We start from the raw sequence: 57,671 nt of genomic DNA on the forward strand, positions 1-57,671 counted from the left end.
TTATGGAAGAGTACCCAAGTGGCTAAAGGGGGCGGACTGTAAATCCGTTAGCTAAGCTTTCAGTGGTTCAAATCCACTCTCTTCCACCATATGCGGAAATGGCTCAGTGGTAGAGCATCGCCTTGCCAAGGCGAGGGTCGCGAGTTCGAATCTCGTTTTCCGCTCCATATTTTTTTTAATACCGCAAAATTTGCGGGTGTAGCTCAGTGGTAGAGCCCCAGCCTTCCAAGCTGGTTGCGAGGGTCCGATTCCCTTCACCCGCTCCATACGTTACATGCGACTATAGCTCAGCTGGATAGAGCAACGGACTTCTAATCCGTGTGCCGGGGGGTTCGACTCCTCCTAGTCGCGCCATAGCAGCAAAACTTAATATTCTTTTGCTGCTTTTTTGCATAAATATTATAACTCTATAGACCATCTGGCTACGAAGCGGACATTCTAGTTATGATATTACGATTAAATACAATAATGTGCGACTATAGCTCAGCTGGATAGAGCAACGGACTTCTAATCCGTGTGCCGGGGGTTCGACTCCTCCTAGTCGCGCCATTGCAGTAAAATTTAAATAATTTTGCTTGCATGCATCATTAGCTCAGCTGGATAGAGTGTCTGGCTACGAACCAGAAGGTCGGGGGTTCGACTCCCTCATGATGCGCCACCTTAGGACTAAGTATTTTCAACTACTTGGTCCTTTTTCATATACAAATCATTATGATTATGGAGGTTGAATTATGTCAAAATTAAGATCAGCTATATATGGTTTTGCTATTGGCGATGCATTAGGCGTGCCATACGAGTTTAATGAAAGACACACATTTATTTGCACAGATATGATTGGTCACGGCACATGGAATCAAGAAGCAGGCACATGGTCCGATGATACATCGCTCACACTTGCTACTGCAAAATCAATTAAAGACAAAGGATGCATTGATTTAAAAGATATTAGAAAGAATTTTGAATCGTGGCTACATGATGATGAATTCACTGCAAACGGTACTGTATTTGATGTTGGCGGAACTACACGCAAAGCTATTGAAATTGGTCATGGCATGGACGGCTTTCATGACAATGGTAATGGCTCACTTATGAGAATACTCCCACTAGCGTTTATAGATTCATCAGATGATGATATTGCTAATGTTTCAGCCATCACACACGCTCATGAAATATCGAAAAATGCTTGTATAGAATATATTCATATAGCAAGAAAATTAATTAAGGGCGAAAAATATATTGATGAGGCAATAAAAAATATAGATGAAAGCGAAATTAAATCAGGCGGATTTGTTCTTGACACACTAAAAGCATCACTTTGGTGTATATTAAATACAGATAATTATAAGGATGCTGTATTAAAAGCAGTAAACTTTGGCAGTGATACAGATACAACAGCTGCAGTCACAGGTGGACTTGCTGGAATAATTTATGGATATGATACTATACCAAAAGAGTGGATAGATAAGTTAAAGAATAAAGAATTAATTGAAGAATGTTTATTTGAATAAATTAGATATGCTACTAAGTATTATAACTTAGTAGCTTTTTTTGTGTTTTTAATAAAATAAACATTATAAATAAAAGAATTTTAACAGAATATATTTAAACGTTAAAAAATACTTGACTGTTGAATTAATTTATGCTATTTTATATTCAAAGATGGTAAGTATGATGTGAAAATGAATGAGGTTCACATATTAAGCACACTAAAAGAGATTAATTTAGTAAGTAATTCTGCAAGATTGAAAATAATTACAACATTGGCACTACAGCAAAGACGGCACAAGACCTTTTAGATGCTTTATGAGTTAGCGGCTTAAAATACATTATCATTTAAGGCTTTTTGAAGAGAATGGAATTATTGAGTTTGTTTATACTGAGTTAATAAATGGAATAACGCAAAAATACTATAACTAACAGAAGAAATTAAAATTATGATAGGAGGCAATAAAATGGGATTGTTTAATTTATTTGGTGGCAAAAAAACAGTTGAGTTAGATAATGTAAAAAGCAATGAAAACAAAAATCGCATGAGAGAAATCTTTGATAAGCAAGTAGATAATGGTTCGGAATATAAAATAGTTTATGCTTATTCAGAAGATATTAGTGGTGCGAATTTCGTAGTGCTTCGTACCGTTTCCTATAAATACAGAAGTTTTATACTTGGCTATAAGGAAGATGATTTAAGTTTAGTTTTTCTTGAAGTAAGCCCTGATTTAAATCAGGTTGGAGAAGCACTTTTGTATAAACCACAAGATGTAAAGAAAACCAATTTTACAAAGATGGTAGGTGCATATTATTTACAGTATGGAAGTTCGTTCAAGAAAGAATTTTTCAACTTTTTTGTTCCTGAGACTATTGATGATATAGTTAACCATGATTGGTATGATGAAGATACTTTTACTTACATTGACCAAAGAGAAGTACATGGCAGCTGGGTGGATTTTTGGAATAAATTTTGCAAATAAAAGGTAATTTATTATGAAATTAAAACAAGCTTACACTGTTATATACATCAAGGACAAGACTACTAATAAATTTTTGTTCTTATACAGAAATAAAAAGAAAAATGATATTAATCATGGCAAATACATTGGCATTGGCGGTAAGATTGAGCCGGGCGAGTCGAAGGATGAGTGCATTTTGCGCGAGGTGTATGAAGAGACGAATCTTACACTTAAGACTTTTTATTACATGGGCGAGGTTCGCTACATCGACATAGGTTCTAGTACTTATGAAAAAATGTATGTATATTACAGCGATGATTATACAGGCGAGATAAAAGAATGTTCTGAGGGCACTCTTAAGTTTATGAGTGAGGAAGAATTTTATAACAGTCCTCATTGGGAAGGGGACAAGATATTTCTTGATTATGCTCTAAAAAATAAAGCATTCAAATCTGTTGATTATTATTATCAAAATGGTGTTAATTTTAAAACTATATTATTAAATAGAGAGGTTTAACAAAAAGAAGGGATAGGCTCCAGGCCTATCCCTTGATATTAGCAAAATCTCATTCTATTTGGATCATCTCTTACGATGTCTTCCCAAAATCTATCTATCTTGATGGAATTTTTTTCTGCAAGCATCGCTATCTTTTCTCTATCTTTAGCTTCATAAATAATGCACAAGCCGCAGCAATGGTCCGCATTTCTCGGCGTTGGTGCTATGGTAACATCAAAGCCATTATCTTTAAGTAGATAGTATAGTTTTGATGCAGTTTCTGAATCTCCCAAAAGAATGTAGTTTCTTAGCTCTTTCATTTTATTAGTCAAGCATTTCTATGAAGGCACCGATTCTTGTCTTTAATTGTTCTGCGTCTTCATCTGTGTAGTCTGTTTCTATGCCCATAACTGGTATACCTAGCTTGTTAAGTTCTTTTTCTACGAAGTAGCCTTCTGTATCATATAGGTTACAGAACTTAAGGTTAAGGTCGATAACGCCGTCTGCTTTGTACTCTTTAGCTAGTCTTACGATATCGTCGATTCTTGCATGGTTTGGTGTGAAGCAAGCGCAGTTAATGCTGCCAAGGTATCTTTGAGCAAGATTATGAACCATAGTATCCATATCAGCGCCATCATCTTCTTCAACAAGTTTGTAGCTGTAACGAATTCCTGTACACATTTCTTCACAAACAACAGCTGCTCCTAGTGATTCGATGATGTGGTGCATCTTCCAGTTAGGTATTGAAAGTGGTGTACCTGTTAGAAGTATTCTCTTTGCGCCTGGTTTATAAACTGAAACTTTATTTTTAACTCTTTCTTCAAGTTCGTCACAAAGCTTATTAATCATTTGTGTAGTTCTTTCTGGATCGTCATAGAAAGCAACTTGTGTGATAACTAAAACGTCTTTACCGCTTATTGGAACTAGATCGTTCTTTCTAAATTCATTAAGTCTCTTTAATGCTTTTCTCTTGTTGTTAACAATATGTATAGCCTTTCTTAGACCTTCTTCAGTAACTTTGTTACCAGTTAGTTCTTCGATTCTCTTGATGTAGCGTTTTATTTCTGCTTCCCATTTTTCGAAGTCTTCGTCTCTTTTCATTTGAGGTATGTCCATGATAAACATTGGTGCGTCTTCTGCAAGTATTTCCCAAGCTTTTTTCTTACCGTCACAAGTTGTTTCACCAACGAATAAGTCGGCTATTCTGAAGAATGGGCAAGTTCTGTCAAATCTTGCACCTAGTGATGCTTTGATTAGTGGGCAAGTTGCTGTAGGAAGTTTCTTTTCTCCTCCTGGTACCCAGAATTGTGATCCACTACAAAGTCCTGTAACTATTGCTCCAGCAGCTATAGGCACTTCATCTGGTACGTGTATACAGAATGTTCCAACTACTTTGCCACCGTTTTTTTGATGTTCGATTAATTCTGCTGGTCTAATACCGTGGATATCTCCAACTACCATGTTCCAGTAGTCCATACCCTTTGGTCTGTTTTCTTGGCTTAGGAATACGTCTCCAAAAGCTCCTGGTAAAACTTCACATAGCATATCATGTTTTTCAATGTCCATGCCTAGTTTGTTCCACATTTCATGATTCTTATCCATTTTGTCCTCCTTTTAATATACAGCCCTTGGGAGCTAGGTCGATTTTTTTGTAGCTCTCACAAATTGGGCTCTTTAGTGTATCCAGAATTATTTCTGGACAGGCTACATTAATACATTTATATTTAGTTTTATTAATGCCATTAATATTATCTTCTAAAACCTTTTCAAGAATTTTTACTCTTTTTTGAGGTTCAGCCACATATCTAATATAGTATTTAATAATGTTATACTCATACGGCTCAATCTTTTTTTCTATCGTCTCTAAAAGTTCATCGATTTTAGAAAATGTTTTTTTATATTCTTTATATTTTTTCTCGTCAAAATTAAAGCCGTAAACTGATTTTATTATGCCGTCAATATCTGTTCCTGCAATATCCCCACTATATTTATAAATATATCTATCGCAATTAGCGCTAAAGACTTCTGTAAATTTTTTACAAATATCTTCAATCAAAAATATTTTCGATGAATAGATGAGTGGACACTTTTTTGTAGTCATGTAAATGGTAGTCGCGCTTATCATATCGCAGGTGTTATACTCGCCATATTGTAAAATCTCAGTGTCAGTCGATTCGATTGGGTAGGGAACGAGGCCGTAGCTCATTAAGAATGCTTCGTCGATGTCTTTGGCAAAGTAGCCGATGACGTTATTCTCAGTCATTTTAAAAGTGACGGCTTCAACATAGGCATTGCGCCTTAAGTCTTTAAAAAATTCTAGGTCTATCATTATTTTGCGAGTAGTGCAGCGCCTATGGCTCCAGCAAATCTTGCGTCTTTATGAGTTTTTACTGGTCCACCAAGTTTTTTGCTCAATAGCTCAACAGTAAATTCTGAGTCACAGAAACCACCAGTTAAGAAATAATTGTTTGAAGCATTTTTTCTATTGGCAAGGGCAGATACTTTCTTAACTATCGAGTCAACAACGCCTCTTGCGATGTCTTCACGAGGAGTTCCTTTGCCCATAAGTGAAATTACTTCTGATTCGGCAAATACTGTACAAACAGATGATATGTTAACTGATTTACCTTTTTTAGCAAATTCAAACATCTCATTTAGTGAAAGTCCAAGCCTATTGGCCATAACTTCCAAAAACTTTCCAGTACCTGCTGAGCACTTGTCATTCATGATAAAATCCATAACGTTTGAGTTTTTCACAATAATTACCTTAGTATCTTGTCCACCGATATCGATAACTGTCATGTCCTCAGGATTTAAGAAGTGAGCTCCTTTTGCGTGGCACGTAATTTCAGTAACAGTTCTGTCAGCATAAGGCACACTGATTCTGCCGTAGCCAGTCGCAGTGATTTTAACATCATCTTCGCCGTATCCTAGTGATTTGATCCATCCTTTAATCTCTTCACCAGTTTCTTTACTATTCCAGCCGCTCGGCATAATTTTTTCGTGCAATATGTTCTTTTTTTCTTCGTCTAGGATAACAGCTTTAGAAGCAGTTGATCCTATGTCAATTCCTATGTAATGCATAATTCACCTCACTTAATACATACTTAATTTGATTATATCTCATTAGGAAGCCATATTCAATAAGTATAAAATAATTTAATACTTAGAGGCTTTATTATAAATATTTTTAATAATAATTTTTTATAATAAAGACTTAAACTATAAAATTTTCTTATAATAATGAAAAAGTCTTATAATTATGATATACTCGTATAAAGGAGGGATATTATGAAGAAAAAACAAAACTTAATGATCTTCATTGGAGGCGCCATTATCGGTATAATCGGAGCCTTATTAATGCACTTCGGTAACCCTGGCAACATGGGTATCTGCGTTGCATGTTTCTTTAGAGACATAGCTGGAGCTCTAGGCTTACACGGAGCAAAGGGAGTTCAATATATAAGACCAGAAATTATCGGTTTTATATTAGGAGCTTTTATCATTTCTATGGCTACAGGCGAATTTAGAGCAAAGGGTGGCTCAAACCCAGCACTTCGTTTCGTTTACGGTTTCTTAATGATGATAGGCGCTTTAGTATTTTTAGGCTGCCCACTTAGAATGCTTCTAAGAATTGGCGCTGGAGACCTAAACGCTGTAGTAGGTTTACTAGGCTTTATAGGCGGTATATTAGTAGGTATTGTATTTATTAAAAAAGGTTACTCACTTGGTAGAAACCATGATCAATCAAAATTATCAGGACTTATTATGCCAATATTTGCTGTAATACTTTTAGTTCTAGCACTAGCTAAACCTATGTTTATAAACTTCTCAGCAAAGGGACCTGGCTCAATGCACGCACCATTTGTAATGTCATTATGCGCAGGACTTATAGTTGGAGCTATCTTACAAAGAACAAGACTTTGTACAGCAGCTGGATTTAGAGATGCAGTTTTAATTAAAGACTACCATTTCTTATATGGCATCATTGGTATAGTTCTTGCAAACGCTGTATTAAACATGGCTCTAGGACAATTCAAACTAGGTTTTGCTGAACAACCAATTGCTCACTCAGAACACCTATGGAACTTCTTATCAATGAGTTTAGTTGGTTTAACAGCAGTTTTACTAGGCGGTTGCCCAATTAGACAAACAATACTTGCTTCACAAGGTGATACAGACGCATTTATGACAGTTATCGGTCTTATCTGCGGAGCTGCTGCATCACACAACTTTAACCTAGCTTCATCAGGTAAAGGCACTACACCATCAGGAAGAGTAGCTGTCATAGTTGGACTTGTACTAGTAGCTATAGCTGCTTGCTACATCATAGCTGAAAGAAAGAAAGGAGCTCACAATGGCAAATAACATTATAGATGCAAGAGGACTTTCTTGTCCAGAACCAGTTATATTAACAAAAAATGAAGCTGATAAAGGCACAAAGAGCATTACAGTTTTAGTTGACATAGAAGTTGCTAAAGAAAATGTATCAAGATTTCTTGAAAATGCTGGCTACAAAGTAGCAGTTAAGGAAAGTGGAGAAGATTTTGAAATCACAGCAACAAAATAATGTTGTCATAGTAACATTCTATTCAATATCATCGTGCCTTATGCTAAATAATAAACTCAAAGAGATTGGTATCCAATCACTCATCATACCGACACCGAGAGATCTTTCTTCATCCTGTGGCAATAGTTTAGCCACTTCGATTAAAAATAGAGAAGCTCTTGAAAAGGTCATAGATGAATTTGATTATGAAGTCGATAGAATTGAGGATTATTGTTTATACGAAAGCGAAAAATTAAAAGAGATATTATAATGGATTAACAGCTACATTATGTGGCTGTTTTTCTTTTGGAAATAAATATGGAGAATTTACAAAATGTATATATAAATATAATAAAACATTAAAAAGCACAAAAAACATAGACAAAGATGCAATTTAAAAAGAATTTAAAAAATTATACAAAAAACACTACTTTTTATTGCACTTGAAAAAAATCTTTCATTACACCCAAAATTCTAGCAATAATTGTTACATTTCATAAAACTATACACAAAAACAAAATAAACTATGTTCATATTTAAAAATATGAACATGTTTGAACTTATATCCACAAAGCCATTTTTTATTTTGGAGCACTAGCAATATTTACAAAATTATTGTATAATTAAGATAAAGTATAAATAAAAAAGGAGAGTTTACAATGAGAGCAAAAAAACTAATATTAACGTCAATCATAGCAGCCCAAGTATTAACAGCAACAGCCCTAGCAGCACCAGACGAAGCAATCAAAGAATTTAAGAAAGTTCCGGCAATTAAACAAGAGGTTAAACACTTCCAAGGCGAAGTAAAACTATTTATCATCAAAGACGGAGAAAAAGTCAGAGTCGATCAAAAGATGACAGATGGTTTAAGAGTAGTTAATGGAAGAACATGCGTAGGAGTAAGAGACCTTGTAAACGTAATCGAAGGAGCTAAAGTAGAGTGGGACGGCGCTAACCACATAGTCGACATCACATATGATGGCAAGACAATATCATACCCAGTAGGAAAACCACTTATGTGGGCAGATGGCAAAGCAGTAACAATTGATGTGCCAGCACAAATCGACCCAGCAATATCAAAAACATTCTTACCTATAAGAAACATAGCAGAGACATTAGGCTTCAAAGTTGATTGGGACAATAAAGCAAAGGAAGTAGTATTAACACCAGGCGCAGCACAAACAACAACAGCTACAGCATCCCAACAACCAAGACCAACAACACCACAAACACCTACACAAAATAGCAAGACAAAGATAACACTAGCTAGCGGTCAAACAGTAGATATAAATAAAAAACCTACAGCAAGACCTGAAGTTAAATTATCAGGAGGTTATACATTATATCAAGACAACTATACAGTAAGTGCATCTGATTTTATTGATAATGGAGATACTCTTATCTTTGGTAAAGGGACTGTATTTGAATCTGAAATTCCAAAAAGATTTAGAAGAGTAGAATCGTCTCCAGCAAATCCTGATTTTAAAATCATTGGAGAAAACAAAAATGACAGTAGAATAGGAACATATATTATAGGAGAGGGAGAAATAACTTGGGAAAAATGTCGTAAAGAAAGAATAAAAAAAAGTGGAGAAAGTTTTATTATTACTCAATCAGATACTTCTAATATAGAGATAGCCAAACAAAGTCCATACTTATTTCAATATATAGAAGAAGGTAATGAAGAAAAGTTTTGGAAATTATTAAAGGATAGAGAAATAAAAGAAAAGTATGTTAAAGAGTTTTATAAAAATAAAAAATTCTTAAAAAATAGTAATACTGCAACAGACCCTTTTGCTTCTCCATTTATAGATACTTTTTATGATGGAACTGGAATATTTGATACAAACTTCTACAATTCTACGGGAAGCGGCTCTAATATTGACTCAATACTAGAAACTGAACCAACATGTTATGTAACTACAGATGGATGGATATTTAGATTTGGAATAAACAAAGCTAAAGAAGTAAGTGAAGTTATTGTTGATAAGCTTATTTATTCTGTGCAAATTAATACTAGATGTATAAATATAGTAATAGATGTACCTAATTTTAAAATTAAACGCATAAATTCAAAAAATGGTTTTGACTTATCAAATAAAGCTTTAACTATTACAGAAAGAGTAGAATATAAGGAGTGATGGAATTGAATAGATATTTTAAAGTTATGCTTAGTATGATGTTTATCTTCATACTAGGCTTTTTTAATACAAATGCATTGGCTAAAAAGAATTGCGTGGAATTACCACCAGAAATGCAAGACCATGCATCTATGATTTCATTTGGGCGTAGAGACTTAGACCCCAAAGGAAAGCCAAGAACATGGAAGACTAGGGATGGAGTACTAACAGCATGGATAAACCAAGAGACTGGAAATGTTGATTATGAGTATAAATTGACAAACTTAGAAGCATCAAAAGATGCCGATGGAAACGTTCAACAATTTGATATGGATAGGTTTCAATTTGATGCTGATGCAAAAAACAATAAAAAAGGTTCTAAATTTTACCAAGAAGGAGGTATTGGCGATAAAAATTTACCACCAGAAATTTTAGGTACAACTACTGATGCACATTTAGAAACAGGAAAAGATGGAAAGCAATACCCCGTTATTAAGGGTACTAAAACACCAAGTCTTATAAGTGGAAACAGACAAGAACTTGCTTTCTATAATAAAGCATGTGAAATGTGGCAAAAATATAAGTCTGGAGAAAGAAAGAATCCTCCATCAGAAGCAGAATTACGAAAAGCATACAGAGGCTTAAATAATAATAACGAGTCAAAAGAAGCGAAAAAATGGGAAGACCATGCAGTAAAAACAGCATTAAAAGGTGAACAAGCTAACATAGAAGCTATTATGGAAAACATAAGAACTGATGACGTTGTAATAGCGTTTAGATATAACTATCCGCCACAAAAAATATGTGACGAAGATACACCAGAAGATGAAAGGGCTTGTGCTGAGTGGAATAAAGATTTAAAAATGTATCCAGTAACTTGTGATGACGGAACTGAAACAGGATATAAAGCACCTTGTATAATAGAAAAAACTGAGGATTTTAAGTCATCATATACTACAACAACTCCAAATAATAGTGATCCTTGGAAAATTAACGAAACTGGTTTATGTGATGATCAAATGCCAGGATATTTACAGTTTTCAGAGATAATGAATCCAATAGGTGATAGAAGCTTTTCAAATACTGATATATTAAACAATGGAATCAACAACTTTAATAAAAAGAAACCAATGGATAGATTTAATGATAACTACTGGAAAACATCTTATAGAGGAAATGGTAGTGAGGCTAGAAAGTGGAATCCATTTGTTGATGGAAATAAACTTTCAGGAATACCATATAAAGTTACTTGGACTGAGCATTTTAATGGATGGTATGATCAAGTATATAGTATAAATCCAATAATAACAGAATCTATAAACCATGTAAGGGAAATGGAGGCAAGAAACTCAAGAGTTGCTTCAAAATATAATCAAAATGGTAATAAATTTAAAGTATTTCTAAAAGCACCGAATAAAAGTATGGACGTAACTGCTCTTAATTTGAATACAAATACATGGGATAAAGCAAGAACAACAAATGGGTTCTGTACTAAACAATATTGGATTAAAGTAGAGCCGAGGTATGATATATATACTCATGAAATATACCAAAAGTATGATTGGCATCATAATATAGAACCATCCTACGACTATAGATGTAAGTGTGTTGAATGGGAGTCATATCAAGCATGTGCATTCAGAAATACTGATGGTACTTGTGATAGATATGAAACAAGGTACAGATGCGTAAGAGATGAACTAGAAAAGTTTACAATAGGTGTAAATGAAAAGTATCCTGAAGGGGAAACAACAAAAGGTCCATTTTTATCAGGATCTATTCCACCAGTATATAAACAAAGACGTGAATATAAGTATAGAGAAACAGCTTTAGTTGAGTATCACACAATAATGAGACCATTTGGCAATACAAAACTAACACCAATACCAAAATCAAATGACAATTCTAAGATGAAGTCAGGATATGGATTCAACTATACAAGTGGTGTACAAATGATAACTGACTACGATAGGGAACCATCAACATATAGATATAGACCAATTATGATTAGACCTAATAAAGCTACTAATTTAAATGTAAGAACTAACAACTACAGATCAAGTTATGGATTATTTGACTCAAATGTACAGTATGATTCAAGAGCAAATGCACCAGAGAGGTCATCATCTATTGACAAGACATTTATAGAAGAAACACTTAGAAGTCAATTAAGAAGAACTACATTCAGACCTAGGGTAATATCTAATGTAGAAATATATAATAAAAAATCAAAAGACTCTACTGAAATTGAGAGTGTGCCAGTAAAATCATCAATGGTAAGAAAGAGACCAATTAAATGGGGTGAAATGACAAGTACATTCAGAATAAGTTCAGACCCAACAAAATATTACCATGCATTCTGGAGAACTAAAGGTGAACCTAATCTAATACCAGCATATAGACCAGGACCACTTCATTATGTATACTTAGATTATCCATCAGGTAATGATTATACAGTGGCAAGCTTAGATACTGTAGACCTAAACGGTAGAGGTTTCTTTGCTACAGGTATGAATACAGGAACAATCAAGATAGTCGGCAACATGTGGGAGGACAGCTTCTCAAGACCAGACTTTAGAAAATCAGGAAACTAGATAAAATAATAAGATGAACGACAAGAGTTGTTCTTTTTTTATTGCGTAGTGATGAATTTTTGATTTTTTCTTATAAATATGGTATAATTTATTGTATATTATGGAAAATTTAGATTACGCTATTGATATCTTGAAAAGATTAGGAAGTTCCTCATACATTGTTGGAGGTGCTGTGAGGGACTATTTGCTGTGCAAGGATGTATACGACATAGACATTTGCACGGCAAAGAAGCCTGATGAGATAATAAATCTTTTAAGTGATTATGAGCTTGATACTAAATTTATGAAATATGGCTCTGTCAAGATTAAGGGCGAGAATGCGATTGAGATAACTACTTTTAGGCGTGAAGATGATTACGCTGATGGAAGGCACCCGAGCACTTTAAGTTTTACGAGTGATGTCAAAGAAGACCTTATTAGGCGTGACTTCACCATAAACACCATGCTAATGGATGAGAATAAAAATATTTATGATTTTCTTCAGTCAAAAAAGGATCTTGATGCGAAAATTTTAAGAACTGTGATTGATCATTACGAAAGTTTTGCCAAGGACTACTTGAGAATACTGCGTTTAGTGCGCTTTGCGGCGAAGCTAGGTTTTGAGATAGAGCAAGAGACTTTTAAGGCAGCGAAAAAATATGCGCCTTTCGTAAAAACTCTTTCAAAGGACAAATTTCGTGAAGAATTTAACAAGATTCTGCTTCTTGACAATGTTCAATATGCTTTTACTCTTATGTACGAGCTGGGCATTTTGAAGGAAGTGCTTCCTGAGATTGATACCGAGTTTAATTACGACCAGAACAATCCTTATCATAGCTACGATTTATTTACTCATACGATGAAGGCAGTTGAAGCGACTGAAAAAGACCTTCCAACGCGTCTTGCGGCACTTTTTCATGACGTTGCAAAACCATTGACACGTTCTGAAGATGGGGACATCTCGCACTACTACGATCACGACAAGGTTGGCGCCGAGATGGCAGTAGATATTTTAAAAAAATTTAATTATGATAAGAAGACTATAAATTTGGTTCATGATCTCATCTTAAAGCACATGAAGCAGGACCCGAACTTTGGAATCAAGGCTGTGAGAAGGCTTTATAATTATTATGGCAAGGACAATATCTATCGCTATCTTGATTTAATCAGGGCAGATACTATTGCGACTAGGCCTGGACGAGAGCTTGATAATATCACAAAATTCGAGACTTACATAAAAGAGATAGAGGATAGTCTTGATAAAAGCGGCGAGCTGAAACTTGCTGTTAGCGGCGATGATTTGATTGCCATGGGCTATGCGCCGGGCAAAAAATTTGCGCATGCACTTGGAAAAATTAAAGAAATGGTGAGTTTAGGCGAGCTTGAGAACGACAGAGAAATTTTGCTCCCGCTTCTTAAAGAATATATGGAGGAAAAATAATGAAGAAATTATTTGGCACGGACGGCGTTAGAGGCGTCGCTGGCGAGTTTTTAACTAGTGAATTTTCATACAAATTAGGTAAATATATAGCAGACTACTTTATTGGCGGTGAGGGCAAAAAAGTTTTTATAGCTAGCGACACAAGAGAGTCAAAGGACATGATAAAACTTTCACTTGCAGCAGCCATCACATCTATGGGACTTGATGTATATGATTTAAACGTAACATCGACACCAGAAGCAAGCTATATAATTAGCAAGAACGATTCTTTATTCGGCATCGTTGTCTCTGCATCTCATAACCCTTATGAATACAACGGTATAAAGGTTTTTAACAAGGACGGCTATAAGCTTGCGGACGAAGTTGAAGAAGCGATTGAAACTAATATGCTAAATGACAAAGAAGTAAAAAAACCAGAGCGTTTTGGTAATTTCATCACTGATGAGATTGATAAAACTGAGTACGTAAGCTACTTATGCTCACTTATGAAGGACTACAGCGGCCTTAAAATTGTTTGCGATATGTCAAATGGAGCGAATTATGTGACTGCGAAAGAAGTTTTAAACGCATCAGGTGCTGAAATGATATACATTCACGACGAGCCAAATGGCAGAAACATCAATAAAAACTGCGGATCAACTCACTTAGAATCACTTATAGAAACTGTTAAAGAGAATAAGGCAGATATAGGTATAGCCTTTGACGGCGATGCGGATAGATTACAAGTGGTTGATAATGAAGGCGAGATTATGGACGGAGACCATATATTAGCAGCGCTTGCGACATATTTGAAAAAACATGATAAGCTTAAGAAGAATAAACTTGTTGCGACTATCATGTCAAACATTGGCCTAAAGAAGTATCTTGATACTATTGGCGTAGAGCTTGATGTGACAAGCGTTGGCGATAGATATGTACTAGCTGAATTAATTAAGGATGACTTATCACTTGGCGGCGAACAATCGGGTCATATAATATTAAAGGATTATCAAAATACTGGCGATGGCCTTTTAAGTGCGATATTTTTGATAAATGCCATGGTAGAGCTAAAAAAGACAGCCGCTGAATTAAACGGACTTATGAAAACATATCCACAAGTACTTTTAAACGCAAAAGTTACTAACGAGATAAAAAATAAAGTTTTAGATATAAAAAGCGTTAAAAACGCTATAGATGAATTAATAAAGAACAACCCAGACATGAGGGTAGTCATCAGACCATCAGGCACTGAGCCGCTTCTAAGGGTTATGCTTGAGGGCGAGGATGAAGATGAATTAAAAAGATTAGCTAAAGATTTAGTTGATTTGATAGAAAGAGAGACGAAATAGTTTGAAGAGAGTTTTAATAGCTTTATCGGGCGGGGTAGATAGCTCCGTCAGCGCATATTTACTAAAAAAGCAAGGATACGATGTAGTAGCTATCACATTTAATTTGTGCGACGATATTATTAAAGACAATTACACAAGGATGATAGAGGACGCAAAGAGAGTATCAGACTATCTTGGCATAGAGCATCACGTGGTTGATTACAAGGAAGACTTCAAAGAGAAGGTTATTGGGCCATTTATCCGCGAGTACGAGCTTGGTCATACGCCAAACCCTTGTATCTTTTGTAATAAAAATATTAAATTCAAAAGATTTCACGATGAGATGAAAAATTTTGATGCTGATTTTATTGCAACTGGTCATTATGTTGAAAAATACGAAGAAGATGGTATTCATTATCTAGAAAAATCTTCAAATATCAGAAAAGACCAAAGCTATTTTTTATATAATATCAAGCAAGATCAATTAAAAGACGCGATATTCCCTGTTGGTGCTATGGACAAGGACAAAACTAGAGCCATTGCCAAGGAAGCCGGCATACCTGTTTATAATAAAAAGGATTCGCAAGAGATTTGCTTTATTGCAAATGATGATTATAAGGCATTTTTAAATAAATATTCAGAAAATATTAGCAAGAAGGGTCCTATTAAAGATAAGAGTGGCAAAGTGTTAGGTGAGCACGATGGCATTAGGAACTACACCATAGGCCAAAGGCGTGGACTAAATGTTGCTTTAGGTCAAAGAGCTTTTGTGACTAAGATAGATCCAATCCATAACGAGATTATTCTTGGACCAGAAGAGGATTTATTTAAAAAGACTGCTATAATTAAAGATGTCAACTGGATTTCAATTGATGAGATCGATGAAGATAAGGTATATACAGCAAAAGTTAGATATAGATCGAATGATGAAAAAGCAAAAATAAAGAAAAATGACGACGGTACTTATACAGTTACTTTTGAAGAGCCACAAAGAGCTATAACTCTTTCACAAAGCCTAGTTGTATACGATGGCAGAACTGTTGTAGGCGGCGGCGTTATAGTGGATTAGCTATGTTTTATGTAGATAAAATAATTAAAGGCTCATCGAGCGAAAAGGCTCTTGAAGAATTTTTATTAGATAAAGAAGTTATCTATGAAGATGTTGATGCGAGCTACGCTATAAGAGATGCTGGTGATATAATCGCCACAGTATCAGTAAAGAAGAATCTAATCAAATTCTTCTACATTGACAAAGCGTATCAAGGCGAAGGACTAGCCATAGAGCTGATCAATAGTGCGCTTGAAGACATCATTTCCAAGGGATACAGAACTTATTTTGTGTTCACCAAGGCAAAAAATGAAAATATTTTCACTTCATTATCTATGGACGTTATTGAAAAAACTGAAGATGTTGTGCTATTAGAAGGCGGATTCTTTAAATATGCTGATTGGATTCAAAATATTAAGAAAGACCTTGATAAAGATGAGTATAGTGCAATCGTTATGAATGCAAATCCACTCACACTTGGTCACGAATATCTAGTAGATAAAGCCTTAGAAGAGGCTCGTGACTTAATAATTTTCGTTTTAGAAGAGGATGCTTCATACTTTAGTACTAAGGATAGATATGAGATAGTTAAAAATCATTATCATAATAATGACCGTGTACATGTGTATAAATCAGGTCCATACATTATTTCAAGAGCGACATTCCCAACATATTTTTTAAAGAAGGATACAGATAAACTCAAGGTATATACAGAGCTTGACGCAAAGATATTTGCAAAGCGCATAGCAAAGGACTTAAATATCAAAAAAAGATATTTTGGCACTGAGCCCATTGACAAAGTTACTGAAAAATATAATGAGATGATGAAGAAGATACTTTTTGAATATGGTGTTGAGAGCGAATTTATTGAGAGAAAAAAGATAAATAACGAGTATATAAGCGCATCAAAGCTTAGAGAAGGCATAGAAACAGATTTTGAAAGCATTAAAAAATACTTAAGCCAAGATGTGTATGAATATTTAAAAGAGAGGTGCTTACATTGATAAGTATAAAAGAAGTCAATGACAAAAAAACACTAAATGATTTCGTAGATTTTATTTATGAAAATTATGAAGGAGATAAAAATTTTGTTCCGCCACTAAGAAGTGACTATATTAAGTATGTTCAAGGTGTTGACAACGACCTAAATGAAGCCGGACCAAATATTAAGTACATCTGTTATGATGATGATAAAGTAGTTGGAAGACTTTTAGTTGGTGTGAATAACATTATTAATGAGTATCACGGCTTTAAAGAAGGATACATCTCTTTGTTTGAGTGCGTGGAAAATTATGAGTACGCTGAAAAACTTCTTGACAAGGCCATAGAATTTTTAAAATCTCATGGCATGACAAAGGTCAAGGGGCCTCTATCACTTCCAGGCGGCGAGGACAACAGAGGTTTTATCGTAGATAATTTTGATGCACAGCCATTTATAATGAACACATACAATAAAAAATATTATAATGACTTTTTTATAAAGTATGGCTTTGAAAAGTATTTTGACTGCTACGCATACAAGGATACCATTGAAAATGCTGACATAGAGAGATATGAAAAGCTAGTTCCTTATGCAATGAAGAAATTTGATTTTAGAGTGGATAATATTAATCTTTCTAATGTAGATAAGGACGCCATGGACATCATGAACGTTCTAGAAAGAGCACTGCCACGTGAGTGGGACGACTTCGCTCCACCAAGAGAAGAAGAGATCAGAAAGATAGTTAAGCAGCTAGTACCATTTGCCGATTCAGATCTTATATTTATAGCTAGAGACAATAAAACAAACGAGCCAATCGGTTTCAATATAACACTTCCAGATTATAATCAAGCAATTAAAAAGATGAATGGAAAAATGTTCCCATTTGGATTTTTAAAATTCTTGTATTATAAGAGAAAGATCAATAGAATTAGATTTTTCGTTTTATTCGTAGTGCCGGAGTATAGAAAAAAAGGCGTTACAAGCGTAATGTATTTAAAAACTTATCTTAACGCGCTTAAGAAGGGCTATACAGAGCTTGAAGGATCAACAATTTGGGAGTATAACAGAGATATGATGAACGACGTTGAAAGCTTTGGAGCAAAAATTAACATAACATATAGAATTTATCAAAAAGATATATAGTTTAGGGTGCCTAGCGCACCTTAAATTATTATCAAAGTTATATTTAGAGATATTTTGGGTAAAAATAATAAGTACGGGGATGAATTTTGGTTTCGACGGGGGTTTGGAATTTAGAATAGCGAGCCGGATCGATGGATACGTTACATCTGTCAAAAAAATATAAACGCAGAAAACAATAATTTTGCATACGCTGCCTAGTTAGGCATCTCTCAATATAGAGTTTTCTCGTACGGCTTTATATTGGGTCAACTTAGACGAGAAAATCTTTTAGCCAAGCTTAAAAGTTAAAAGATTATCTTAAAGCTAGCTAAGACTTTATTTTGCTTTTTAAATTGGTCTTAGTGAAAATTGATAAAAAGCTGCGCTCGGAGAAGTTCTTTAGGAAGGACTTTCGGACATGGGTTCGAATCCCATCATCTCCACCACCACAGGGGTATAGATAAAGTCTATGCCTTTTTTTATGTTTAAAGCTGTGTTTTAAAACATTTTTAGCGTTTGACTAAGATATGCATTTTAAAGAAAAGATTATGTTTTTTAAGAAAATTATAAATTTTAATCGCTATACAATTCTTTACAATAGTGACATTTACTTGTGTTAATTGATTTACTGGACAAAATATAAATTTATTTACAATGGACAGTGACTGCATATAAGAATAAGCAATTGCAAGCATTATAAAGCTTTATGAATAAAAGTTCATAAAGTTGTTTCATTTTTATCAAATTTGTGTTATAATATATTAGGTGATTCTATGGACATCGATAAAATCAAAAAAGGAATAAAAATATTTCTTATAATATTACTAATAATATTCTTTATAAATATGATGAATAAAGACTTTTTTAATCAAAATGAAAAAGATGTAAAAGTAGATAAGGCCTTTGATACGGGCTCTAAAGACTCTTTGGATGAAAGTGACGAGGTCGATGTATATATTTATGCTCACATCACTGGCGAGATTAAAAAGCCTGGCGTATATAAGATGAAGTCTGGCACTCGTATGGATGATCTTGTGAAAGAAGCGGGCGGCCTTACTGAAGATGCTGACATAGACCAAATCAATCTATCTGAAAAGCTAGTTGATGAGGAGAGAATAATTGTTCCTGCTAAAGGAGAAGCTAATGAAACGGATGAGACAAGTCATGCAGCAAGCGCTGTACAGTCTAAGAAGATTAACATTAACAAGGCTGATTTATTTGAACTAACTTCTATACCGGGCGTTGGCGAGAAGACTGCGCAAAAAATCATTGACTATAGAGAGAAGAAAAAGTTTAAAAAGATTGAAGATGTCATGAACATAGATGGAATTGGTGAAAATAAATTTAATAATATGAAAGATTATATATGTGTAAATGGAAGGTGATTTTATGATTAATGATGCAGATGTAAAATTAACAAGTTTCGCTAAGACATCTGGTTGAGCGGCTAAAGTAAAACCGGAGGTTTTAGATCAAATATTAAAAGGACTAGAAAAAAGTGCACCAGACCCAAATCTATTGGTAGGGCTAGAAACAAGTGATGACGCAGCTGTATACAAGGTTAGCGAGGACAGAGCCATCATAGAAACATTAGACTTCTTTACGCCAATAGTTGACGATCCATATACATTTGGTCAGATAGCGGCAGCAAACTCACTTTCAGACGTTTATGCCATGGGCGGAGAGCCAATACTTGCGATGAATATCTCATGCTTCCCAAATTGTTTATCGCCAAATATATTAAAATTAATATTAAAGGGCGGTTTTGACAAGGTTAAGGAGGCAGGCGCCTTGCTTATAGGCGGACACACTGTTCAAGACGACGAGCTTAAATACGGTATGAGCGTTACAGGTTTTGTTCATCCAGATAAAGTGCTTAGAAATACTGGCGTTAAAGATGGCGACGTGCTTATATTAACTAAGCCTCTTGGACTTGGTATAATAAATACAGCTGTCAAGGGCGGCATCTGCGATAAAGACTCCTTAGATGAGGCGGTTTTAGTTATGAAAACACTTAATAAGAAGGCAAAGGATGCCATGGATGGCCTTGATGTACACGCATGCACAGACATAACAGGTTTTGGACTTATGGGCCACGTATATGAAATGCTTAGAAATACTGATGTAACAGTAGAAATTTATACAGAAAAGCTTCTTGTGCTAAAAGGAGCACTTGATTATGCGATGATGGGCCTTGTTCCAGCAGGTGCTTATGACAATAGAGTTTTTGTTGGAGATAATTTTAGAATAGACGGTAAAATTAAAAGAGAGATGGAAGATCTTTTATTTGACCCACAAACTTCTGGAGGACTATTGATTTCACTATCAGAAGAGGACGCAAAGACATATATGGAAAGGATAAACCTTCCATTTGGTGTAAATATAGTTGCAAAGGCAAAAAAATTCGACGATAAATATATTTTAATTAAGTAGGTGTGATATGAATTTATTTAGAATGATCCCAGGCGTTGATCAAGTCATGGAAAATGAAGAGATCAAGAAGCTTTTCGAGCTTCACGACGCTGGACTTATTAACGATACTATAAGAAATATCTTAGACGAGATGAGAGATGACATTAAGAAAGGACTTGATGAGGACTCGCTTAGAGCTAGACTTAAAAATATTGATAAGACTGTTATAGAAAGACTTCAAGATGAACTTAATTATAGTCTTAGACCTGTGATAAATGCTACAGGTGTCATCATTCATACTAATCTTGGCAGATCAAAATTACCTAAAACAGCTCAAGAAAATATTATGAGGCTATTATCAAGCTACTCAAATCTTGAATATGACCTTGAAAAAGGCGAAAGAGGACTAAGATACTCTCATATTGAAGAAAAACTTAAAAAGATTACTGGAGCAGAGGCGGCACTCGTAGTAAATAACAATGCTGCAGCCGTTATGCTTGTACTTGATACGCTTAGCAAGAACAAAGAAGTAATCACTTCAAGAGGCGAACTTATCGAGATAGGTGGATCATTTAGAATACCTGACGTTTGCGAGAGAAGCTTAGCTACACTTAGAGAGGTCGGCACAACAAATAAGACTCATCTAAGAGATTATGAAAATGCTATAAATGAAGAGACTGGCGCGATTTTAAAAGTTCATACATCAAATTACAAAATTTTAGGCTTTACAGAAAGCGTTAGCGCGAGAGAACTTGCGACTATAAAAGGCGATTTACCTCTTATAGAAGACCTTGGCTCAGGTGTTTTGATAAATCTTGAGGATTATGGTCTTGATCATGAACCAACTGTTATGGAATCAGTTGCAAGTGGCGTAGATGTAGTTACTTTCAGCGGGGACAAGCTATTAGGCGGCCCACAAGCAGGCATTATTGTCGGCAAGGAAAAATACATCAGTCAAATTAAGAAAAATCAATTACTTAGAGCGCTTCGTGTAGATAAGATGACTATAGCAGCACTTGAAACAATACTAAACTATTATATTGACAAGAACAAAACATTTGAGATACCAACTATAAAGATGATAACAGAGTCTTATGAATCAATAGAGAAAAGAGCGGAAAAACTATTCTCAATGCTTGAAGGCGTGAATGGAGCTGAATTAAGTATAGTTGAAACAGCTTCAGAAGTAGGCGGTGGCTCACTTCCAAACCAATTTATTAAGTCAAAAGCAATTGAAATCGATCCAAAAAATATATCGGCTGCAAAGCTAGAAGAAAAACTTAGACACCTTGAAATACCAATAATTGTAAGGATATATAAAGACAAGTTGCTCCTTGATTTAAGGACTATTGACGAAGAAGAATACGAAATTATTGCAAATGAAATTAGAGGGATTTTAGGAGATTAATAGTGAAACATTTAATACTTGGAACTGCTGGTCACGTAGACCACGGGAAAACTTCTTTAATACGTGCGCTAACTGGCAGACAAACAGATAGGCTTAAGGAAGAACAAAAAAGAGGGATATCGATAGAGCTTGGCTTTACTTATTTTGATCTTGAAAAAGATTTAAGAGTAGGTATAGTCGATGTGCCGGGACATGAGAAATTTATCAGAAACATGGTTCAAGGCGTTAGTGGCATGGACCTTGTTATGCTTGTTATAGCAGCTGACGAGGGCATAATGCCTCAAACGATAGAGCACTTAAACATACTTAGGATGCTTGGCGTTGAACACGGCTTTGTTGCTTTAACCAAGACTGATTTAGTTGATGAAGAGTGGATAGAATTAGTTACTTCAGATATCAGAGACGCTTTGAAAGGCACTTTTCTTGAAAATTCTGAGATAGTTAGAGTATCTAACAAAACTTTAGAAGGCATAGATGATATTAAAAATATTTTAAGAAAGCATGCCGATAGCTTTGAAAAAGAGGAAAAGAACGATACACCAAGACTTCCTATAGACAGAGTTTTCGTTATATCAGGCTTTGGAACCATAGTTACAGGCACTCTTATGGATGGCAAGCTATCTCTACAAGATGAGATCGAGATATATCCAGAGAGAATCAAGACTAAGATTAGATCCATTCAGGTGCATCAAGAGCCACAAGATGTAGCTTATGATTCACAAAGATGTGCTCTAAACATTCCTGGCGTTAAAAAAGAAGATATACATAGGGGCAGCGTAATAAGCCTTCCTGATGCACTTAAGAACACTAATCTTATTGACGTAAAGATCGAGTGTATTAAGGATCAAGAAAGAGCTATTAAGAATGGCTCGAGAGTCTTCTTATATATAGGCACTGAAGAAATTCTTGCTAGAGTTGTACTTTTAGATAGAGATGTGCTTAATCCTGGCGAAGAAGGCTACGCTCAACTAATTCTTGAGAGCGAAACAGTTTGTAAGAGGATGGATAGATTTATACTAAGATTTTACTCACCAATGTCGACAATAGCTGGTGGCGTCATACTTGAAACTAATCCAAAGAAGAAAAAACGTTTCGATGAAGATGCTGTTGAAGAATTTAAAATAAATGAAAAGGGATCAGATACAGACGTTCTTAACAATCTTATCTACACAAGACAAGATGATTTCTTAAATAAAAAAGAAATTGCTAAATTATTAAGCAAATCAGAAGATTTAGTAGATAAGGAGCTAAATGACTTAGTTAATGAAGGTGCAATAAAAGTTTATGAGCTTAAAAATGGTCTTTATCCTATATCCTTAAGATATATACAAAATGTGAACGAAGAACTTATAGTTCATTTAAATAAGTACTATGAAAAATATCCACTTAGAAGAGGAATTTTTAAAGAAGAGATTAAGAATAGATTTTTCAAAAAACTTAATAACAATCAAAAGCTTTATGAATATGTTCTTGGACTTATACTCGATGAAGCAAGCCTAGAATTAAATGGTGAGCTAGTATCAATCAAAGGATACGCGCCAAGTTTATCGGATGAAGACAAAAAATCCATGGACATGGTTTTAAATATGATTGAAGAAGCAAAATATGATGGAATCACAAAAGAAGAAATTCAAGAAAAAATTAAGATTAATTCAGAATTTTTAAATGAAGCACTACAAGATTTACAAGCTAGCAAGAGCATATACAGGCTTCAAGATGACTATATAAGCTACAAATCCTTCTTAAATGCAAGAGAAGAGCTAATTAAGTTTTTAAATAATAATCAAGAGATAAGTTTAGCTGAGTTCAGAGACCTTATTTCGTCAAATAGAAAAATATCGCTTGCTTTGCTTGAAGATTTTGACAAAGCCAATTTAACTAAGAGGCTTGGCGATAAGAGAGTATTAAAAAGGTAGGAAAATATATGCAAAAGATTTTATTAATAGATAGTGATGAAACCTTCGTTCAGGGGCTCAAATACAGTCTAGAACAAGATGAGTATCTTATAGATACAGCATATAGCGCTGAAGAGGCACAAAAGCTTCTTAAGCCAAATGAGTACAATTTAATTATAATGGAGATAGACTTGCCAGACAAAAGCGGTTTAAACCTATGTCAAGACATTAGAAGAGACTCAAATGTCGGCATAATCATATCAACAAATAATAAGGAAGAGATTAAAAAGATACTTGCGCTTGAATATGGCGCAGATGATTTTTTAGTTAAGCCATATAATATTCTTGAGCTTAAAGCGAGGATGAAGTCCTTATTTAGAAGAGTTCAAGGTGCAAGCGATGATTCAAAGAACAGTATACTTGAGTTTAATCACTTTACTATAAACACCATTGGCAGAAAACTTTTCAAAGATGGCGTTGAAATTTCATTAACAGGTAAAGAATTTGATTTACTATATATACTTGCTTCGAATAAAGAAGTTGTTTTCTCAAGAAAAGACCTTTTAGAAAAGGTTTGGGGCTATCAATTCTATGGAGATGAAAGAACCGTTGATGTTCATGTCAGAAGACTTAGAAACAAGATAGAAGAAAGCAGCAAGAGACCAAAATTTTTAAAGACTAAATGGGGGGTAGGCTACTACTTCGTAGATTAATATATGGAAAAGAAAAAAACAAATAAATTTTTTAAGAATACTTTTATTCTTGTTATAGCAGGAATTTTAGTTAAGATTATAGGCGCTGTATATAGAATACCTATAACAAACATCATCATGGATACAGGGATTGGCTACTATCAAGCGGCTTATCCTGTGTATCAAATACTCTTAACAATATCAACAGCAGGTCTACCGATAGCGGTTGCAAAACTCGTTTCAGAAAATTATGCGCTAGGCAGGATAAAGGCAGCTCATAAAGTATTCAGAGAGTCGACAAAGCTAATGTTCATCTTGGGCATAGCGAGTGCGCTCTTCGTTTATGTGTTCAGTCACCAAATTGTTGGCTTTTTACAAAATGAAAACAGCTGGTACTCATTAGTTGCACTAATACCAGCCCTTGTATTTGCGCCACTTATGTCATCATTTAGAGGCTTTTATCAAGGTAAGGACAATATGGTGCCTACAGCCATCTCACAAGTTATTGAGCAGTTATTCAAGTTAATATTTGGGCTTATACTAACAAAGTATGCTCTTAGGATGTATGGCGTAGCCGTTGCAGCAGGCGCTGCACAATCAGGCGGTTCAATCGGAGCCATCTTTGGCTTTTTATTCTTGCTAATAGTATTTTTATTTAATTTTAAATCATATAAGGCAGAAGAAAAACTAGACCAAAGCGGCTTTGTCTATGGAGATAAAGAAGTAATAAGAAATATCTTATCAATCGCAGTACCTATCACCATAGGAGCATCAATCAATCCTCTTATGGATTTTATAGATACTAAACTTGTTTTTATGAGACTTACAGATATTGGCTACACTATGAGCCAAGCAAATGATATGTTTGGCTGGCTAAAGGGCATGGCGACAACACTTATTAACATGCCTCAAGCTATATCCATAGCTTTGTCAATGAGTATAGTGCCACTAGTTTCGGCATACATGGTTAAAAAAGACGACGAAAAAATGCATCAAACAATATTTACAGGACTTAAGTTCACTTGTCTTTTTGCATTTCCTTGTGCACTTGGATTTATTGCCTTAAGTAAGCCTATAATATCATTAATTTATTATAATAATTCACCAGAAGCAATCAATGGAACAGCAGAATTACTTAGTATTTTAGCGATTAGTCTAATCTTTCTATGCCTAATACAAATTCTAACAGCTATACTTCAAGCGGTTGGCAAACCTGAAAAGCCAGTTAAAAACCTTGTCATTGGATCTATTGTGAAGATAATTTTAACTTATATACTAACAGGAATCGCATTCTTCAATGTAAAGGGCGCGGCTATAAGTACAAATGCTGCATTTTTAGTGGCGATGATACTAAATTATATCGATTTGGAAAAAATACTTGATAAAAAATATAATTTATTGTTCTATGCATTAAAAGTTTTAGCCGTAAGCATATTTATGGCAATTTCTGTTAAGGTAGCTTATGAACTTTTAAGCATGAGATTTTCACTTTTAATATCAACATCGCTATCGATTTCATTAGGCATAATAGTTTATGGTGGTCTCGCACTTTTACTAAAATTGGTAAAAATTGAAGATTTTATATCAAAATAGCAAAAAAATCGCTATTTTTTCATAAAAAATTAAAAAAAATGCAAAAAAACCTTGATTTTTAGAGAAAATAGGTTATAATATAAGTATAGAAGAGCCACGAATGGCTTTTCAAGCACTTTTTAAAAGGAGGATTTATTATGAACAAATCTCAATTAGTTGCAGCTATGGCTGAAAAAACTGAAATGACAAAAAAAGACGTTGAAGCTTGTCTTAACGCTTTCACAGGTGTTGTTACTGAAACACTTAAGAGCGGTGAAAAGGTTCAATTAGTAGGCTTTGGTACTTTCGAAGTAAAGGACAGAAAAGCTAGAGAAGGAAGAAACCCTAGAGATCCTAAACAAAAAATAAAAATTCCTGCATCTAAAGCACCTGTTTTCAAAGCTGGTAAGACTTTAAAGGAAACTGTAAACACTAAAGGTAAAAAGAAAGCAAAATAGTCCCAAAAGGATATTTTCTTAAAACACAATAAGTAAAAAGTCAGGCTATGCCTGACTTTCTACGATGTACATAAGGGTGATTTCATGAGACTTGATAAGTTTTTAAAACTATCGAGAATTATTAAAAGAAGAACAGTAGCTAATGATGCTGCAAAAAGCGGCAAGATACTTATAAATTCAAAAGTAGCTAAACCAGGTGATGATTTAAAAGTTGGCGACATTATAACGACAACGTTTAATGAAGACCACAGAAGCTATGAAGTAGTATCCTTGCTTGAAAGTCCAAACAAGGATCAAGCTAAGCTGATGTATAAAGAGCTATGATTTGTAAGGAGTGATGATTATGAAGAAAAATAAAAAAGGTGGAATAACGGCATTTAAATTAGGAATTATATCTTTATTTTTAATTGTATCAATCCATTTTTATAATCAAATAGCAACTTACAATAAATTAGTGAAAGAAGATAAAGCAAAGCAAGAAGAGATTGCAGAACTTAAGGACGAAATATCAAACGTAAAGGTATTGCTTTCTAAGTCTAAAACTCAAGAATTTATTGAACTAATAGCTAGAGATGAATTAGGCATGATCAAGCCTAAAGAAATAAAAGTTGTTGACAAAGTCGACACAGATATATTTAAAGAAAACAAATAATAATTAAGGAGGATTTTGTTTTTTATGACGCTTTCAGTTGGAGACATCGTGAGTGGAAAAGTTGTTAATATAACTAATTTTGGAGCATTTATCGAGATAGAAGGTGGACAGAATGGTCTTGTGCATATCTCAGAGATATCAAATGATTACGTAGAAAATGTTTCAGATGTTTTAAAAAAGGGACAAGAGGTTAAAGCTAAAGTTTTGTCGAATGACAACGGAAAACTAAGTTTGTCAATTAAGCAAACTCTTCCAAAAAAGGAATTTGTTAAACAAAAAGATTTTAATAATAAAAAAGATTTTAATAATAAAAAAGATTTCTCAAAACCAAGAAGAGATTTTTCTAAGCCACAAGCAAGAAAAGCTTATACTTGGGAAGGAGAAAGGACAGAATCTCAAGATTTAAGCTTCGAAGATAAAATTTCAAGGTTTTTGAAAGAAAGCACTGAAAAGATGGATCAAATGAAGTTTAAAGAAAACAGAAGAAGCAGTTATCATTCAAAAAAAGGTGACTATAGAAATTAATTGCTTCTGAGTCTAATAAGTATTTAGCAAGGTTGAACAATTGTTCAGCCTTTAATTTTCTTTATATTTTATCTATGGTAGAGGTTAGTATGAATAGTATAGAAAAATTTAGAAATTTCATCAAAGAAAATAATTTAATAAATAAATCAGATACCATAGTCAGCGCTGTATCTGGTGGCTCTGACTCTGTTTTTATGCTTGAAATGCTTCTTAGTATTAAAGAAGAATATAACCTTCACATTATAGTTTGTCACGTTAACCATGGTCTTAGAGGAGCAGAGGCACAAAGAGATGAAGATTTTGTAAAAAATCTTTCTGAAAAACATGGTCTTATATATGAAGTAGAGCACATTGACATGATGAGCTATGCCAAGGAGCACTCATTAACTTGTGAAGAAGCAGGCAGAAAGCTAAGATATATATTCTTTGAAGAGCTTAAAAATAAATACAAGGCAAATTCAGTTGCCATAGCTCACAATGAAAACGATGTAGCAGAGACCATGATGCTAAATATATTTAGAGGCACAGGACTTGACGGACTTGAATCAATTCCACTAAGAAGAGATTTTTACATAAGACCAATACTTTGCTTTGAAAAATCAGAAATTCTTGAATATTTAAAAGAAAATAATATTAATTACGTTGATGACTCGACTAATTTCACCAACGATTACAAGAGAAATCTTATTCGTAACGAGATGATACCATTTATTGAAAAGAATTTTAATGAGAATGTAATTGCGTCTATGGCTAGACTTGCAGCCATCTCTAAAGAGAACAATGAATATATTGAGATTATTATAAATGATAAGTATAAAAGCATTGTCAAGGCGGGTAGCATTGACAGGGATGGTTTTAATAAGCTTCATCACTACGAAAAAACTATTATTTTAAGAAAATTTTTAAAAGAAAATTTAAAATATTTAAATAATATTAGTAAAGAAAATATTGAAGAGATGATCAATTTAATTTTGCTCGATTCGGGTAAAAAGTATGACATAGATAATAAACATTATCTTGTAAATGATTTTGATAAAACCACATTCAAAGTGCTTGATAAGAATGAGTTTTCAGAAGAAATATCGCTTGACTTTAAATTAGATAAAGTATACAATATTTATGGAAGAAAATTTAAATTTGTCTTAAGTGATAAAATTCTTAGCAAAAAATATCTCGACTATGATTTATTAAAGGGAAAGCTTAGTCTTAGAAATAGAAGAAGTGGCGACAGATTCAACCCCTTCGGCATGAGTGGCTCAAAAAAGATTAAGGACTACTTTATTGATAAAAAAATTTCTTCAGATGAAAGAGCTAAAATTTTATTTTTGACAAATGATGAGGACATAGCTTGTGTTATTGGCTACGACATAGCTAATAAATACAGAGCAAACATAAAAACAAAGAACTATCTTAACATTATAATGGAGGATAATTATGGCTTATAGAATTAAAGAAATTATGTTCACTGAAGAACAGATTCAAGAAAAAGTTTTAGAACTAGCAAAACAATTAACAGAGGATTATAAAGGAAAGAGCCCAATCTTTGTTGGGATATTAAAAGGATCCTTTGTGTTTATGGCTGACCTTATTAAAAATGTTGACAATCACGAGCTTAGAGTTGATTTCATGAGAGCATCAAGCTATGGAAACAAAACTAAATCCGATGGCAAGGTCAATATCAAGTTAGATATGGAGTTTGATCCAAAAGGTGAGGATGTACTTATCATTGAAGATATCATCGATTCAGGCTACACTCTTAAGTGTCTTCACGAGTACCTTTTAAACAAGGGAGCAAAATCAGTTAAGATAGTTACACTGCTTAATAAGAGTGAAAGAAGAGTTGTAGATATAAAGGTTGATTACGTTGGTTTCGAAATACCAGATAAGTTTATCATCGGCTACGGACTTGATTTTAACGAGCACTTAAGAAATTTACCATACATAGGAGTTTTAGATGAAACTTGTTTAGGTGAGGAGGAATAATTTGAAAAGATCTTCAATTAGAAATATAATTGTTTATGCATTTATATTGATACTTGTCTTTTTCTCTTTGAGATTTTTCTCGGGAAGTTTTTTCTCGGAGGATAGAGCCAATGTCAATACTTTCATAAACGATATTAAAGATGGAAAAGTAAAGAGAATTAGCCAAGAAGGCTATGGATTTAAATATACAAAAAATGACGGTAAAAGTGATTATGTTGAGGTAGATCCAAATGTTTGGCAGTCTATATATGATGATTATGTTAAAGATAGAGTTATAGCAAACAAGCTTCAATACGATGTGAGCATGCCTAAGGATAACTCCATGATGATAAATATACTTATGATGGCAGGATCTATGCTATTCTTTATGTTTATCATGCGTGCGTTAATTGCACCGAGAGGACAAGATGGAACAAGTCCACAAAATTTTGGTAGATCTAGAGCGAGAGAATCAAAAACTGTCAATGGTAAAGTCATTAAATTTGCAGATGTTGCAGGACTTGTCGAAGAAAAAGAAGAATTATTTGAAATAGTTGACTTCTTAAAAAATCCTATGAAATATATCAAGCTTGGCGCAAGAATACCAAAGGGCGTTTTGCTAGTTGGTGAGCCAGGTACAGGTAAAACATATCTATCAAAGGCAGTTGCTGGCGAAGCAGGAGTACCTTTCTATACTATATCCGGTTCAGACTTTGTAGAAATGTTTGTCGGCGTTGGTGCTTCAAGAGTTAGAGACCTTTTCCAAACAGCAAAGAAGAATGCACCTTGCATTGTGTTTATAGATGAGATTGATGCAGTTGGTAGACAAAGAGGCGCAGGCCTTGGCGGCGGCAACGATGAAAGAGAGCAAACACTTAATCAATTACTTGTAGAGATGGACGGTTTCACTCAAAATGAAGGCATTATCGTTATGGCGGCAACCAATAGACCAGATATACTTGATAAGGCTTTATTAAGACCAGGTAGATTCGATAGAAATATATATGTTTCGCTTCCTGATGTTAAGGCTAGAGAGGCAATACTTGAAGTTCATGCAAAGAATAAAAAGCTTGATGAAGATGTTGACTTAGAAAATATTGCTAAGAAAACAGTAGGATTCTCACCAGCTGACCTTGAAAATCTTCTTAATGAAGCAGCACTATTAACAGCTAGAGAAAATCTTGACAAGATACCTATGAGACTTGTTCAAGAAGCGTCAATCAAGGTAGTTGCTGGACCAGAAAAGAAATCACAAACTGTTATAGAAAAAGAAAGAAAGATAGTTGCTTATCATGAAGCAGGTCACGCTATAGTTAGTCACTACACAGATGAATTATATCCAGTCAATATGATAACTATAGTTCCAAGAGGAAGAGCGGGCGGCTTCACAGAATATCTTCCAAAAGAAGATTTTAATTACACAACTAAGTCCATGATGGAGAATATGCTTAAATCACTACTTGGCGGTAGGATAGCTGAAGAGATTATATTTAAAGATATATCTACAGGCGCATCAAACGACATTGAAAGAGCAACAGATATTGCGAAAAACATGGTTACTGTCTACGGTATGAGCGATAAGCTTGGACCAGTTTGCTATGACAATGAAGGCGAAAACGTTTTCATAGGCAGGGACTACGGAAGAACAAAAGTTTATTCAGAAGAAGTTCAATACGCTATAGACCAAGAGATTAAAGACTTTATCTTGAAAGCAAAAGAAGAAGCAACTCAAATACTTTTAGAGCATAAGGATAAACTTGAAAAATTAGCACAAACACTTCTTGAAAAAGAAACAATCAATAGAAAAGAATTCTTAGAAGTTCTTGGAGAAAATCAATAAGATTATTAAGCGGCTATAAATTTAGTCGCTTTTCTTATGCAAAAAATAAATTATATTATCATGATGAGACAAAATTATTACGGCAACAAAAATAATTTACAATAAAAATTACAATAAACTTGAAAAAAACTTTCTAAAATGATATAATAACTATTGTAATAGTTTACTATAAAGGAGTGATTTTATGTTTTTAGCAAGTTTTATTTCGCCTGAAAACACTTGGGCTCTTTGGTCAGTTCTAGCATGTTCAGCTGCTTTAGCAATATTCCTAGAACAAAAATACAAATGGGCTAACAAAGTAACAGGCTGTATCTTAGCGTTAACTATCACTATGATACTTTCAAACGTTAACTTTATTCCAGCAGATGCACCAGTTTATAATGCTGTTTGGGACTATGTAGTACCTCTAGCAGTACCAATGCTATTATTCAAAGCTAATATTAAGAAAATTGCTAAGGAATCAGGAAGAGTATTTATTATTTATCTATTAAGTTCAGTAGGAACAATACTTGGTTCTTTCGCAGCATTCTATATCTTAAGAGGCGCTATAAATGACCTTGGTAGAATTATCCCTATGTTCACAGGAACATACACAGGCGGAAGCGTTAACTTCGTAGCTATGGCTGACAACTATGCAGTTGATCAATCAGTTACAAGCGCCGCTCTAGTTGCAGATAACTTATTAATGGCTATCTACTTCTTCGTTTTAATAGCTTTACCAGGAATTTCATTCATCAAAAAAGCTTACAAGCATCCATACATTGATGAACTTGAAAAGAACGCAGATCTTAAAGACAGCAGCAAGACTATGGCAGCTCAATATTGGGGAGCAAAGAATATATCATTACTTGATATAGCAACAGTAGTTGCAAGTGCCTTCCTAATCGTTACAGTATCTGATCTTATTGCTTCATTCTTAGGATCAGTTATACCAACAGGCAACTTTGTAATGCAATTATTCAATGGATTACTTGGTAACAAGTATCTAATCATGACAACTATCACTATGATACTTGCATCAGTATTTAGCTCTTTCTTCGAAAAGATTAACGGTAGCCAAGAAATCGGTACTTTCTTAATTTATCTATTCTTCGCAGTAATCGGCGCACCAGCATCATTAAAGTTAATAATCGAACAATCTCCACTATTATTATTACTAGCAGCAATCATAGTATTCACAAACTTAATCGTATCACTTATATTTGGAAAGATTTTCAAATTCTCTATCGAAGAAATCATTATTTCTTCAAACGCAAACGTTGGTGGACCTACAACAGCAGCAGCTATGGCTGTATCTAAGGGCTGGCAAGCACTTATTGTTCCAGCACTATTAGTTGGTACACTTGGATACGTTCTAGGCAATTGGTACGGTATTTTAGTAGGTACAATACTTCAATAATTTTATTAATTAGTAAACTATAATTATTACAGGGTAAGCAGTCAGAAATGGCTGCTTATTTTTTAATCATTGCAATGGATTTGTCTTTGTGCTATAATATTTAGCGTAAATCAAACGGTATCCTTAGTGAACCGGAATGGAGGTAATTTAATGAACATGAGCAAGAACTCAAAAAGAGTCGCGTACGCAGCTATTTATATAGCTATAGTACTACTATTTGCATTTACGCCCATAGGTTTTGTTCCTGTAGGTTTAACAAATGCAACAACACTACATATACCAGTTATTTTGGCGGGCATACTAGAAGGTCCACTTATTGGGGCCATAGTCGGTTTTGTCTTTGGCATAACAAGCATAATCAATGCTATAATCAAGCCAAATCCTATATCACTAGTATTTTTAAATCCAATTATAGCTGTTGTGCCAAGAATTTTGATAGGCTTAGTATCTGGTCTTGTATTTAAATTTATGAACAAAAGAGATGAAAAAACAAATAAGGCAATCACTTTAACAGTATTTGCACTAATTTTTATCTATTATTTAAGATGGGTCATCCTTTTCATCGCAAGTCCGGAGATTAAAGTCATAAACAAGCTAGTTAACGTAGGATTTTTATTAATTACGCTAATGATACTCATCTTTATCATTAAAGGCTCAAAAAAGTATAGACTTGATCTAGTAGTGCCAGCATTTATTGGGACACTTGCAAACACTGGACTTGTCTTATCATTTATGTATTTAATTTATGGAAGCTTCATTGAAGGAGCGCTTGGACTTGAAGCAGGCGCTGCAAAGGGCTATATACTCGCAATTGCGACAACAAACGCAATACCTGAGCTCATCATAGCGATTGTGGCTGTGACAGTAATCGCTTCAAGAGTATTATCAATTGAGAGGAGATAATTATGCTATTAGCAATGGATGTCGGCAATACTAACATAGTTTTAGGCTTGTTCGACGATAATAATATGATAGAAAGCTTTAGACTATCCACAGATAAGGATAAAACTTTGGATGAATATGGCATTATTTTTCATGATTTTTTGAATTTTGCAAAAGTTGATGCAAAAGAAGTGAATGCAGCCATCATCTCATCGGTTGTACCTCCTGTGACAGGACCACTTATTGATTCAATTAAAAAATATTTTAATGTTAATGCTGAACTTGTTGGCAAAAATCTTAAAACTAAGATCAACATTGTTATGGATAATCCAAAGGAGGTTGGCTCAGATAACATAGTAAACTCAGTTGCTGTTAGAGCCATCACAAATAAACCAGCTATAGTCATAGACCTAGGCACAGCAAATACTTATCACTACTTAAATGAAAAAGGTGACTACCTTGGAGGCATCATCACACCAGGCTTTAAGATATCGATGGATGCTCTATCTGAGAGAACATCAAAGCTTCCGCGCGTTGAGCTTGAAATGCCTGAGCACGTTCTTGGCAAAAATACTGTTGAGAGCATTAAAAGCGGTATTATGAACTCAAAAATCGGTGAGATGGACTACATCATAAAAAAGATTTTGGAAGAGATCGGAAAAACTAAGGAGGAGCTTCTAATAGTTGCAACTGGTGGACTTTCAGAAAAAGTTGCCAAATACAGCGAATATGTTAATTTAATCGAGCCAAATCTAACTCTTCTAGGTCTTTACGAAATATATAAGATGAATCATGCTTAAAATATCGAATTTTGAGATAAAAAATTCATTAGTCTTGGCGCCGATGGCAGGCTTCACTGACTATGCATTTAGGCACATAGCTTGTGAACTTGGCGCTGGCATGACAGTCTCTGAGATGGTTAATGTCAAAGGCCTTGTTCATGATGACAAAAAAACTTTGGATCTAACTAAAAGAATAAAAGATGAAGCCATCTACGCAGTACAAATTTTTGGAAGCAATGAAGATGATTACAAAAGAGCGATAGAGGAGCACCTAAACGCTATGGACATAGATATCATAGACATCAACATGGGCTGCCCTATGCCAAAAATTACGAAAAATGGCGATGGCAGTGCGCTTTTAAAAGATACAGAAAAAGTATATAAGGTAGTCAAAGCTGCGAAAAGCGCTTCAGCTAAGCCAATTACCGTAAAAATACGTATTGGCTGGGACGATGATAACTTAAATGGCGTAGACAATGCTAAGGCGATAGAAGAGGCAGGAGCAGACGCAATCACTGTTCATGGAAGGACTAGAGAAGCCTTCTACACAGGAAGCGCCAATTGGGACTACATCAAAAAGATTGTAGATGCAGTTGATATACCAGTCATTGCCAACGGCGATGTGGCGAGTCTTGATGATTACAATAGGATACTTGAAGTGACAGGTGCAAGTGGAGTTGCCATAGGCAGAGGAGCGCTTGCAAATCCATTCTTATTTAAAGAGATAGCTAGCTACTTAAAAGGCGAGGAATATATTTCTAAAGATTATCAAAAAATTGACATAGCTATAAGGCACATGGACCTAGATTTGGAGTTATATCCTAAGGAGCTATTAAAAAACAATATGAAAAAGCAGCTCTTACAGTACATCAAGGGCCTAAGAAACGCAGCGAAAGTGAAGAACGCCATTTGCGAGAGCAAAGACTTTGATGAAATATATGAAATTTTATTAAAGTATAGAGAATATTTAAAAAATAATATTGAGTACTAATATATGCCAAGAGAAATCTTGGCTTTTCTCTTGCAATTATTTTTCATTTCTTATATAATAGAATAAAGTAAATGAAGAGAGGTAATTTTATGAAGAAGAAAATTATGAGTATAGCCCTAGCTGGCATGCTTTTATTAAGTCAAGTGAATCTACTTGCAAAGACTGAGGTAAAACAAGTTAAGCTTAGAAATAGAAGCTGCAATGTAATTACTGTTACTGCTGATGATACTACTGCTTTTAAGGTAGTTAAGCCAAATATGAAGCAAGTTGGTGTTACAAATTTTAAAAATTTTATCGCTTCATATAAGCCAAGAGCAGCGATAAACGCAAATTATTTCGAAGCGTACAAGGGCGGTTTTTACCCTTATGGCACGCAAATGACTGAGGGCAAAATGATAAACATGTCAGGTAATCACGCGAGCCTACTTGTTTTTGATAAAAATAAATTCAAGATAGTGCAAGGTTTTCTTCGTTACAACGGTTTTCTTGATGGACAAAGAGAAAATGACTGGATAAATAAAAAAGCAAACACTTTTGAAATCTGGAATGTCAATGGCAATCTAACAAGTGAAAAGACTGCTTATGTATACAATTCATACAGAAACGCTCCTACTAAGTTTGGCGGTGGAACTGTTATAGAAGTTGTTGATAATAAAGTAAGTAAAGTATATAAATCATCTGAAAACATGGTTTTGCCAAAGAATGGCTACATAATTTACTATGGTAAAGAAGCCTGTGACGATAAATACATTAATGATAGATTCCAAGAGGGAAGAACAGTTGAACTTGAATTAGTTTTGTCAAAGAAAACTAACGATGGCTTCGTGACTGAAACTGAGTTTGATTACAATGGAGAAAAAATTCCATATACAAAGGTAAGTGAGATAATATCAGCTGGACCACTCTTAATAGAAAACTCTAAGAGCGTGTACGAAACTTATGTTAAAGGCATGGAAGCGAAGATGACAACTGGCGCAGGCGCAAGAACCTTGATAGGCATCAATAAATCAAATCAATTAGTCATGGTAACTACTTCGGGAACTATGGCGCAAGTCACAGGTATAATGCAAGACCTTGGCTGCACAGATGCATTTAACCTTGATGGCGGTGCATCAAGCGCTATGTATGCGAACGGCAAGTACTTTAGAAATGCAGGTAGAGCGCTTAACACAGTATTTTTAGTACAAGATGTAAAGCCAGCTAAATAATTAAAGAAAAATAATTTATAAAAATACGGCGATGGCTTAGTCCATCGCCTTTACTATGCAAAAAAAGAGTGGGCGTTAATTTGCTCACTCTTTTCTGTTTTATATTTAATTTTGTCTCATCGCTTCAAGTGCACTTAGCTTAGTTGCCTTCTTAGCAGGGAAGTAACCAGATACTATACCTATAAGTGCTGAAAAAACAAGGGACGCTAGTGCAAGCCATACGGGTATGATTGACATCTTTAACTGAGATGGATCAAAGTCTGGTGAGAAGCCGCCGCCGGACATGCTTCCTGCAAAGCCATATTTCACGCCCAAGTAGTTAATTAGGGCGCTTATCGCGTAGCTGAGGACTATACCCGCGAGGCCACCAAGCAGACCTATAAAGGCTGATTCAGTAAGGAACATCATCTTTATGTCTGAGACGCTCGCACCTATAACCTTCATTACACCAATCTCTTTTGTTCTTTCATATATACTCATGACCATGGTATTTGAGATACCGATGGCTGCGACTAGTAATGATACGGCACCGATACCGCCAAGTATTAGTCTTTGTGTTTTAGATGAGTTATTGATTTCGACCAAAACGTCATTTAAAGAATGTGGTTTAAGTCCCATAGCTTCGATTTGCTCTTGAACAATTTGAACGTTGTCAACGTTATCTACTTTAACTTTAATGTTATTATATTTATTGTCTTTATCATCACGTCTGCCATACATAGATCCGCCAAACATATTTTGATTGGCGCCAGATTGTAATTTTTTAGCATCTTTTTTAATTTTTCTTAAATATTCTATAGGCATAACGATGTAATAATTATTCTCGTAATCATCGTCTCTAAATACACCGACCGCTTCGATGGGATACTTTACATTTGGCTTATTAGGCTCAGTACTTTGACCATCTGGATCGTAGCTAGTGCCTGTATCTAAAGTAAGAAACATCTTAGTTGTAAGTGGATCTCTTTCTTCGTCCTTTGAAGGACCGTTCATACGAGGCCTTTGCGGATTGCTTAGCCATCTAAGAACGTCTCTACCCATGACAACTTTGTTCATATCGCCTTCTTGAAGAAGTCTGCCACTATCAAGCTTTATATCAAATTTAGCATATTCAGCAGGGTCTACACCGACTAATGTGGCATATCCTTGTAAATTTTTTACATTTATCCTAGCATCAAATTGTTCAGTTGCTAAAACCGCATCAACATGAGGAATTTTTTTAAGCTGTTCAACAGTGGCATCATCAAGCTTACCGACCTTATTAGTCTTTGGTTTCTTCTCACCATCTTCCTCATCCATACCTCCATATCTATTGGCAGGGTAGATGTCAATTTGAGTAAGTGAGCCCGCTGATGCAAGCTGCTTCTTAGTCGAATCCGTCATACCAAAGCCTAAGGATATCATCATGATGATGGATATAGAACCAATAACTACACCTAATACTGTTAAGAAGGTTCTTAATTTACGTCTATTAAGATTTCTCAAACTCATCAATATTAGATCTTTAGTCTTCATCTATCTTCAAATCCTTTTCTTTCTTTTTGTTTTTAAGCTTTTTAAATACTACGAAGCCTATAGCGCCTAAGATTACTAAAGCTACTGGAATATAGAATAGTGGCTTCTTGTACCATGGAGTATCTCCCATAGCTCCATCTGGAAGTGGCATACCATCTGGTCCAGCGTTAGGATCCATTGGCGGAGCTTCTTCAACAGTTATATTGATATCTTCTTCTTTTTCTTTTACTTCACCAGTTGAGTCCTCATAAGTAAATTTAAGCTTACCCTTTATTTCACCTGGTTCATTTGGCATGATTGAGCCTTCATAAACGTCTTGTCCACCAGAGTTAAAGTTACCGATATAGTATGTGCCATTGTTAACAGTAGCATTATCAGCAGTTAGAGTTACTTTGAAGTTATATAGAGTAACCTTACCTGTATTGTAGAAGTTTGCAGTGATTGGAATACTATCTCCAACCATGGCGTTTGTTTGATAATTTATTGGGTCTATATCAAGTTTTGATTCTTGATAAACTGGTACGCCGATATTTTCACTTGATTTGTACTCGTTATTTTCATCATCTTCATATTCAAAGTTAGCAGTGATATTGTAAGTTTTAGCTGTTGCATCTGGAACGACAAACATTTTGATAGTTTTTTCAACTTTGCCGCTCGGAGCGATTCTACCGATATAGAATGTATTTGAACTATCAACAGGAGTGAATACTGATGAGCCAGCTGTGTTTGAGTCGCTTTTACTTGTGTCTTGACTTGTTAGATCTATCTTAATATTCTTAACAGCTTTTTTAGCGTTTGTATTGTAGAATGATAGATTCATTTCAAATTCGTTTCCAGCAAGTGGAAGCTTTGGCTCAAATTCGTATCTGTCAATGATAAGCTTAGGTGTTGACTTCTTTGCATCCTTGCCATCTCCAGCATTGTCTGGATTATTTAAGAAAACGCCAACGATTTGTTCAACTGTTTTTGGTTCTTTGCCTTCAGTAAAATCATCAAGATATTCTATCTTAATATTGATTGGATAGTTTTTAGTCGAGCCGCCCTTTGTTGTAAAGAACTTGTAACTAACTGTTTCTTCTTCGCCAGGAGCTAAATCTCTAACAAGTATGTCTGATACTGTTCTTGATACAACACCTGATGGGTCGTCGCTCTTAGCGCTTGCTCTGATCCTCTTAGCAACGGATTGACCTTGGTTTCTGATTTTAAAGCTTACATCGAATGTTTTGTTTACACCAAGTGTTGCTGAAGGGAATTTTAAGTCTTGTATAATTAATTGTGAGTCTTGTGAAGCGTCTCCGCCGATGTTGATAAAGGCAGTTGTTTCTTCTTTTATTGGCTCTTTATTGAATTCACTTTCATAGCTTAGATCAGTTTTTATTTCATAAGAACCAAATTTAGCAGTTTTTGCCACATTCATCTCATAATATAAATATATTTTTTTACCTGCCTCAATAGCTTTAACTTTTTGAGTAGTAGTGCCGCCTCTAACTGATAAGCCAGCTGCAGCAAGACCAGATATGTTTAATTCAACGTTTTTAGCTAAAACATCTGAAATATTTTCAATTTCATAACCAAAGGCTACATAAGAGCCAGGTACAACGTTTGCTTCTGGAAGAACGTCAACTCTATTAATCTTTAGTTGAGCCTTGTTTTTACTGCCTCCGTTAACTCTTACATAAGCTTCACCAGATACTTTTACGATTTCACCATCTATTCTTGTTTTTCCTGTAACAGAAATTTTATAAGTGCCTGCTTCAGCGCTTTGAGGTATTCTAACTCTTACTTCAACTTCGCGTCCACCAAAGGCATTTACAATATAGCAGTTGCTAGGACTATCGCTCGTAGCTTTAATACCATAAAAACTTAGTCCATAGAAATATCTATCTGCTTCAAAAATTACTGATGTGTCATCGCCTGGTTTTAATTCACTTGTTGAATTACTAATTAGATCAATTTCATCAATTTTTTCCTTTGGTCTTTCTTGTGGTTTTTTATATTCACCATCAACTCTTATATTTGTCTCGCCATATGCACTTTTATTTCCAATTTTACCTCTAACTGTCAATTTGTAAGTGCCTTGTTCTGCATTTGATGTGATTTTAACTTTAACTGTGATAATATTATTGCTAGATGCAGTTGAAATAACATAACAATTGTTAAGACTGTTTGTATCAGCAGTTACATTAGTAATTGTATCATTACTATTTGAAGATTTAAAATTATAAGTAACTGTATTGCCACGTTGTACTGGACTAGCTGGATCAGCTTGTAAAATTTCTTCTTCAATAATTGGTTTAGTTGTTTCCTCTGCATACATATTTACACTCAAGGTGCTTATCATCATTATAGCAATTAATAAAATGCTAAATATCTTCTTCACTTAATTGTGCCTCCTTTTTATCTGTGTTCATCTCGTCCTTCTCAATCAGTCCGTCACGCACGTGAACTATCCTGTCTGAGTAGACTGCTGTTTCTAAGTCATGAGTTACTATGATAAGCGTTTGCTTGTCTTTTTTTGTCATAGTAGTCATTAGTTCCATAATCTCGACACTAGTCTTAGTATCAAGGTTACCTGTTGGTTCGTCTGCAAAGACTATCTTCGGTTTGTTTACAAAAGCTCTAGCTATACTTACTCTTTGCTGCTGACCACCACTCATCTCGCTTGGTTTGTGCTTCATTCTATCCTTTAGGCCTACCTTTTCAAGTAGATAAGCACTACGCTCATCTCTTTCTTTTTTAGAAATGCCTTTAAATATTAAACCTAAACCTACATTTTCAAGTGCAGTTAGGGTAGGGATGAGGTTATACGACTGAAACACAAAACCAACATTTAGCTGCCTAAACTTAGTTAGGTCATCCTCATTAAGATTCTCAATGTGTATGCCGCCGACAATTATCTCTCCCGAGCTTGGCTTTTCAAGTCCAGCCATCATATTTAAAAGAGTAGATTTACCTGAACCAGATGGTCCAACAATGCATATCGCTTGCTCCTTATATAGAGTGAGGTCTATGCCTTTAAGTACAAGAAGACTTTCTTTACCGATCTTAAATGCTTTTTTTAATTTTTTTAGTTCGATAATTTCTTGCATGTTTCCTCCTTTATTATATATCTTGATTATAACATAAAGGACGTATTAAATATATACAAAAGTGTTAAAACAATGAAAATTTTTAAAAAAAGTCTTGCATTTTAAATTAATTTATGTTATATTATTATTAACATATAAATACATGTTTATGTGTTCATATTTATATATGAATGCAAAATAAAAAAATTATAAAAATATATAGGAGGCGGCCATGGAAAAATTAATTTTAAATGGACTTACTTGTGCCAATTGCGCACAAAAGATAGAAAGCTTTGCAAATGAGCATGAATCAGTTGAAAGTGCTAGCTTGGATTTTATCAATTCGATTTTATCGATTGAAATTAAAGAAGGATCTGACGCTGAAGGCGCTTTAAGAGATATTACAAAATATGTTAATGACTTAGAGCCAGACGTTTTAGTTACACGCGGTGAAGCCGAGAGCGAAGAAGAAGAGGAAGAAGGCTTTTCAAAAATATTTTTAATAAGGATAGCTTTATCACTTCTAGGACTAGCTGCATATTTATTCATTGACAGTCCATATAAGATGGTCTTTTTTGGACTAGCATACATTGTTATTTCATACGATATAATCATACATGGACTTAAAGGCGTTTTTCGCGGTATACTTGCTGAAGAATTTTTAATGACAGTCGCAACAGTCGGCGCCATAATTATAGGTGAGTATCTAGAAGCAGTTTTAGTAGCACTTTTATATCAAATTGGTGAAATCATTAGTGACATCGCAGTTGACAAATCAAGAGATAAAATTAAAGAGCTTATAGTTAAGTCACCAGTTTTTGCTACTGTTTTAAATAATGGCAAAGAAATTCAAAGCGAACCATCTGAAGTAGCTGTTGGCTCTAAGATAATAGTTCGTGAAGGCGAGTCCATCGCCATAGACGGCATAGTTATTGAAGGAAGCGCAAAAGTTGATAACGCTCACATAAGCGGTGAGTCAGAACCAGTTTATGTAGATGTCAATAATGAGGTTTATTCAGGTGCCATAGTTAAGGAAGGATACTTAATTATAGAAACTACTAAACTTGCTAAGAACTCGACAGCGGCTAGAATACAAGATCTTGTTAGAAGCTCACAAAGCGATAAAGCTAATCTTGAGACAGGCGTTTCAAAATTTGCAAGAGTTTATACACCAATTGTTGTTTTCATCGCAGCGCTTATTGCACTTGTAGCACCAGTACTAAAAATAATGCCGCTTAAGGAAGCTCTTCACACATGCTTTGCATTTTTAATAGTATCTTGTCCATGCGCAATCATCATTTCGGTGCCACTAGCATATTTCTCTGGTATAGGCAAGATGAGCAAAAACGGTATTCTTTTTAAAGGAACAAAATTCTTAGATCAATTTAGAAATATAAAAACATTTTGCTTTGATAAGACTGGTACATTAACTAGCGGTAAATTTAGACTAGTTAGCGTAGAAGCCTTTGACATAGATGAAGGAAAGGCACTTCACTTAGCAAGACTTGCCGAATATCACTCAAAGCACCCTATATCAAGAGCTATACTTGATAGTAGAGAGGATATTGATAAAGATGAGATAATTTCTTACACAAGCCTTAAGAATGGCGTGGAGGCTGAAACAAAATTTGGCAGCGTAAAAGTTATTACAAGTGAAAAGGAAAGTGAATACAAAGTTCTTGACACTTATCTTGACGATAAACTTATAGCGCATCTTTATATAGAAGACGAAATAAAAGAAGAGACAAAGAGATTAGTTAATGAGCTTAAAGAAAGAAATGTTAAACCTGTTATGCTTACAGGCGATACTAAGATATATGCTGAGAAAGTTGCTCGCGATTTAGGCATAGACTCATTCGAGGCAGAATTACTTCCTAAGGATAAAATAAAGTTTTTTGAAAAAGAACAAGGTAAAGATGGCCTCGTAGCCTTTGTTGGTGACGGCATCAATGACTCGCCAGTTATTAAGAGAGCGGATATTGGTCTAAGCATGGGAGCACTTGGTTCAGATGCAGCCATCGAAGCGTCTGATATAGTTATCATGGATGATAGAATTGAAAAGATAGTAAATATTTTCGATACATCACACTTTGTTAACAAAATTATTTTAGAAAATTTAATTTTCACAGGATTTGTTAAGGCGGCCATCATCATTTTATCTTTATTCATACAATTACCTCTATGGTTAGCGGTTTTTGGCGATGTTGGCGTAACACTTATATCAGTTATAAACACACTAAGAATTAGATAATTTAATAAAATATTTAAGAAGTTCACAGTTAAGAGAAAATTCTCTATATGACTGTGAACTTCTTGACATATTGGCGTAAAATATATATAATAATAGAATAGACTTAAAAGGAGTGTTATATGATTTATTTAAAGACAAAGGATCAAATTAATAAAATGATTGATGCAGGCAAGATACTTATCAGCGTGCATCACGCCTTGAGAGACAAGGTTAAAGAGGGCGTAACAACTATGGAGTTAAACGATTTTGTTGATAATTTCATAGTAAGTCAAGGCGCTTATCCAGAGCAAAAAGGATACGAAGGTTTTCCTTATGCTATATGCGCATCAGTTAATGATGAGATATGCCACGGTTTTCCAAGCAAGGACGTAATTCTTAAGAATGGCGACATCATTTCCATCGATATGGTTGTTAATTACAAAGGATGGATGGCTGATTCATGTTGGTCATATCCAGTAGGAAAACTTTCTGAAGAGGATCAAAAACTTTTTGATCACACAAGAGAGGCAATGTACAAAGCCATCAGCATAGTTGATGAAAACGTTAGGATAGGCGAGATTGGTAAGTGCATCGAAGCTTTTACTAAACCAAAGGGATATTCAATAGTAAAAGAATTTATTGGTCACGGTATTGGTAAGAACATGCATGAGGACCCACAAGTTTTTCATTACGACGCTGGCATAAAAGGGCCAAGAATAGTTAAGGGTATGGCATTTACGATTGAGCCAATGATTTGCATGGGCTCAGCAGCTATGAAACTTGACAAGAACGGTTGGACTGCTAGAACAAAAGATGGTAGCAAATGTGTTCAATTCGAGCATACTTTAGCTTTAACTGACAACGGAGTAATAATTACGACTGATCAAGGAGATGTTTAGATGAGAGATACGAGAGACTTAACACAAGGAGAAATATCACCAATACTATTTAAGCTTGCAATTCCTTTGATGGGTACCTCGCTCTTGCAAATGTCATATCAAATCACAGACATGTTCTGGCTTGGCAAAGTTGGTACACAGGCGGTTGCGGCCGTCGGCATAGTCGGTCAATACCTTTGGCTGATTAGCTCACTAATAATACTGTGCCAAGTTGGACTATCTGTTGGTGTTTCACAAAGCTTTGGTAAATCAGATTTAGAAAAAACTAAAGATTATATAAGCGGCGGTTTTAGATTAGGCCTTATAATTGCCATGACAATCACAGCTATATTTATAATTTTTCACAATGAGCTCATAGGACTATATTCATTCAAAGAGGGTGACGCAGCTGTTCAAGAGCTAGCAAGTGAATACATGGTAGCAATTGCCTTTGGTTTAGCCTTTATGTTCTTAAATCCACTCTTTGCAGCAACATTTAATAGCATGGGCAATAGCAAGACGCCATTTATAATAAGCTCAATCGGTTTATTAGTAAACATGGTTTTAGACCCAGTCTTTATATTTGTATTTCACATGGGAGCCATGGGTACAGCAATCGCCTCAGTTATAGCAACTTTAGTAATATTCTTAATATATATTTACATAGGCTTTAAAAATGATTTAATTTATGTTAGAGTGAATTATCTTAAAAAAGTGCCAAGTGAAATAACAAATCACATACTTAAACTTGGCATACCAATAACGCTTATGGAAGCGTGTCATGCAGCGGTATCTATGGTATTAACAGGCTATTTAACAAAGCTTGGTGCTTATGCGGTTTCAGCTATGTCGATAGGCTCGCAGATAGAGTCAATATCTTGGATGACAGCAAATGGCTTTTCAGTTGCGAACACTGCTTTTACCGGACAAAACTTTGGCAAAGGCACTTATGACAGGATAGTTCTTGGATTTAAAAAGTCCATGAGAATTATGTCAACGCTTGGAACAGCTACATCACTATTACTTATAGTATTTGCAACTCCGATATTCTCAGCGTTTTTACCAAATGACCCAGTTGCGATGCAGGCTGGAGCTGATTACTTAAGAATACTTGGCTATTCACAATTATTCATGGTTATAGAGATAGGAGTAACAGGATTTTTCAATGGCATAGGTAGAACGAAGGAGCCATCATACTCTGGAGTTATACTAAATTTAATGCGTATACCATTTGCAATATTCTTTATGAAATACTATGGACTAGATGGCGTTTGGATAGCAATTTCACTATCGTCAATATTAAAGGGGATAGTTGCTTATGTTTGGTTTAAGATTATACTTAAAAAAGAGATAGAACCGAGGGTGATAGCATGATGGTACAATGCGTCTGCTGCCCAGTTTGCTGCAGAATAAAAATTGATGGCGAAGAAATTTCTGGTAATCGCTGCGGAAGAGGATATAATTACGCAAAAAGCCTTCTTCAAGAAGAGGACGACTACGTTTATGGCAAGATTAGGATAGATAGTCTGATGGTTTCAGGTCTGCCAGTAAAAACTGATAAAAAAGTAAAAAAATTTATCATCAAGCAATATTAAAAGAAATATTTAATTTGCGCGCGAAGGCACCTATTAACGTAGGCGATGTAATAAAGGAAAATATTTTAGATTTGGGTGTAAATATAGTTAGCCAAAAAAGAATACTTAAGTAGGAGGAATTATGAAAAAGATAATTTTATTATTATTAATGATGGCTATGTGCCTTAGTTTAACTGCATGTAGCAAAAAAAATGACAATGGTGGTGAGGGAGAAATGAAAAAAGAAAGAAGCGAAAGTGAAGTAACTACAGATGATGCAGAACTTGTTCAACTACAAAATCCAAAAGCAGGTGACAAGGTAGCGACTATAAAGACAAATAAGGGCGAAATCAAGGTAAAATTATTCCCTGAAGTAGCTCCAAAGGCAGTAGAGAACTTTACTAAGCACGCAGAAGATAAATATTATGACAATTTAATCTTCCATAGAGTTATAAATGGTTTTATGATTCAAGGCGGTGACCCAAATGGTAATGGAACTGGCGGAGAAAGCATATTTGGCGGACCATTTGAAGATGAATTTGATATAAATACAAGAAACTTCAGAGGCGCTCTATGCATGGCCAATGCTGGTCCTAACACTAACGGATCACAATTCTTTATCGTACAAGGCCAAGCTGTTCAAGATGATATCATCAAGCAAATGGAAGAAGCTGGCGAAGATAAAGGATATCCAAAGGCTGTTGTTGACGCTTACAAAAAGATCGGCGGCGCATTCTGGCTTGATTATAAGCACACAGTTTTTGGCGAAGTATATGAGGGTATGGACGTTGTTGACGAGATTGCAAAATCACAAGTTAACGAAAACGACAAACCTCTAGAAGACGTTGTAATTGAAAGTATTACAGTAGAAGATTATAAATAGGAGTGAGGGTATGGATATTAGAGAACTTTTTAAGAGCTATAATGAGCTTGACGGAAAAACTGTTGAGGTTCAAGCTTGGATAAAAAATTTAAGAGCACAAAAAGAATTTGGTTTTATCGAAATTAATGATGGATCCTTCTTTAGTAGTGTTCAAGTTGTTTATGATAACACACTAGAAAACTTTGAAAGAGTTTCAAAGCTGTATCTAAGCGCATCAATCAGAGTAAAGGGCCAAGTAGTTCTTACACCAAATAATAAACAAGCTTTTGAGATAAAGGCAGAAGAGATTGAAGTTTTAGGCGATTCAACAGCTGATTACCCACTACAAAATAAGAGACACTCTATGGAATTCTTAAGAAGCATAGCTCACTTAAGACCAAGAGCTAACCTATTTAGAGCAGCTTATAGAATTAGATCATTAGCAGCCTTTGCTATACACAAGTTTTTCAATGAACAAGATTTCATTTATGTGCACACACCAATACTAACAGCATCAGACGCTGAAGGCGCAGGAGAAATGTTCCAAGTAACTACACTTGATATAGATAATCCGCCAAGAACAGAAGAGGGCGCGGTTGATTACAGCAAAGACTTTTTTGATAAGCCAACACATTTAACAGTATCAGGTCAATTAGAGGGCGAAACATTTGCCATGGCTTTCTCAAAAATATATACATTCGGACCAACATTCAGAGCAGAAAATTCAAATACAACTAGACACGCAGCAGAATTCTGGATGATAGAGCCAGAAATGGCATTTATGGATAACAATCAAAACATGGACGTAGCTGAAGCAATGCTTAAATACGTAATTAACTATGTTATGGAAAATGCTAAGGAAGAAATTGATTTTTGCAATCAATTCGTTGACAAAGGACTAATCGATAGACTAAATCACGTTAGAAACTCTAATTTTGAAAGAGTTACTTATACTAGAGCTATAGAAATATTAAAAGAACATGAAGAAAAATTTGATGTTAAAGTTGAGTGGGGCATGGACCTACAAACTGAACACGAAAGATATTTAACTGAACAAATATTTAAAAAACCAATCTTTGTTACTGATTATCCAAAGGATATCAAAGCTTTCTACATGAAACTCAACCCAGACAATAAGACAGTTGCTGCTATGGACTGCTTAGTTCCTGGCATTGGCGAGATTGTTGGCGGTTCACAAAGAGAAGAAGACTATGCTAAACTTGAAAAGAGAATAAATGAGCTAGGACTTGATATGGACTCATACACTTGGTATATGGATCTAAGAAAATATGGTAGCGTAGTTCACTCTGGTTATGGTCTTGGTTTTGAAAGACTTATCATGTATATAACTGGTATTGAAAATATCAGAGACGTCCTACCATTCCCAAGAACAGTTCATCACTGTGAATTCTAGGAGGACCCTATGAAAGAATATAATCATAAAGATATAGAAGGCAAATGGCAAAAGATTTGGGCAGACAATAAAGCGTTTCATGCAGAAAACGATTCAGACAAGCCAAAATACTTTTTGATGGTTGAGTTCCCATATCCATCAGGAGAAGGTCTACACGTTGGTCACCCAAGGAGCTATACAGCACTTGATATAGTTGCTAGAAAGAGAAGACTTGAGGGATACAACGTTTTGTACCCAATGGGCTGGGATGCTTTTGGACTACCAACAGAAAATTATGCCATAAAGCACAAAATGAATCCAAAGGATGTTACTAAGAGAAATGTTGCTCACTTCAAGCATCAATTGACATCACTAGGTCTTTCATTTGACTGGGACAGAGAGATAAACACAACTGATCCAGAATATTACAAGTGGACTCAATGGATATTTATACAATTATTCAAAAAAGGTCTTGCTTATAAAAAGGAAATGAATATTAACTGGTGCCCAAGCTGTAAGATTGGTCTAGCGAACGAAGAAGTTATTCAAGGCCACTGCGAAAGATGCGGACATACAGTTGAACACAGAGTTAAAACACAATGGATGCTAGCTATAACTAAGTATGCCGACAGACTTATAGATGACCTTGACACAGTTGATTTCATCGATAGAGTTAAGACACAACAAGTTAACTGGATAGGCAGAAGCCACGGTATGGAGCTTGATTTTGACATAGATGAAGTAGATGACAAGCTAAAAGTTTATACAACTAGACCAGATACCATCTTTGGTGTATCATACATGGTTATCTCACCAGAGCATCCACTTATAGAAAAATATAAAGATATTATCAAAAATATTGACGAAGTTCATGAATATCAAAATAAGGCAAAATTAAAATCTGATTTTGAAAGAACTGAGCTTGTTAAAGAAAAAACTGGCGTTAAGATTGATGGACTTACTGCAATTAACCCTGCTAATGGAGAAAAAATTGCCATCTACGTATCAGACTACGTATTAATGACTTATGGCACAGGCGCAATCATGGCAGTACCTGGTCATGATCAAAGAGATTATGATTTTGCAAAAGCCTTTGGAGAAGAGATTAAGGAAGTTATTTCTGGTGGCGATATCAGTAAAGAAGCTTATACTGATACACAAAAAGGCATTTTAGTTAACTCAGACTTTTTAAATGGTCTTTCAGTTGACGAAGCAAAGAAAAAAATAATTAAATATTTTGAAGATAAAAAAGTAGGCGTAGTTAAGACAAACTTTAAGTTAAGAGACTGGGTATTCTCAAGACAAAGATATTGGGGAGAACCGATACCTATGGTATACTGCGAAAAATGCGGTTGGGTGCCACTTAACGAAGAAGATTTGCCATTAACATTACCAGACGTTGAAGCGTACGAACCAACTGATACAGGCGAGTCACCTCTAGCTAAGATCGACAGCTTTGTTAATACAACTTGTCCTCATTGCGGCGGCCCTGCTAAGAGAGAGACAGACACTATGCCTAACTGGGCTGGTTCAAGCTGGTATTTCTTAAGATATACTGATCCAAAGTGTTCTACTGCACCAGCATCCATGGATGCGCTTAAGTACTGGATGCCAGTTGATTGGTACAACGGAGGTATGGAGCACACTACACTTCACTTACTATACTCAAGATTTTGGAATAAATTCCTATACGATATCGGTGTAGTGCCAACAAGCGAACCATATCAAAAGAGAACATCACATGGTATGCTACTTGCTCAAGACGGCGAAAAGATGAGTAAGTCAAGAGGCAACGTAATAAATACAGATGACATAGTTGAAGAGTATGGCGCAGACACACTTAGAGTTTTTGAAATGTTTATGGGTGACTACGAAAAAGTTGCTATGTGGTCAGAGACAGGTATACAAGGCTCAAGAAAGTTCCTTGAAAGAGTTTATCGCTTGATGGAAATAGTGAACGACGACGAAAATTATTCTAAAGACTTAGAACAAGACTTCCACATCACTATTAAGAAAGTTTCAGAAGACTTCGAAAACTTAAAGTTTAACACAGCAGTTGCTAAACTTATGGAGCTACTTAACAAAATTACTTCAAAGGGAAGCATCACAAGAAAAGAGCTTAAGACATATATCACACTTCTATATCCAATCGCACCACACATCACAGAAGAAATCAATGAGATGGTTGGCTTCGATACAGAGCTTTATAAATCAACTTGGCCTAGCTTTGATGAGGACAAAACCATCATCAAAACTATAGAGATACCAGTTCAATTCAATGGCAAAGTTAGATACACTGTTGAGATTGATAGAGATGCCTCTGAAGACGAAGTAAAAGAAAAAGTTTATTCACACGAACTTTTTGAAAAATCAAAGCAAGGCAAGAATATCGTTAAAGAAATATATGTAAAGAACAAAATATTTACAGTAGTAATTAAATAATTTATAAAGAAAGATCTATTAGCTTAGGTCTTTCTTTTTTCGCGCAAATATTTCTAAATGTGATATAATTATCTTAAGTAAGGAGGCGTTCAATATGAAAAAGAAAACAATAATACTTATAATCATATTGGCAATAATCTTTTTTATTAGATTTGGAGTACTTAGCTTTCCATATACAAGTGATGTGAAAGCATTTGTATATAGAGATGGTAAGTGGAGCGAATCAACTTTGCACATGGATTTAAATTATAGGCACAAGTTTTTTGCTGCCGATGAATTTACTGGTAGCATCTACATTGATGATGTAGATATAATGAAGTATTGGAAAGATTATTCAAGAATTAGCTCATCAGCTAAGAGTGGCGCTTGGAATGTTAAAGAGCTTGTGTATAACGTCAAGAATACTTATCTTGATGGTGAGTATCAAAACTCTAGCTTTAATAAAAACTATACAAAGAGCATAGGAAAGATTTATTATAAAGACTTTCTTAAGTCTATAGTGATAGCAGTTAATGATTACAAGCTTGAAAGAAAAGCTGGAATTAATTATGTCGATACAAGTGAGATGAAGCCTATCATAATTACGGCGGGCAATGTGAGCTTGGATGATATTAAGAAGATTAAAGAGAACGATATAGTTTTAGATAATGTCGATAGAGATGCTATAGATGATATTAGCATAGAAAATAATATTAAGATGCCTATATTTAAAATTGAATTGACAAGGTGGAATGAAGGCAAAGAATATGCCCTTGAAAAAGAATATAAAGACTTTGATTGGAAAGCACCAAGCTCATTCGTCTCTGATGAAGACTTTAATAAAACTTTTGATGAAGTATATGACGAAGAGTACATCAAAGAAAAGATTGCAGAGCTTGAAAACTTTAAGTCTGGCTTCGTTAACGAGGTTAAACTTAATAAAAAGTCAGCACACAAAGAAGATGATATGATACTTACAGAAGTCACTTATGATATTAAAGATGGCCAATTATACTCCGTTCTACTTATGAATAGAGGCGGTAGTGACAAGGGCTACATCGTTCAAAGCGTTTATACCATAAAGATAGATGAAGATGGCAAGCAAGAATTTATTTCGGATAAGCTTGGTATATTTAGTAAGTAATATTGATATGAAGAAAGATCTTTTATAGGTCTTTCTTTTTTGATACAATTACTATTATATAAATAAAATTAAAATAAATTTTACTATTGACTTTAATAATGTTAAATGATATACTTAATATAGTCAAAGAAGAGGTGATCTTATGGCAATAAATATTGTTCCTGAATGGATGGCAAATCTTGAAGATGAAGACATTTCTTTCATAAAAAGATTTATACTAGCATCTGGATCATTAAAAGAGATTGCAAAACAATATGATGTTACTTATCCAACGGTTAGGCTTAGGCTTGACAGGCTTATACAAAAGATACAAATTAGTGAGGATGCTGAGAGAGAGCCATACATTTCTTTAATTAAGAGATTAGCTTTGGACGATAAAATTGATTTTGAAACAGCTAAGATATTAGTTTCAGAGTATAAGAAAGAAAAAGGGGTTGATTAATATGAAAAACATTTTGACTACTATGACAATAATTTTATTTGCTTTAATATTGTCGATATTCTTACAGGTATATTTATCAAAGCAAAAAAGTAAGTATTTTGGTTTAATTCTTCCTCTAATAAGTTTTGTATTTTCTTTGATTGTATTAGCAAATTATGTAGTGCCTAATGGATTGAAAATTGGACCATTTTTAATGAGCGTTTTAGGTATATTTTTATTCGCTAATACATTTACGTTAATTTACTTAGTAATTTATTTTACATTTAAACATAAAAAGAATTCAAGTTCCGAAATTGATAAGATGAATATTAAAGATTTGTAAAGTACTTTATAAAGAAAGATCTATTAGCTTAGGTCTTTCTTTTTTCTTGACAAAAATAGCCATTACCATTACAATGAAGATAAGATAAATTGCAAATATATCTGTAAAGGAGAAATGAAATGAGTAAAGTACAAAAGAAAATAGTTTTCGGTAGCTCTATGTGTCCAGGTTGTCCACCATTTAAAAAAGTTATGGATGAATCAGGGGTACGCTTCCTATATCTAGACATAACAGAAAACCTTGCTAACATGAAAAAATTTTTAGCAGCAAGAGACAGTATGAAGGAATTTGATGAGACTAAGAGAATAGGTAACATTGGTATACCATCTCTTATACTTGGTGACAACGAAAGAGCCATCCTAGATATAGATGAGCTAAAAGATTATCTAGACAGTTTAAAATAATTATTCGGGCCTTGTTAATGCAAGGCTCTGATTACATAAAGCGTTTAAAAAGATTATTATCGGGTAAAAATTGATAGAGGTGATGATATGGGGGCTATACTTATAGCTGATGACGATGAAAATATAAGAAACGTGCTCAAGGAGTACTCAGTCATTAATGGCTATGAGGTGATCGAGGCAGTTGACGGCATCGACGCGCTTAACAAAGTTAATAATAATGATATAGACCTTATCATCTTAGATATAATGATGCCAAAGCTTGATGGTTTCTCAGCTTACAATAGGATTAAGGAAGTAAAGGACGTGCCTGTTCTTGTTCTTAGCGCAAAAGGCGAGGAATATGACAAGCTTTATGGCTTTGAGATAGGTATCGATGATTATGTTGTCAAGCCATTTAGCCCGCGTGAAGTTATGGCGAGGGTTAAGGCGATACTTGCAAGGCACAAGACTGAGTCAAAAGCTAATGTTTACGTTAATGGCAGTTTGAAAATAGATTTCGATGCGAGAGAAGCTTATATCAATGATAAAAAATTAGATTTAACTCCAAAAGAGTATGAGCTACTTGCTTATCTATGTCAAAATGAAGGCATTGCTTTATCGCGTGACACCATACTTGAAAATGTTTGGGGTTATGATTTCTTCGGAGACAATAGAACTGTTGACACACACATAAAGATGCTTAGAAACTCACTTGGCTCTGAGAAGGAGATAATCAGTACGGTTCGTGGATATGGATATAAACTGGAGAAATAAGATGAAGAATAAATCATTATTCACAAAGTTAATCAGCTATTTTTTAATATTCACTGTGCTGATACTATCAACAATGTGGCTATTTAACATAGTTTTCTTCAAAGAGATATACACGCAAAAGAAGAGAGAACTCATTCAAAACACTGAAAAAGAAATTTCATCTTATTCAGGAAGAGATCTCGTCTCGTTTTTAAATAGTGTTGCAAGCAAAACTAGACTCGGCATAATTATTTTCGATGAGAATGGTTTGGTCTTGTACCCAAATTATCTACTTGAGCTTGATAAGGAAGACCTTGACTTTGTTAAAAGTAATGAAGATAGTGTAGACTATATCAAGAAGCATGACGATAGAGAATACCTTGTATTTTTAAAGAGATACGAAACAGTTAACGCAAAATTATATATGAAGCTCATCGACAATCTCGATGAAGATGGCTCGGTTAAGAAGATGCTAAAGGAAGAGCTTTTATACATAAGTCTCGTTGCAATAGTTTTAGCACTTGCTCTTTCATACTTTTTAGCAAAAAAACTTACTAAGCCAATCAAAAATCTTTCGGAAGCGTCCAAATTTTTGGGCACAAAGAGCTTTTCTGTAGAAGAAGAGGGCGGCTACGAAGAGATTGAGGAGTTAAAGAAGAGCCTTGAGAGTGCAAACGCAGATTTAAAGAGGACCATGGACTTTCGTGAGAATATCATTGCCAATGTATCTCATGACTTCAAAACGCCTCTGAGCGTGATAAAGTCTTATGCTGAGATGATTAAGGATATAACAGGTGATAATAAAGAAAAACGTGAGGAGAATCTTGACACCATCATCTCTGAGGCAGATAGGCTTAACACGATGATTAACGAGATGCTTGAAGCGTCAAAGAATGTAAGTGCCCTTGGTGAACTAAATTTAGAAAAGGTTTCGCTCGAAGCTATTTCCAAAGAGATTATAGATAAATTAAATACTGCTGAAAATAGAGAAAGAATTAAATTAGACGTAAGTGGCGATACTATGGTCATGGCTGATGAGAAGAAGATTAGAAGCGTTATATATAATTATTTGTCTAACGCATTAAATTATTCAAATGAGAATGAGGATGTTCTTGTAAGGATAACTGAAGAGGAAAAAGGCGTTAGATACGAGGTTATTGACCACGGCATGGGCATCAAAGATGAGGACATCAAGAGGGTTTGGGACCGCTATTACATCTCGAGCGCGAACCATGAGCTTAAAAAGTACTCTACAGGCCTCGGCTTATACATCGCACGCGAAGTGCTTTTGCTTCACAAGGCAGAGTTTGGCGTAGAGAGCAGCTACGGAAAAGGATCGAATTTTTATTTTGTATTAAAAAAGGGAGTGTAGATATGAACTTTGATTTTTTAAAAGACATGAACATTGGTAATTTCAATAAGGATGAAGCAATGAACAAGATTGGTGAAATTGGCGAAGCAATCAAAACAAATACTGATTTGGCAAAGTATCAAGACCTAATCAATGACTTTTTGGACCTTGTTAAAGATTATTACAATGGCCATTATAAAGGCATTGAAAAGAAAAATATGCTATTTATCATCTCAGGACTACTAATAGTTTTGTATCCAAATTCATACAAGCAAAATGCTTTCTTCATCATAGCGTCGAAAATATTTGGCGTATCAATATTAATAAAGGCGATAGGCGAAGAAGTGGCCAAATATAGAGAGTGGAAGAAGAATTTAATTTCTATAGAGACTGATTTAGGAACTATTGAATACAACGAAGAGGAATTTTAAATGGCAAAGATAATGATATACGGCACGACATCGTCCGCAGGTAAATCGACGATAGCGACTGCTATGTGCAGATATTATAAAGACAAGGGCTACAAGGTTTGTCCATTCAAATCGCAAAACATGTCGAGAAACTCATTTAAGCTTCAAGACGGAAAACTTATTAGTAACGCTCAAGCGATACAAGCCTACGCCGCTGGAATCAAGGCTGACGAGTACATGAACCCAATACTTCTAGTGCCATCGTCTGACACAGGTAGCGACGTCTATGTGCTTGGCAAATTATATAAGCACATGAATACAAAGGAGTATTACTCGATTAAAAAAGAGCTAAAAGCGAAAGTAAAAGAAGTTTTTGAAGAGCTTGAAAAGAAATATGATGTGATGATTATAGAAGGAGCTGGCTCACCAGCAGAGATAAATTTACTTGAAGATGATTTCGTAAATACTGGCATGGCAGAACTTGCTGACACAAATGCTGTCATCGTCGCAGACATTGACAAGGGTGGCGTCTTTGCTTCAATCTATGGCACATACATGATACTTGATGAAAAAGATAGATCAAGAATAAAGGGTTACATCATCAACAAATTTAGAGGCGATGCGAGCCTATTAGATGAAGGCATAAAAAAACTTCATGAGCTAACTGGCCTTGATTGCCTTGGCATAGTACCATACACAAAGCTTGAGATAGCAGACGAAGACTCGCTTCACGACTACGAGAAAAAAGTCAACGCTCACATGGCTGAGCACGATGCGATGAATAATGAGATCGATAGACTAGCTGATGTCTTCGAAAAGGCCATCGACATAGATAAGTTAAATGCAATACTTGGCTTATAAACTCATCGCCATACTTATAGGCGTTTTGCTTGATTTAATCTTAGGGGACCCTTATAACTTTTTTCATCCGGTTAAGGTCATGGGTAATGTCATTAGCTTTGAAGAAAGATTAATTCGAAGGACAGGGGCGAGAGGCGGCTTTTTGAAGCTGCTTGGACTAGTGGCGGTATTATTTAATATGAGCCTTGCATTTTTGTCCGGCTACTTGGCAATAATATTATTTAAGATCAATAAATATTTGTATTTAATCTACACTTCATACATGGTCTATGTGTGCTTAGCCGCACGTTCACTTCACTTCGAAGCAGATATGGTAGTAAAAGAGCTAGGCCATTCGCTAGAGAGAGGCCGTAAGAGGCTTTCCTACATAGTTGGCCGTGACACAAGTGAATTAAGTGAAGAAGAGATACTTAAGGCAACCATCGAGACAGTCGCTGAAAACACTTCAGATGGTGTCATAGCGCCGCTTATCTACATCGCGATATATACACCACTTGGACTTGTTTATAAATTTATCAATACCATGGACTCGATGTGGGGCTACAAGAATGAAAAGTATGGTGATCTTGGTTTTTTCGCGGCAAAGATAGATGACCTAGTCAATCTAGTGCCAGCAAGATTAAGTGCGCTTCTTATATTAATCACGAACATCTTTAATAAAAATATTCTCTACGCATGCAAAACATTTTTTAAGTATAGATATGCACACGCAAGCCCAAATAGTGCCTTCCTTGAAGCGCCCATAGCAGGTCTTTTAAAAATTCGTTTAGGTGGACCACACAAATATTTTTCAAAAGTTGTCGACAAACCATATATTGGCGATATAGATGAGAAAGTGAATAAAAATGGCGTTTATTTCACCATAAAAGCGATGTATAAGGCACTTGCCTTATTGATATTAGCAATCGTAGCTATATATTTAAAATTAATATTAAAATAAAAAAAATGCACTTATGTCAAAACAATCGTTTTACATCTCTGCATTTTTTTGTAAGCCAAGTTTTCAGGAAATTATTTTTGAAAAAGTATTTTCAAATTATACAGATTTTGCTAAGCTATATTAGTGTTTCAAATCACGAAAATTAAAATAAATAAAATTTTTTTATTCACTTGAAAAAATTAAAGATAGTTGTTGACACCCCCCCCATTTATGATATCATTAGTATATGAGTACTTTATTAGTTATAGCGATTGCAGCCATATATTTAAAATTAATACTAAAATAAAAAAATGCAGTAATGTGAAAATATACATGATTATTTAATAGAAATATTTATCATGGAGAAAGATTGGTGAGAATA

General features: G+C 34.8%; 55 protein-coding genes, 6 tRNA genes and 1 other RNA gene (1 of these 62 running past the window's edge). 55 read left to right on the forward strand and 7 right to left on the reverse strand.

The features are described 5' to 3' along the window. The first annotated feature begins 4 nt into the window (after positions 1-4). From BN30_RS05710 to BN30_RS05750, 9 genes are all read left to right on the forward strand, one after another. Positions 5-89 (forward strand) — tRNA-Tyr (locus BN30_RS05710). A gap of 3 nt (positions 90-92) precedes the next feature. Beyond that, positions 93-167: transfer RNA gene (locus BN30_RS05715), tRNA-Gly, on the forward strand. 25 nt (positions 168-192) lie between these two features. Beyond that, positions 193-266: transfer RNA gene (locus tag BN30_RS05720), tRNA-Gly, on the forward strand. A gap of 10 nt (positions 267-276) precedes the next feature. Next, a tRNA-Arg gene (locus BN30_RS05725) sits at positions 277-354 on the forward strand. A 118-nt stretch (positions 355-472) separates the two neighbouring features. After that, positions 473-549: transfer RNA gene (locus BN30_RS05730), tRNA-Arg, on the forward strand. A 32-nt stretch (positions 550-581) separates the two neighbouring features. Continuing rightward, a tRNA-Arg gene (locus BN30_RS05735) sits at positions 582-658 on the forward strand. A 73-nt stretch (positions 659-731) separates the two neighbouring features. Then, the gene (locus BN30_RS05740) at positions 732-1,508 is read left to right on the forward strand and encodes an ADP-ribosylglycohydrolase family protein (RefSeq protein ID WP_019214553.1); all 777 of its coding nucleotides are present in this window, start codon (positions 732-734) and stop codon (positions 1,506-1,508) included. Between the two features lie 444 nt (positions 1,509-1,952). Continuing rightward, positions 1,953-2,468, forward strand: coding sequence for a hypothetical protein (locus tag BN30_RS05745; RefSeq protein ID WP_019214554.1), 516 nt, complete (start codon positions 1,953-1,955; stop codon positions 2,466-2,468). A 13-nt stretch (positions 2,469-2,481) separates the two neighbouring features. Further along, positions 2,482-2,964, forward strand: coding sequence for an NUDIX hydrolase (locus tag BN30_RS05750; protein WP_019214555.1), 483 nt, complete (start codon positions 2,482-2,484; stop codon positions 2,962-2,964). Positions 2,965-3,002: 38 nt separating this feature from the next. Here the strand turns inward: BN30_RS05750 and BN30_RS05755 are convergent, their stop codons facing one another. From BN30_RS05755 to BN30_RS05770, 4 genes are all read right to left on the reverse strand, one after another. Beyond that, a complete protein-coding gene (locus tag BN30_RS05755; RefSeq protein ID WP_019214556.1) occupies positions 3,003-3,263 on the reverse strand; it encodes a putative Se/S carrier protein in 261 nt (86 codons plus the stop codon). 4 nt (positions 3,264-3,267) lie between these two features. Then, on the reverse strand, positions 3,268-4,545 hold the full coding sequence (locus tag BN30_RS05760; RefSeq protein ID WP_019214557.1) for a double-cubane-cluster-containing anaerobic reductase: 1,278 nt from the start codon (positions 4,543-4,545) through the stop codon (positions 3,268-3,270). Next, positions 4,538-5,206 carry a hypothetical protein gene (locus BN30_RS05765; protein ID WP_195890974.1) on the reverse strand — a complete coding sequence of 223 codons (669 nt, stop codon included), beginning with the start codon at positions 5,204-5,206 and terminating at the stop codon, positions 4,538-4,540. The genes BN30_RS05760 and BN30_RS05765 overlap by 8 nt, the downstream gene beginning before the upstream one ends. A 65-nt stretch (positions 5,207-5,271) precedes the next feature. Next, positions 5,272-6,027: an acyl-CoA dehydratase activase gene (locus BN30_RS05770; RefSeq protein ID WP_019214559.1), complete on the reverse strand. Its 756-nt coding sequence runs from the start codon at positions 6,025-6,027 to the stop codon at positions 5,272-5,274. 207 nt (positions 6,028-6,234) lie between these two features. On the opposite strand from BN30_RS05770, the gene yedE reads away from it, so the two are divergent. The 29 genes from yedE (at position 6,235) to BN30_RS05915 (ending at position 36,763) form a co-directional block, all read left to right on the forward strand. Beyond that, positions 6,235-7,311 (forward strand): YedE family putative selenium transporter, encoded by a 1,077-nt coding sequence (gene yedE, locus BN30_RS05775; RefSeq protein WP_019214560.1) that lies wholly within the window; start codon positions 6,235-6,237, stop codon positions 7,309-7,311. Beyond that, positions 7,301-7,513, forward strand: coding sequence for a sulfurtransferase TusA family protein (locus tag BN30_RS05780; protein ID WP_019214561.1), 213 nt, complete (start codon positions 7,301-7,303; stop codon positions 7,511-7,513). Before yedE ends, BN30_RS05780 begins: the two co-directional genes overlap by 11 nt. Further along, positions 7,491-7,763 carry a putative Se/S carrier protein gene (locus tag BN30_RS05785; RefSeq protein ID WP_019214562.1) on the forward strand — a complete coding sequence of 91 codons (273 nt, stop codon included), beginning with the start codon at positions 7,491-7,493 and terminating at the stop codon, positions 7,761-7,763. Before BN30_RS05780 ends, BN30_RS05785 begins: the two co-directional genes overlap by 23 nt. Positions 7,764-8,151: 388 nt before the next feature. After that, positions 8,152-9,633 (forward strand): copper amine oxidase N-terminal domain-containing protein, encoded by a 1,482-nt coding sequence (locus BN30_RS05790; protein WP_019214563.1) that lies wholly within the window; start codon positions 8,152-8,154, stop codon positions 9,631-9,633. A gap of 5 nt (positions 9,634-9,638) precedes the next feature. Then, positions 9,639-12,206: a hypothetical protein gene (locus BN30_RS05795; RefSeq protein WP_154648845.1), complete on the forward strand. Its 2,568-nt coding sequence runs from the start codon at positions 9,639-9,641 to the stop codon at positions 12,204-12,206. Positions 12,207-12,306: 100 nt separating this feature from the next. Then, on the forward strand, positions 12,307-13,626 hold the full coding sequence (locus tag BN30_RS09190) for a CCA tRNA nucleotidyltransferase (protein ID WP_154648846.1): 1,320 nt from the start codon (positions 12,307-12,309) through the stop codon (positions 13,624-13,626). Beyond that, positions 13,626-14,954 (forward strand): phosphoglucosamine mutase, encoded by a 1,329-nt coding sequence (gene glmM, locus BN30_RS05805; RefSeq protein WP_019214566.1) that lies wholly within the window; start codon positions 13,626-13,628, stop codon positions 14,952-14,954. Before BN30_RS09190 ends, glmM begins: the two co-directional genes overlap by 1 nt. A gap of 1 nt (position 14,955) precedes the next feature. Next, entirely contained in the window at positions 14,956-16,002 is a 1,047-nt protein-coding gene (gene mnmA / locus BN30_RS05810) for a tRNA 2-thiouridine(34) synthase MnmA (protein WP_019214567.1), read from the forward strand. Positions 16,003-16,004: 2 nt separating this feature from the next. Continuing rightward, positions 16,005-16,985: a nucleotidyl transferase family protein gene (locus tag BN30_RS05815; protein WP_019214568.1), complete on the forward strand. Its 981-nt coding sequence runs from the start codon at positions 16,005-16,007 to the stop codon at positions 16,983-16,985. Then, the gene (locus tag BN30_RS05820) at positions 16,973-18,106 is read left to right on the forward strand and encodes a hypothetical protein (protein WP_195890975.1); all 1,134 of its coding nucleotides are present in this window, start codon (positions 16,973-16,975) and stop codon (positions 18,104-18,106) included. Before BN30_RS05815 ends, BN30_RS05820 begins: the two co-directional genes overlap by 13 nt. 75 nt (positions 18,107-18,181) lie before the next feature. Further along, positions 18,182-18,531, forward strand: a transfer-messenger RNA (tmRNA) gene (ssrA, locus tag BN30_RS09910). 327 nt (positions 18,532-18,858) lie between these two features. After that, positions 18,859-19,470 carry a DUF655 domain-containing protein gene (locus tag BN30_RS05825; protein ID WP_019214570.1) on the forward strand — a complete coding sequence of 204 codons (612 nt, stop codon included), beginning with the start codon at positions 18,859-18,861 and terminating at the stop codon, positions 19,468-19,470. 4 nt (positions 19,471-19,474) lie between these two features. Further along, a complete protein-coding gene (selD, locus tag BN30_RS05830; protein WP_084691382.1) occupies positions 19,475-20,518 on the forward strand; it encodes a selenide, water dikinase SelD in 1,044 nt (347 codons plus the stop codon). A 7-nt stretch (positions 20,519-20,525) separates the two neighbouring features. Continuing rightward, positions 20,526-21,905 carry an L-seryl-tRNA(Sec) selenium transferase gene (gene selA / locus BN30_RS05835; RefSeq protein WP_019214572.1) on the forward strand — a complete coding sequence of 460 codons (1,380 nt, stop codon included), beginning with the start codon at positions 20,526-20,528 and terminating at the stop codon, positions 21,903-21,905. A gap of 2 nt (positions 21,906-21,907) precedes the next feature. Beyond that, on the forward strand, positions 21,908-23,821 hold the full coding sequence (gene selB, locus BN30_RS05840; RefSeq protein WP_019214573.1) for a selenocysteine-specific translation elongation factor: 1,914 nt from the start codon (positions 21,908-21,910) through the stop codon (positions 23,819-23,821). 8 nt (positions 23,822-23,829) lie between these two features. Next, positions 23,830-24,513 (forward strand): response regulator transcription factor, encoded by a 684-nt coding sequence (locus BN30_RS05845; protein ID WP_019214574.1) that lies wholly within the window; start codon positions 23,830-23,832, stop codon positions 24,511-24,513. 3 nt (positions 24,514-24,516) lie between these two features. Then, positions 24,517-26,085 carry a putative polysaccharide biosynthesis protein gene (locus BN30_RS09195; protein WP_019214575.1) on the forward strand — a complete coding sequence of 523 codons (1,569 nt, stop codon included), beginning with the start codon at positions 24,517-24,519 and terminating at the stop codon, positions 26,083-26,085. Between the two features lie 137 nt (positions 26,086-26,222). Further along, on the forward strand, positions 26,223-26,522 hold the full coding sequence (locus BN30_RS05855; protein ID WP_019214576.1) for an HU family DNA-binding protein: 300 nt from the start codon (positions 26,223-26,225) through the stop codon (positions 26,520-26,522). An 84-nt stretch (positions 26,523-26,606) separates the two neighbouring features. Further along, a complete protein-coding gene (locus tag BN30_RS05860; RefSeq protein WP_019214577.1) occupies positions 26,607-26,846 on the forward strand; it encodes an RNA-binding S4 domain-containing protein in 240 nt (79 codons plus the stop codon). Positions 26,847-26,865: 19 nt separating this feature from the next. Next, the gene (locus BN30_RS09200) at positions 26,866-27,174 is read left to right on the forward strand and encodes an FtsB family cell division protein (RefSeq protein WP_019214578.1); all 309 of its coding nucleotides are present in this window, start codon (positions 26,866-26,868) and stop codon (positions 27,172-27,174) included. Positions 27,175-27,198: 24 nt separating this feature from the next. After that, positions 27,199-27,699, forward strand: a complete 501-nt coding sequence (locus tag BN30_RS05875; RefSeq protein ID WP_019214579.1) for a S1 RNA-binding domain-containing protein — start codon at positions 27,199-27,201, stop codon at positions 27,697-27,699. 89 nt (positions 27,700-27,788) lie between these two features. Continuing rightward, positions 27,789-29,144, forward strand: coding sequence for a tRNA lysidine(34) synthetase TilS (tilS, locus tag BN30_RS05880; protein ID WP_019214580.1), 1,356 nt, complete (start codon positions 27,789-27,791; stop codon positions 29,142-29,144). Beyond that, positions 29,134-29,682: a hypoxanthine phosphoribosyltransferase gene (gene hpt / locus BN30_RS05885; RefSeq protein ID WP_019214581.1), complete on the forward strand. Its 549-nt coding sequence runs from the start codon at positions 29,134-29,136 to the stop codon at positions 29,680-29,682. The genes tilS and hpt overlap by 11 nt, the downstream gene beginning before the upstream one ends. 1 nt (position 29,683) lies before the next feature. Continuing rightward, positions 29,684-31,501 carry an ATP-dependent zinc metalloprotease FtsH gene (gene ftsH / locus BN30_RS09205; protein WP_019214582.1) on the forward strand — a complete coding sequence of 606 codons (1,818 nt, stop codon included), beginning with the start codon at positions 29,684-29,686 and terminating at the stop codon, positions 31,499-31,501. Between the two features lie 184 nt (positions 31,502-31,685). Next, on the forward strand, positions 31,686-32,900 hold the full coding sequence (locus tag BN30_RS05895) for a DUF819 family protein (RefSeq protein WP_019214583.1): 1,215 nt from the start codon (positions 31,686-31,688) through the stop codon (positions 32,898-32,900). 150 nt (positions 32,901-33,050) lie between these two features. After that, positions 33,051-33,803 (forward strand): ECF transporter S component, encoded by a 753-nt coding sequence (locus tag BN30_RS05900; RefSeq protein ID WP_019214584.1) that lies wholly within the window; start codon positions 33,051-33,053, stop codon positions 33,801-33,803. Positions 33,804-33,805: 2 nt separating this feature from the next. Next, positions 33,806-34,582 (forward strand): type III pantothenate kinase, encoded by a 777-nt coding sequence (locus BN30_RS05905; protein WP_019214585.1) that lies wholly within the window; start codon positions 33,806-33,808, stop codon positions 34,580-34,582. After that, positions 34,575-35,555: a tRNA dihydrouridine synthase DusB gene (dusB, locus tag BN30_RS05910; protein WP_019214586.1), complete on the forward strand. Its 981-nt coding sequence runs from the start codon at positions 34,575-34,577 to the stop codon at positions 35,553-35,555. The genes BN30_RS05905 and dusB overlap by 8 nt, the downstream gene beginning before the upstream one ends. A gap of 89 nt (positions 35,556-35,644) precedes the next feature. Next, positions 35,645-36,763 (forward strand): phosphodiester glycosidase family protein, encoded by a 1,119-nt coding sequence (locus BN30_RS05915; RefSeq protein ID WP_019214587.1) that lies wholly within the window; start codon positions 35,645-35,647, stop codon positions 36,761-36,763. A 105-nt stretch (positions 36,764-36,868) separates the two neighbouring features. On the opposite strand, the gene BN30_RS05920 is transcribed toward BN30_RS05915, so the two are convergent. From BN30_RS05920 to BN30_RS05930, 3 genes are read right to left on the reverse strand one after another with little or no spacing between them, the layout of a single operon-like run. Then, positions 36,869-38,278 (reverse strand): ABC transporter permease, encoded by a 1,410-nt coding sequence (locus tag BN30_RS05920; RefSeq protein ID WP_019214588.1) that lies wholly within the window; start codon positions 38,276-38,278, stop codon positions 36,869-36,871. After that, positions 38,268-40,658, reverse strand: a complete 2,391-nt coding sequence (locus BN30_RS05925; RefSeq protein WP_019214589.1) for a COG1361 S-layer family protein — start codon at positions 40,656-40,658, stop codon at positions 38,268-38,270. The genes BN30_RS05920 and BN30_RS05925 overlap by 11 nt, the downstream gene beginning before the upstream one ends. Beyond that, positions 40,642-41,367, reverse strand: a complete 726-nt coding sequence (locus BN30_RS05930) for an ABC transporter ATP-binding protein (protein ID WP_019214590.1) — start codon at positions 41,365-41,367, stop codon at positions 40,642-40,644. The genes BN30_RS05925 and BN30_RS05930 overlap by 17 nt, the downstream gene beginning before the upstream one ends. Before the next feature lie 211 nt (positions 41,368-41,578). On the opposite strand from BN30_RS05930, the gene BN30_RS05935 reads away from it, so the two are divergent. The 17 genes from BN30_RS05935 to BN30_RS06015 all read left to right on the forward strand — a co-directional run. Next, positions 41,579-43,597 carry a heavy metal translocating P-type ATPase gene (locus BN30_RS05935; RefSeq protein WP_019214591.1) on the forward strand — a complete coding sequence of 673 codons (2,019 nt, stop codon included), beginning with the start codon at positions 41,579-41,581 and terminating at the stop codon, positions 43,595-43,597. A gap of 119 nt (positions 43,598-43,716) precedes the next feature. Continuing rightward, positions 43,717-44,475, forward strand: coding sequence for a type I methionyl aminopeptidase (gene map / locus BN30_RS05940; RefSeq protein WP_019214592.1), 759 nt, complete (start codon positions 43,717-43,719; stop codon positions 44,473-44,475). Further along, the gene (locus tag BN30_RS05945) at positions 44,476-45,828 is read left to right on the forward strand and encodes an MATE family efflux transporter (protein ID WP_019214593.1); all 1,353 of its coding nucleotides are present in this window, start codon (positions 44,476-44,478) and stop codon (positions 45,826-45,828) included. After that, positions 45,825-46,049 (forward strand): hypothetical protein, encoded by a 225-nt coding sequence (locus tag BN30_RS05950; RefSeq protein ID WP_154648848.1) that lies wholly within the window; start codon positions 45,825-45,827, stop codon positions 46,047-46,049. The genes BN30_RS05945 and BN30_RS05950 overlap by 4 nt, the downstream gene beginning before the upstream one ends. A gap of 14 nt (positions 46,050-46,063) precedes the next feature. Continuing rightward, positions 46,064-46,162 (forward strand): DUF1667 domain-containing protein, encoded by a 99-nt coding sequence (locus BN30_RS10550; protein WP_195890976.1) that lies wholly within the window; start codon positions 46,064-46,066, stop codon positions 46,160-46,162. Between the two features lie 8 nt (positions 46,163-46,170). Continuing rightward, positions 46,171-46,911, forward strand: a complete 741-nt coding sequence (locus BN30_RS05955; RefSeq protein WP_019214595.1) for a peptidylprolyl isomerase — start codon at positions 46,171-46,173, stop codon at positions 46,909-46,911. A 10-nt stretch (positions 46,912-46,921) separates the two neighbouring features. Continuing rightward, positions 46,922-48,304 (forward strand): asparagine--tRNA ligase, encoded by a 1,383-nt coding sequence (asnS, locus tag BN30_RS05960; protein WP_019214596.1) that lies wholly within the window; start codon positions 46,922-46,924, stop codon positions 48,302-48,304. 9 nt (positions 48,305-48,313) lie between these two features. Then, positions 48,314-50,725, forward strand: a complete 2,412-nt coding sequence (leuS, locus tag BN30_RS05965) for a leucine--tRNA ligase (RefSeq protein WP_019214597.1) — start codon at positions 48,314-48,316, stop codon at positions 50,723-50,725. 94 nt (positions 50,726-50,819) lie between these two features. Continuing rightward, a complete protein-coding gene (locus BN30_RS05970) occupies positions 50,820-51,848 on the forward strand; it encodes a hypothetical protein (protein ID WP_019214598.1) in 1,029 nt (342 codons plus the stop codon). Between the two features lie 142 nt (positions 51,849-51,990). Next, entirely contained in the window at positions 51,991-52,290 is a 300-nt protein-coding gene (locus BN30_RS05975; RefSeq protein ID WP_019214599.1) for a DUF2089 family protein, read from the forward strand. Positions 52,291-52,731: 441 nt separating this feature from the next. Further along, positions 52,732-53,016 (forward strand): glutaredoxin domain-containing protein, encoded by a 285-nt coding sequence (locus tag BN30_RS05985; protein WP_019214601.1) that lies wholly within the window; start codon positions 52,732-52,734, stop codon positions 53,014-53,016. 87 nt (positions 53,017-53,103) lie between these two features. Then, entirely contained in the window at positions 53,104-53,769 is a 666-nt protein-coding gene (locus tag BN30_RS05990) for a response regulator transcription factor (RefSeq protein ID WP_019214602.1), read from the forward strand. 1 nt (position 53,770) lies between these two features. Continuing rightward, positions 53,771-55,120, forward strand: coding sequence for a sensor histidine kinase (locus tag BN30_RS05995; protein WP_195890977.1), 1,350 nt, complete (start codon positions 53,771-53,773; stop codon positions 55,118-55,120). Positions 55,121-55,122: 2 nt separating this feature from the next. After that, complete coding sequence (locus BN30_RS06000) at positions 55,123-55,530, forward strand: hypothetical protein (protein ID WP_019214604.1); 408 nt, start codon at positions 55,123-55,125, stop codon at positions 55,528-55,530. Further along, entirely contained in the window at positions 55,531-56,370 is an 840-nt protein-coding gene (locus tag BN30_RS06005) for a cobyric acid synthase (RefSeq protein WP_019214605.1), read from the forward strand. It abuts the gene before it with no gap. Continuing rightward, positions 56,351-57,310, forward strand: coding sequence for an adenosylcobinamide-phosphate synthase CbiB (gene cbiB / locus BN30_RS06010; protein WP_019214606.1), 960 nt, complete (start codon positions 56,351-56,353; stop codon positions 57,308-57,310). The genes BN30_RS06005 and cbiB overlap by 20 nt, the downstream gene beginning before the upstream one ends. A 360-nt stretch (positions 57,311-57,670) precedes the next feature. Continuing rightward, position 57,671, forward strand: a 1-nt sliver of a protein-coding gene (locus tag BN30_RS06015; RefSeq protein ID WP_019214607.1) for an MFS transporter. Its footprint extends 1,211 nt past the window's final position; only 1 of the gene's 1,212 nt is visible here; only part of the start codon is in view: it crosses the right edge, with 1 base visible at position 57,671; its stop codon lies off the right edge, out of view.

It is taken from the genome of Fenollaria massiliensis (assembly GCF_000312505.2).
GTDB lineage: Bacteria > Bacillota > Clostridia > Tissierellales > Peptoniphilaceae > Fenollaria > Fenollaria massiliensis.

Bases quoted from the DNA above. Each gene is read 5' to 3' on its own strand.
- BN30_RS05740 (WP_019214553.1), top strand. From the start codon at position 732: ATGTCAAAATTAAGATCAGCTATATATGGTTTTGCTATTGGCGATGCA.
- BN30_RS05745 (WP_019214554.1), top strand. From the start codon at position 1,953: ATGGGATTGTTTAATTTATTTGGTGGCAAAAAAACAGTTGAGTTAGAT.
- BN30_RS05750 (WP_019214555.1), top strand. From the start codon at position 2,482: ATGAAATTAAAACAAGCTTACACTGTTATATACATCAAGGACAAGACT.
- BN30_RS05755 (WP_019214556.1), bottom strand. From the start codon at position 3,263: ATGAAAGAGCTAAGAAACTACATTCTTTTGGGAGATTCAGAAACTGCA.
- BN30_RS05760 (WP_019214557.1), bottom strand. From the start codon at position 4,545: ATGGATAAGAATCATGAAATGTGGAACAAACTAGGCATGGACATTGAA.
- BN30_RS05765 (WP_195890974.1), bottom strand. From the start codon at position 5,206: ATGACTGAGAATAACGTCATCGGCTACTTTGCCAAAGACATCGACGAA.
- BN30_RS05770 (WP_019214559.1), bottom strand. From the start codon at position 6,027: ATGCATTACATAGGAATTGACATAGGATCAACTGCTTCTAAAGCTGTT.
- yedE (WP_019214560.1), top strand. From the start codon at position 6,235: ATGAAGAAAAAACAAAACTTAATGATCTTCATTGGAGGCGCCATTATC.
- BN30_RS05780 (WP_019214561.1), top strand. From the start codon at position 7,301: ATGGCAAATAACATTATAGATGCAAGAGGACTTTCTTGTCCAGAACCA.
- BN30_RS05790 (WP_019214563.1), top strand. From the start codon at position 8,152: ATGAGAGCAAAAAAACTAATATTAACGTCAATCATAGCAGCCCAAGTA.
- BN30_RS09190 (WP_154648846.1), top strand. From the start codon at position 12,307: ATGGAAAATTTAGATTACGCTATTGATATCTTGAAAAGATTAGGAAGT.
- glmM (WP_019214566.1), top strand. From the start codon at position 13,626: ATGAAGAAATTATTTGGCACGGACGGCGTTAGAGGCGTCGCTGGCGAG.
- BN30_RS05815 (WP_019214568.1), top strand. From the start codon at position 16,005: ATGTTTTATGTAGATAAAATAATTAAAGGCTCATCGAGCGAAAAGGCT.
- BN30_RS05825 (WP_019214570.1), top strand. From the start codon at position 18,859: ATGGACATCGATAAAATCAAAAAAGGAATAAAAATATTTCTTATAATA.
- selA (WP_019214572.1), top strand. From the start codon at position 20,526: ATGAATTTATTTAGAATGATCCCAGGCGTTGATCAAGTCATGGAAAAT.
- BN30_RS05845 (WP_019214574.1), top strand. From the start codon at position 23,830: ATGCAAAAGATTTTATTAATAGATAGTGATGAAACCTTCGTTCAGGGG.
- BN30_RS09195 (WP_019214575.1), top strand. From the start codon at position 24,517: ATGGAAAAGAAAAAAACAAATAAATTTTTTAAGAATACTTTTATTCTT.
- BN30_RS05855 (WP_019214576.1), top strand. From the start codon at position 26,223: ATGAACAAATCTCAATTAGTTGCAGCTATGGCTGAAAAAACTGAAATG.
- BN30_RS05860 (WP_019214577.1), top strand. From the start codon at position 26,607: ATGAGACTTGATAAGTTTTTAAAACTATCGAGAATTATTAAAAGAAGA.
- BN30_RS09200 (WP_019214578.1), top strand. From the start codon at position 26,866: ATGAAGAAAAATAAAAAAGGTGGAATAACGGCATTTAAATTAGGAATT.
- BN30_RS05875 (WP_019214579.1), top strand. From the start codon at position 27,199: ATGACGCTTTCAGTTGGAGACATCGTGAGTGGAAAAGTTGTTAATATA.
- tilS (WP_019214580.1), top strand. From the start codon at position 27,789: ATGAATAGTATAGAAAAATTTAGAAATTTCATCAAAGAAAATAATTTA.
- hpt (WP_019214581.1), top strand. From the start codon at position 29,134: ATGGCTTATAGAATTAAAGAAATTATGTTCACTGAAGAACAGATTCAA.
- BN30_RS05895 (WP_019214583.1), top strand. From the start codon at position 31,686: ATGTTTTTAGCAAGTTTTATTTCGCCTGAAAACACTTGGGCTCTTTGG.
- BN30_RS05900 (WP_019214584.1), top strand. From the start codon at position 33,051: ATGAACATGAGCAAGAACTCAAAAAGAGTCGCGTACGCAGCTATTTAT.
- BN30_RS05905 (WP_019214585.1), top strand. From the start codon at position 33,806: ATGCTATTAGCAATGGATGTCGGCAATACTAACATAGTTTTAGGCTTG.
- dusB (WP_019214586.1), top strand. From the start codon at position 34,575: ATGCTTAAAATATCGAATTTTGAGATAAAAAATTCATTAGTCTTGGCG.
- BN30_RS05915 (WP_019214587.1), top strand. From the start codon at position 35,645: ATGAAGAAGAAAATTATGAGTATAGCCCTAGCTGGCATGCTTTTATTA.
- BN30_RS05920 (WP_019214588.1), bottom strand. From the start codon at position 38,278: ATGAAGACTAAAGATCTAATATTGATGAGTTTGAGAAATCTTAATAGA.
- BN30_RS05930 (WP_019214590.1), bottom strand. From the start codon at position 41,367: ATGCAAGAAATTATCGAACTAAAAAAATTAAAAAAAGCATTTAAGATC.
- BN30_RS05935 (WP_019214591.1), top strand. From the start codon at position 41,579: ATGGAAAAATTAATTTTAAATGGACTTACTTGTGCCAATTGCGCACAA.
- map (WP_019214592.1), top strand. From the start codon at position 43,717: ATGATTTATTTAAAGACAAAGGATCAAATTAATAAAATGATTGATGCA.
- BN30_RS05945 (WP_019214593.1), top strand. From the start codon at position 44,476: ATGAGAGATACGAGAGACTTAACACAAGGAGAAATATCACCAATACTA.
- BN30_RS05950 (WP_154648848.1), top strand. From the start codon at position 45,825: ATGATGGTACAATGCGTCTGCTGCCCAGTTTGCTGCAGAATAAAAATT.
- BN30_RS05955 (WP_019214595.1), top strand. From the start codon at position 46,171: ATGAAAAAGATAATTTTATTATTATTAATGATGGCTATGTGCCTTAGT.
- asnS (WP_019214596.1), top strand. From the start codon at position 46,922: ATGGATATTAGAGAACTTTTTAAGAGCTATAATGAGCTTGACGGAAAA.
- leuS (WP_019214597.1), top strand. From the start codon at position 48,314: ATGAAAGAATATAATCATAAAGATATAGAAGGCAAATGGCAAAAGATT.
- BN30_RS05970 (WP_019214598.1), top strand. From the start codon at position 50,820: ATGAAAAAGAAAACAATAATACTTATAATCATATTGGCAATAATCTTT.
- BN30_RS05975 (WP_019214599.1), top strand. From the start codon at position 51,991: ATGGCAATAAATATTGTTCCTGAATGGATGGCAAATCTTGAAGATGAA.
- BN30_RS05985 (WP_019214601.1), top strand. From the start codon at position 52,732: ATGAGTAAAGTACAAAAGAAAATAGTTTTCGGTAGCTCTATGTGTCCA.
- BN30_RS05990 (WP_019214602.1), top strand. From the start codon at position 53,104: ATGGGGGCTATACTTATAGCTGATGACGATGAAAATATAAGAAACGTG.
- BN30_RS05995 (WP_195890977.1), top strand. From the start codon at position 53,771: ATGAAGAATAAATCATTATTCACAAAGTTAATCAGCTATTTTTTAATA.
- BN30_RS06000 (WP_019214604.1), top strand. From the start codon at position 55,123: ATGAACTTTGATTTTTTAAAAGACATGAACATTGGTAATTTCAATAAG.
- BN30_RS06005 (WP_019214605.1), top strand. From the start codon at position 55,531: ATGGCAAAGATAATGATATACGGCACGACATCGTCCGCAGGTAAATCG.
- cbiB (WP_019214606.1), top strand. From the start codon at position 56,351: ATGCAATACTTGGCTTATAAACTCATCGCCATACTTATAGGCGTTTTG.